Annotated in this window: 60 protein-coding genes and 2 pseudogenes (2 of these 62 cut by a window edge); 23 read left to right on the top strand and 39 right to left on the bottom strand. The window is 64.4% G+C overall.

Annotated features, from left to right (window positions below):
• From BI344_RS02175 to BI344_RS02155, 5 genes are all read left to right on the top strand, one after another.
• Positions 1-598, top strand: the final stretch of a protein-coding gene (locus BI344_RS02175; protein ID WP_206600315.1) for a DUF3141 domain-containing protein. The gene continues 1,736 nt to the left of window position 1, outside the view; only the last 598 of its 2,334 coding nucleotides appear in the window; its start codon lies beyond the left edge, outside the window; the stop codon is at positions 596-598.
• A gap of 95 nt (positions 599-693) precedes the next feature.
• Positions 694-954 (top strand): phosphate acyltransferase, encoded by a 261-nt coding sequence (locus BI344_RS02170; protein ID WP_071111318.1) that lies wholly within the window; start codon positions 694-696, stop codon positions 952-954.
• Positions 933-2,108, top strand: coding sequence for an acetate/propionate family kinase (locus BI344_RS02165; RefSeq protein ID WP_071111317.1), 1,176 nt, complete (start codon positions 933-935; stop codon positions 2,106-2,108). Before BI344_RS02170 ends, BI344_RS02165 begins: the two co-directional genes overlap by 22 nt.
• A 56-nt stretch (positions 2,109-2,164) precedes the next feature.
• Positions 2,165-2,641, top strand: a complete 477-nt coding sequence (locus BI344_RS02160) for an FKBP-type peptidyl-prolyl cis-trans isomerase (protein ID WP_071111316.1) — start codon at positions 2,165-2,167, stop codon at positions 2,639-2,641.
• Between the two features lie 731 nt (positions 2,642-3,372).
• Positions 3,373-4,485 carry a hypothetical protein gene (locus BI344_RS02155; RefSeq protein ID WP_071111315.1) on the top strand — a complete coding sequence of 371 codons (1,113 nt, stop codon included), beginning with the start codon at positions 3,373-3,375 and terminating at the stop codon, positions 4,483-4,485.
• 357 nt (positions 4,486-4,842) lie between these two features.
• Here the strand turns inward: BI344_RS02155 and katG are convergent, their stop codons facing one another.
• On the bottom strand, positions 4,843-7,053 hold the full coding sequence (gene katG, locus BI344_RS02150) for a catalase/peroxidase HPI (RefSeq protein ID WP_071111314.1): 2,211 nt from the start codon (positions 7,051-7,053) through the stop codon (positions 4,843-4,845).
• A 277-nt stretch (positions 7,054-7,330) separates the two neighbouring features.
• Between katG and BI344_RS02145 the strand changes: the two genes are divergently transcribed.
• Both BI344_RS02145 and BI344_RS02140 read left to right on the top strand, forming a co-directional pair.
• The gene (locus BI344_RS02145) at positions 7,331-8,602 is read left to right on the top strand and encodes a GGDEF domain-containing protein (RefSeq protein WP_083370034.1); all 1,272 of its coding nucleotides are present in this window, start codon (positions 7,331-7,333) and stop codon (positions 8,600-8,602) included.
• 244 nt (positions 8,603-8,846) lie between these two features.
• Positions 8,847-9,881, top strand: coding sequence for a glyoxalase (locus BI344_RS02140; protein WP_206600314.1), 1,035 nt, complete (start codon positions 8,847-8,849; stop codon positions 9,879-9,881).
• Between the two features lie 129 nt (positions 9,882-10,010).
• On the opposite strand, the gene BI344_RS02135 is transcribed toward BI344_RS02140, so the two are convergent.
• On the bottom strand, positions 10,011-11,024 hold the full coding sequence (locus BI344_RS02135; RefSeq protein WP_071111311.1) for an alpha/beta hydrolase: 1,014 nt from the start codon (positions 11,022-11,024) through the stop codon (positions 10,011-10,013).
• 36 nt (positions 11,025-11,060) lie between these two features.
• Positions 11,061-11,486, bottom strand: coding sequence for an organic hydroperoxide resistance protein (locus BI344_RS02130; RefSeq protein ID WP_071111310.1), 426 nt, complete (start codon positions 11,484-11,486; stop codon positions 11,061-11,063).
• Between the two features lie 101 nt (positions 11,487-11,587).
• Here BI344_RS02130 and BI344_RS02125 point away from each other — a divergent pair, with 101 nt between their 5' ends.
• Positions 11,588-12,448, top strand: a complete 861-nt coding sequence (locus BI344_RS02125; RefSeq protein ID WP_338152201.1) for an AraC family transcriptional regulator — start codon at positions 11,588-11,590, stop codon at positions 12,446-12,448.
• A 246-nt stretch (positions 12,449-12,694) separates the two neighbouring features.
• Here the strand turns inward: BI344_RS02125 and BI344_RS02120 are convergent, their stop codons facing one another.
• The gene (locus BI344_RS02120) at positions 12,695-13,903 is read right to left on the bottom strand and encodes a DUF3734 domain-containing protein (protein ID WP_071111309.1); all 1,209 of its coding nucleotides are present in this window, start codon (positions 13,901-13,903) and stop codon (positions 12,695-12,697) included.
• 9 nt (positions 13,904-13,912) lie between these two features.
• On the bottom strand, positions 13,913-14,695 hold the full coding sequence (locus BI344_RS02115; RefSeq protein WP_071111308.1) for a 3-hydroxybutyrate dehydrogenase: 783 nt from the start codon (positions 14,693-14,695) through the stop codon (positions 13,913-13,915).
• Positions 14,696-15,037: 342 nt separating this feature from the next.
• Here BI344_RS02115 and BI344_RS23610 point away from each other — a divergent pair, with 342 nt between their 5' ends.
• Both BI344_RS23610 and BI344_RS24690 read left to right on the top strand, forming a co-directional pair.
• A complete protein-coding gene (locus BI344_RS23610) occupies positions 15,038-15,265 on the top strand; it encodes a hypothetical protein (RefSeq protein WP_139166856.1) in 228 nt (75 codons plus the stop codon).
• Between the two features lie 84 nt (positions 15,266-15,349).
• A complete protein-coding gene (locus BI344_RS24690; RefSeq protein WP_206600313.1) occupies positions 15,350-15,505 on the top strand; it encodes a hypothetical protein in 156 nt (51 codons plus the stop codon).
• Between the two features lie 121 nt (positions 15,506-15,626).
• On the opposite strand, the gene BI344_RS02110 is transcribed toward BI344_RS24690, so the two are convergent.
• Entirely contained in the window at positions 15,627-16,517 is an 891-nt protein-coding gene (locus BI344_RS02110; RefSeq protein WP_071111307.1) for a LysR family transcriptional regulator, read from the bottom strand.
• Positions 16,518-16,617: 100 nt separating this feature from the next.
• On the opposite strand from BI344_RS02110, the gene BI344_RS02105 reads away from it, so the two are divergent.
• The 4 genes from BI344_RS02105 (at position 16,618) to BI344_RS02090 (ending at position 19,382) form a co-directional block, all read left to right on the top strand.
• A complete protein-coding gene (locus BI344_RS02105) occupies positions 16,618-17,823 on the top strand; it encodes an MFS transporter (RefSeq protein ID WP_071111306.1) in 1,206 nt (401 codons plus the stop codon).
• Positions 17,824-17,878: 55 nt separating this feature from the next.
• Positions 17,879-18,682, top strand: coding sequence for a 2,5-didehydrogluconate reductase DkgB (gene dkgB / locus BI344_RS02100; protein WP_071111305.1), 804 nt, complete (start codon positions 17,879-17,881; stop codon positions 18,680-18,682).
• 24 nt (positions 18,683-18,706) lie between these two features.
• Positions 18,707-18,901 carry a hypothetical protein gene (locus BI344_RS02095; RefSeq protein WP_204377990.1) on the top strand — a complete coding sequence of 65 codons (195 nt, stop codon included), beginning with the start codon at positions 18,707-18,709 and terminating at the stop codon, positions 18,899-18,901.
• A 139-nt stretch (positions 18,902-19,040) separates the two neighbouring features.
• A complete protein-coding gene (locus BI344_RS02090) occupies positions 19,041-19,382 on the top strand; it encodes an FKBP-type peptidyl-prolyl cis-trans isomerase (RefSeq protein ID WP_071111304.1) in 342 nt (113 codons plus the stop codon).
• A gap of 65 nt (positions 19,383-19,447) precedes the next feature.
• Here the strand turns inward: BI344_RS02090 and BI344_RS02085 are convergent, their stop codons facing one another.
• The 4 genes from BI344_RS02085 to BI344_RS02070 form a co-directional block, all read right to left on the bottom strand.
• Positions 19,448-21,091, bottom strand: a complete 1,644-nt coding sequence (locus BI344_RS02085; RefSeq protein ID WP_071111303.1) for a hypothetical protein — start codon at positions 21,089-21,091, stop codon at positions 19,448-19,450.
• Positions 21,092-21,295: 204 nt separating this feature from the next.
• Positions 21,296-22,831 carry a DHA2 family efflux MFS transporter permease subunit gene (locus BI344_RS02080; RefSeq protein WP_071111302.1) on the bottom strand — a complete coding sequence of 512 codons (1,536 nt, stop codon included), beginning with the start codon at positions 22,829-22,831 and terminating at the stop codon, positions 21,296-21,298.
• Between the two features lie 9 nt (positions 22,832-22,840).
• Positions 22,841-23,983, bottom strand: coding sequence for an HlyD family secretion protein (locus BI344_RS02075; protein ID WP_071111301.1), 1,143 nt, complete (start codon positions 23,981-23,983; stop codon positions 22,841-22,843).
• Positions 23,984-24,017: 34 nt separating this feature from the next.
• Positions 24,018-25,478: an efflux transporter outer membrane subunit gene (locus BI344_RS02070; RefSeq protein ID WP_071111300.1), complete on the bottom strand. Its 1,461-nt coding sequence runs from the start codon at positions 25,476-25,478 to the stop codon at positions 24,018-24,020.
• Between the two features lie 115 nt (positions 25,479-25,593).
• On the opposite strand from BI344_RS02070, the gene BI344_RS02065 reads away from it, so the two are divergent.
• Positions 25,594-26,196, top strand: coding sequence for a TetR/AcrR family transcriptional regulator (locus tag BI344_RS02065; RefSeq protein ID WP_071111299.1), 603 nt, complete (start codon positions 25,594-25,596; stop codon positions 26,194-26,196).
• On the opposite strand, the gene BI344_RS02060 is transcribed toward BI344_RS02065, so the two are convergent.
• The 6 genes and pseudogenes from BI344_RS02060 to BI344_RS02035 form a co-directional block, all read right to left on the bottom strand.
• On the bottom strand, positions 26,193-26,738 hold the full coding sequence (locus BI344_RS02060) for a lipocalin family protein (protein ID WP_071111298.1): 546 nt from the start codon (positions 26,736-26,738) through the stop codon (positions 26,193-26,195). The genes BI344_RS02065 and BI344_RS02060 overlap by 4 nt on opposite strands.
• Before the next feature lie 25 nt (positions 26,739-26,763).
• On the bottom strand, positions 26,764-27,195 hold the full coding sequence (locus BI344_RS02055) for a nuclear transport factor 2 family protein (protein WP_071111297.1): 432 nt from the start codon (positions 27,193-27,195) through the stop codon (positions 26,764-26,766).
• Positions 27,192-27,971 (bottom strand): SDR family NAD(P)-dependent oxidoreductase, encoded by a 780-nt coding sequence (locus BI344_RS02050; protein WP_071111296.1) that lies wholly within the window; start codon positions 27,969-27,971, stop codon positions 27,192-27,194. The genes BI344_RS02055 and BI344_RS02050 overlap by 4 nt, the downstream gene beginning before the upstream one ends.
• 3 nt (positions 27,972-27,974) lie before the next feature.
• Positions 27,975-28,493: a DUF3833 domain-containing protein gene (locus BI344_RS02045; protein ID WP_071111295.1), complete on the bottom strand. Its 519-nt coding sequence runs from the start codon at positions 28,491-28,493 to the stop codon at positions 27,975-27,977.
• 2 nt (positions 28,494-28,495) lie between these two features.
• Entirely contained in the window at positions 28,496-29,698 is a 1,203-nt protein-coding gene (locus tag BI344_RS02040; protein ID WP_071111294.1) for an SAM-dependent methyltransferase, read from the bottom strand.
• Positions 29,695-30,298, bottom strand: a pseudogene (locus BI344_RS02035) (DUF1365 family protein). Before BI344_RS02035 ends, BI344_RS02040 begins: the two are co-directional and overlap by 4 nt.
• A gap of 139 nt (positions 30,299-30,437) precedes the next feature.
• Between BI344_RS02035 and BI344_RS02030 the strand changes: the two are divergent.
• The 3 genes from BI344_RS02030 to BI344_RS02020 all read left to right on the top strand — a co-directional run bounded on the left by BI344_RS02030 (position 30,438) and on the right by BI344_RS02020 (position 33,937).
• Complete coding sequence (locus tag BI344_RS02030) at positions 30,438-31,058, top strand: TetR/AcrR family transcriptional regulator (protein ID WP_071111292.1); 621 nt, start codon at positions 30,438-30,440, stop codon at positions 31,056-31,058.
• Between the two features lie 73 nt (positions 31,059-31,131).
• Positions 31,132-31,641 carry a DinB family protein gene (locus BI344_RS02025; protein ID WP_071111291.1) on the top strand — a complete coding sequence of 170 codons (510 nt, stop codon included), beginning with the start codon at positions 31,132-31,134 and terminating at the stop codon, positions 31,639-31,641.
• 361 nt (positions 31,642-32,002) lie between these two features.
• On the top strand, positions 32,003-33,937 hold the full coding sequence (locus BI344_RS02020) for a methyl-accepting chemotaxis protein (protein ID WP_071111290.1): 1,935 nt from the start codon (positions 32,003-32,005) through the stop codon (positions 33,935-33,937).
• On the opposite strand, the gene BI344_RS02015 is transcribed toward BI344_RS02020, so the two are convergent.
• Complete coding sequence (locus BI344_RS02015) at positions 33,927-34,862, bottom strand: LysR family transcriptional regulator (RefSeq protein ID WP_071111289.1); 936 nt, start codon at positions 34,860-34,862, stop codon at positions 33,927-33,929. The genes BI344_RS02020 and BI344_RS02015 overlap by 11 nt on opposite strands.
• A 114-nt stretch (positions 34,863-34,976) precedes the next feature.
• Here BI344_RS02015 and BI344_RS02010 point away from each other — a divergent pair, with 114 nt between their 5' ends.
• Both BI344_RS02010 and BI344_RS02005 read left to right on the top strand, forming a co-directional pair.
• Positions 34,977-36,383 carry an MFS transporter gene (locus BI344_RS02010; protein ID WP_071111288.1) on the top strand — a complete coding sequence of 469 codons (1,407 nt, stop codon included), beginning with the start codon at positions 34,977-34,979 and terminating at the stop codon, positions 36,381-36,383.
• A gap of 14 nt (positions 36,384-36,397) precedes the next feature.
• Entirely contained in the window at positions 36,398-36,802 is a 405-nt protein-coding gene (locus BI344_RS02005; RefSeq protein ID WP_071111287.1) for a DUF4440 domain-containing protein, read from the top strand.
• 52 nt (positions 36,803-36,854) lie between these two features.
• Here the strand turns inward: BI344_RS02005 and BI344_RS02000 are convergent, their stop codons facing one another.
• A complete protein-coding gene (locus tag BI344_RS02000; RefSeq protein WP_071111286.1) occupies positions 36,855-37,493 on the bottom strand; it encodes an NAD(P)-dependent oxidoreductase in 639 nt (212 codons plus the stop codon).
• A gap of 134 nt (positions 37,494-37,627) precedes the next feature.
• On the opposite strand from BI344_RS02000, the gene BI344_RS01995 reads away from it, so the two are divergent.
• Entirely contained in the window at positions 37,628-38,536 is a 909-nt protein-coding gene (locus tag BI344_RS01995) for a LysR family transcriptional regulator (protein ID WP_071111285.1), read from the top strand.
• Between the two features lie 3 nt (positions 38,537-38,539).
• On the opposite strand, the gene BI344_RS01990 is transcribed toward BI344_RS01995, so the two are convergent.
• Positions 38,540-39,466 carry a LysR family transcriptional regulator gene (locus BI344_RS01990; RefSeq protein ID WP_241499232.1) on the bottom strand — a complete coding sequence of 309 codons (927 nt, stop codon included), beginning with the start codon at positions 39,464-39,466 and terminating at the stop codon, positions 38,540-38,542.
• Between the two features lie 183 nt (positions 39,467-39,649).
• Positions 39,650-41,047 (bottom strand): MFS transporter, encoded by a 1,398-nt coding sequence (locus tag BI344_RS01985; protein WP_071111283.1) that lies wholly within the window; start codon positions 41,045-41,047, stop codon positions 39,650-39,652.
• 82 nt (positions 41,048-41,129) lie between these two features.
• Here BI344_RS01985 and BI344_RS01980 point away from each other — a divergent pair, with 82 nt between their 5' ends.
• Positions 41,130-42,038, top strand: coding sequence for a LysR family transcriptional regulator (locus tag BI344_RS01980; RefSeq protein ID WP_241499231.1), 909 nt, complete (start codon positions 41,130-41,132; stop codon positions 42,036-42,038).
• A gap of 65 nt (positions 42,039-42,103) precedes the next feature.
• On the opposite strand, the gene BI344_RS01975 is transcribed toward BI344_RS01980, so the two are convergent.
• The 11 genes from BI344_RS01975 to BI344_RS01925 form a co-directional block, all read right to left on the bottom strand.
• Positions 42,104-42,430, bottom strand: coding sequence for a RebB family R body protein (locus BI344_RS01975; protein ID WP_071111282.1), 327 nt, complete (start codon positions 42,428-42,430; stop codon positions 42,104-42,106).
• A gap of 32 nt (positions 42,431-42,462) precedes the next feature.
• Positions 42,463-42,786 carry a RebB family R body protein gene (locus BI344_RS01970; protein ID WP_071111281.1) on the bottom strand — a complete coding sequence of 108 codons (324 nt, stop codon included), beginning with the start codon at positions 42,784-42,786 and terminating at the stop codon, positions 42,463-42,465.
• Between the two features lie 25 nt (positions 42,787-42,811).
• Complete coding sequence (locus BI344_RS01965) at positions 42,812-43,135, bottom strand: RebB family R body protein (protein ID WP_071111280.1); 324 nt, start codon at positions 43,133-43,135, stop codon at positions 42,812-42,814.
• A gap of 31 nt (positions 43,136-43,166) precedes the next feature.
• Positions 43,167-43,772 (bottom strand): RebB family R body protein, encoded by a 606-nt coding sequence (locus BI344_RS25080; RefSeq protein WP_241499230.1) that lies wholly within the window; start codon positions 43,770-43,772, stop codon positions 43,167-43,169.
• A gap of 26 nt (positions 43,773-43,798) precedes the next feature.
• Entirely contained in the window at positions 43,799-44,122 is a 324-nt protein-coding gene (locus BI344_RS01955) for a RebB family R body protein (protein ID WP_071111278.1), read from the bottom strand.
• A 77-nt stretch (positions 44,123-44,199) separates the two neighbouring features.
• Positions 44,200-44,916: a hypothetical protein gene (locus tag BI344_RS01950; RefSeq protein WP_139166854.1), complete on the bottom strand. Its 717-nt coding sequence runs from the start codon at positions 44,914-44,916 to the stop codon at positions 44,200-44,202.
• Positions 44,909-45,109: a hypothetical protein gene (locus BI344_RS01945; RefSeq protein WP_071111276.1), complete on the bottom strand. Its 201-nt coding sequence runs from the start codon at positions 45,107-45,109 to the stop codon at positions 44,909-44,911. Before BI344_RS01945 ends, BI344_RS01950 begins: the two co-directional genes overlap by 8 nt.
• Before the next feature lie 95 nt (positions 45,110-45,204).
• Complete coding sequence (locus BI344_RS01940; RefSeq protein WP_071111275.1) at positions 45,205-45,645, bottom strand: lysozyme; 441 nt, start codon at positions 45,643-45,645, stop codon at positions 45,205-45,207.
• Positions 45,646-45,780: 135 nt separating this feature from the next.
• Positions 45,781-46,266: a hypothetical protein gene (locus BI344_RS01935; RefSeq protein ID WP_071111274.1), complete on the bottom strand. Its 486-nt coding sequence runs from the start codon at positions 46,264-46,266 to the stop codon at positions 45,781-45,783.
• A 10-nt stretch (positions 46,267-46,276) separates the two neighbouring features.
• Entirely contained in the window at positions 46,277-47,326 is a 1,050-nt protein-coding gene (locus tag BI344_RS01930) for an extracellular catalytic domain type 2 short-chain-length polyhydroxyalkanoate depolymerase (protein ID WP_071111273.1), read from the bottom strand.
• Between the two features lie 22 nt (positions 47,327-47,348).
• Positions 47,349-47,753 (bottom strand): hypothetical protein, encoded by a 405-nt coding sequence (locus BI344_RS01925; protein ID WP_071111272.1) that lies wholly within the window; start codon positions 47,751-47,753, stop codon positions 47,349-47,351.
• Between the two features lie 288 nt (positions 47,754-48,041).
• On the opposite strand from BI344_RS01925, the pseudogene BI344_RS01920 reads away from it, so the two are divergent.
• Positions 48,042-48,560, top strand: a pseudogene (locus BI344_RS01920) (REP-associated tyrosine transposase).
• A gap of 326 nt (positions 48,561-48,886) precedes the next feature.
• On the opposite strand, the gene BI344_RS23605 reads toward BI344_RS01920, so the two are convergent.
• The 8 genes from BI344_RS23605 to BI344_RS01880 all read right to left on the bottom strand — a co-directional run.
• Positions 48,887-49,918, bottom strand: a complete 1,032-nt coding sequence (locus BI344_RS23605) for a hypothetical protein (protein ID WP_139166853.1) — start codon at positions 49,916-49,918, stop codon at positions 48,887-48,889.
• 46 nt (positions 49,919-49,964) lie between these two features.
• Entirely contained in the window at positions 49,965-50,702 is a 738-nt protein-coding gene (locus tag BI344_RS01910) for a hypothetical protein (RefSeq protein ID WP_239690810.1), read from the bottom strand.
• Between the two features lie 27 nt (positions 50,703-50,729).
• Positions 50,730-50,966 carry a RebB family R body protein gene (locus BI344_RS01905; protein ID WP_071109869.1) on the bottom strand — a complete coding sequence of 79 codons (237 nt, stop codon included), beginning with the start codon at positions 50,964-50,966 and terminating at the stop codon, positions 50,730-50,732.
• 97 nt (positions 50,967-51,063) lie between these two features.
• A complete protein-coding gene (locus BI344_RS01900) occupies positions 51,064-51,858 on the bottom strand; it encodes a bestrophin-like domain (protein WP_158020708.1) in 795 nt (264 codons plus the stop codon).
• Positions 51,859-51,981: 123 nt separating this feature from the next.
• Positions 51,982-52,656: a DUF2589 domain-containing protein gene (locus tag BI344_RS01895; protein ID WP_083338657.1), complete on the bottom strand. Its 675-nt coding sequence runs from the start codon at positions 52,654-52,656 to the stop codon at positions 51,982-51,984.
• A 47-nt stretch (positions 52,657-52,703) separates the two neighbouring features.
• On the bottom strand, positions 52,704-53,195 hold the full coding sequence (locus BI344_RS24275; protein ID WP_071111269.1) for a DUF2589 domain-containing protein: 492 nt from the start codon (positions 53,193-53,195) through the stop codon (positions 52,704-52,706).
• Positions 53,192-53,602, bottom strand: a complete 411-nt coding sequence (locus BI344_RS24270) for a hypothetical protein (RefSeq protein WP_158020710.1) — start codon at positions 53,600-53,602, stop codon at positions 53,192-53,194. Before BI344_RS24270 ends, BI344_RS24275 begins: the two co-directional genes overlap by 4 nt.
• Before the next feature lie 80 nt (positions 53,603-53,682).
• Positions 53,683-53,691 carry the end of an RNA polymerase sigma factor gene (locus tag BI344_RS01880; RefSeq protein ID WP_071111267.1) on the bottom strand. 564 nt of this gene lie beyond the right edge of the window, so only the last 9 of its 573 coding nucleotides appear in the window; its start codon lies off the right edge, out of view; its stop codon occupies positions 53,683-53,685.

Below are 53,691 nucleotides of genomic sequence, written 5' to 3'. Positions count from 1 at the left end.
CAAAGTCTCGGACCAGATAACGGCCGCTCTTGAAGCCTACCGCGTGGCGCGCGACGACTGGGTCGAACAGGCTTTCTTCGCTTTCTATGGCTCGCCGCTGGTGCAGGCCTTGCTCGGGCTCGACGCTGACAGCGAAGTCCGGCCAAGCCCGGACGCTTCGCCAGAGCAGTCTGCGGCCCGGCGTGCCTTGGCGGCGACGCACGCGGCGAAGCTGCAGAGCGGCGGCTTCAACGCGGCGTTGACCCGGGCCGTGCTGTACATCGTCGGGGCGGACCGGTCTTTCGGCCAGCGCAGCGCGTTCGCGTTGAACACCGCGCGCCAGACACTGATGAAACTCTCGCTGGACCAGTTCAAAAACCTGGTGCGCGACCAGTTCTTCGTGCTGCAGCTCGACCGCGAACGCGCGGTGCAGGCCATTGCCTTGATGGTGCCGGCGGCAGGCCTGCGCAAAGAGCTTGTCAAACAGGCGGAGGCGATCGTCAGCGCCGGCCGGCCCATGAGCAGCGAAGCGAGCGCCTTTCTGGCCCGGCTCTCGCAAATGCTGGAGTCGCCTGTCGAACCCGCGGTTGCCCGTCAGGCTCACAAGCAGGCCTCCTGACGTTCAAGCCGATGGGACGCCTCTAGCCATGACGGCCCGCAGGTCCTGGATGCGGCGGTGGACGCGGCGGCGCAGGCCAAGCGGATCGCCTCCCGGTGGCGGGCATCGCCGACGCACTGCTCGCGCCCAATATCGAAGCGGGCAACATGATCTACAAGGACCTCGTCTTCATGGCCAATTCCCAAAGCGCGGGCCTGGTCGTCGGCGCGCGAGCGCCGGTGATGCTGACCAGCCGCGCGGATATCGCCGCCCCCCTTTTATTCTCGGCACCCACCGCCGCCTTGTGCGCCGATGCGCTGGCGGCATCCTGCCCGACCCGAGGGATTGAGCCGCCATGGCCAACGCCATCATCGTGATCAATGCCGGCTCCACCAGCCTGAAGTTCGCCGCCTATGCGCTGAATGCCGCCAGGTCGCTGCCGCTGATTTGCCGAGGCCGGATAGCGAGCATGCGCGATGCCCCGCATTTCGCCGCCGATGACCCGGCCGGCCAGCCCTTGGGCCAACACGACTGGGACCGCGGCCATCCGCTTGACCATAAGACCGCGCTGCGTTTTGTCGTCGCCTGGCTGGAAACCGGCATCGCCGGCATCAAGGTGATCGCCGCCGGCCACCGCGTGGTGCTTGGCGGCAGCCGTTTCGCCGCTCCGGTCCGCATCGACGACGACGTGCTGGACTATCTGGACTCTCTGGCCAAGATGGAGCCATCGCACCAGATCTTTAACGTGGCCGGCATCAGGGCGCTGGCAGAGGCCTTTCCCGGCCTGCCGCAGCTCGCATGCTTCGACACCTCTTTCCACCGCACCATGCCGGAGGCGGCGCAAACCTACGCGCTGCCCAAGGATGTCCGCGATGCCGGCGTGCGCCACTGGGGCTACCACGGCATCTCCTATGACTACATCAGCCGGCAACTGCCCAAGTTCGCGCCCGAAGCGCGGCGGGTGATCGTCGCGCATCTGGGCGGCGGGGCCAGTCTGTGCGCCATGCTGGACGGCCGCAGTGTCGAGACCACCATGGGCTTTTCGGGATTGTCCGGCCTGCCGATGTCGACCCGCTCGGGCGATGTGCCGCCGGACGCCTTGTTCTACCTGCTGCGCAGCAAGCTGTTCGACGACGCGTCGCTGGAGGAGATGCTTTACGAGAAAGCCGGGCTGCTGGGGTTGTCCGGTATCAGCGACAGTATGCAGATCTTGCAGGAAAGCGCGGATCCGGCGGCGGCGTCGGCAGTGGAGTATTTCGTATACGCGACGCTGAAGTACGTAGGCGCCTATGTGGCGGTGCTGGGCGGGCTGGATGCCTTGGTGTTCACCGCGGGAATCGGCGAGCACTCGGCTCCGGTGCGCGCGGCGCTGTGCCGCAAGCTGGCCTGGCTGCGCGTGAAGCTGGATCCGCAGGCCAATGAGGCCAACGGCCCGCGCATCTCCGCCCCGGACAGCGGCGTATCGGTCTGGGTGATACCAACCGACGAGGAATGGATGATCGCGCAGCATGTGCAGACGCTTGTCTGTTGACACTCCACCGCTGAACTGCGAACCTTCCCGCTTCAATTTATTTGCCATTGCCCGCCATGAAAATCACCTCAAACACCGCCGTCACTCTGCGAATGAAAGTCACCGACAGCCAGGGCCTGGTTTACGACGATGGCAAGAAACCCGTCTCCTACCTGCATGGCGATTACGACAGCCTGTTCCCCAAACTGGAAGCCGCACTTGAAGGTCAGGAATCAGGTTTTCAAACCACGCTGGAACTCGCTGCCGAAGATGCCTTCGGTGAACGCGACGAAGCCCTGGTCACCACCATGCCCAAATCCGACTTCCCGCCCGGCGTCAAGGTAGGCGGACAGCTCCAACGCACCGGCCCGGATGGCGAACCGCGCTACTATTTCGTCACCAAGATCAAAGGTCCAACCGTATTGCTGGACGGCAACCATCCGCTTTGCGGCAAAACCCTGCGCTTCGCCCTCAAAGTTGTGGACGTGCGCGCGGCAACCGCCGAGGAAATTGCCCACCAGCATGTACATGGCGAGCACGGGCATCAGCACTGACGCCGCCCGCCCGACATAAACAAAGCCCTCCCGATTCGGGAGGGCTTTGTTTCGCCCGGACCCTGCCGTGTCCGACATTCTGTGTAAAGCCATCATTTCGCAACTGCTGCCAACTGACCGCTGGGCAGACTTATGCCGTCACTTGGAGTATCGCTTAGTCGGATGGAGGTCATTTCCAATCAATTCGCGCGAATAAAGTCCGTCGGAGTTTGACAACAGAGAAGGGGCCGTTGGCCCCTTCTTCGTTATGCCTGATCAACTCTTCAGAGATGCTGGCCTAGCGTCCGCAATACGACAAATGCAGTATTTCCACCTAGCCTATTCGTGCTTGGCATAGTGTTTGCGCTGTACCAGAATCAACCTTAGCCTCGAGCAAAGCTCATCATTGAGCAGTAACCGAGGCGCGGCAGACCCGTATTGCCATGGCATGGACGTTGGGCGGCATCGGTTTGCCTTTCTCTTAACGACTTGGTTCAAATCGTTTACGGACTCTGGTGACAACTGGAAAAGTTTGCGTGCTGATTGATGGTAGAAAGGATTGAGATGAGTACCAATGTGTACCAACAGCCATTTTACGTTCCACCCAGGACGTCGCAGCCCTACCCCGCGAGTGTCCGTCTGGGCAGATCATTCTCTTCAGGGATAATAACTGGGGCAGCAATTCACTCACAATCGACACCAATAGTCCGCAATATCCTTCAGAGAGATTTTTCTCATTCTCCGGCACTTCGATGCAGGATCAGGCAACATGGCTTGTGTTCAACCTGCCCGAGAACGTTGTCTGCACGCTGTGCAACAATGTGGTCCAGAACGCCAATCCTGCTGACTTCTCCAATGCCGGTGTGTGCGTAGACTTGATCGGCAACGGTCAAACCCAGACCATCGATTTGAAGGCGTACGGCGCCAATGACTGTCTCAGCGGCGGTATTTGGCGCGAAGTGGACTCGGATCAAGGCTGGTTTCAACTGTTCTATGACATCAATGAAAGCGGGACATTCGCTACGATTTTCCTCTCGGAATGGTCGACGGCCAAACCGATCTCGATTGCCAAATGGTGGCTTCAGGATCAGGCCTCATCGCTCAACTTTCCCTGCCTGACGCCGCCGCAGCAGCTGACGCTCTCTGACAATGCTGATGGCAGCGGCCAGTCAATGACGGTTGGCGCCAGCAATCCCTTCGGCTCGTGGAACACCCAAGCTGCGGTGAACTTGACCGATAGTGGCATGAACGACAAGGTCAGCTCATTCACATACAGCCTGGTTTCTCCGGTCAAAACGGTGATCTCATCGGTTTCGGTCAATGTGGCAGCGCAGATTGTATCGGGCCAGACGTTTACCGAAACCATCTCGGGGACAAATGCGTCGTCAGAGGTGCTCACGCTCACCGATACGGTCGCAGTCGGCAAGTCGGTGCAGATCTCGAATACAACGACTCAGCAATATGAGACGACTGCGTCGATTTCTGCAACCGTCACGGCAACCGAGGGGGTGCCGGATGTCGATTCCATCCAGACGAGTTTGACCGCATCGTTTTCGGTGACGCAAACCACATCGTCGTCCCAGACGACATCCACTACCAACAGCGTCGATCTGCAGCAGCAGATTACCTTCAACGTGCCGCCGCATTCGAGTTATTCCGGCATTGCCACCATTGCAATCGGCCAAGTGCCGCCGACGACCGTAACTCAGACCGGCTCCTTCTACTACAAGCAGAACCTGCCGGGCTCCATCAAGCAGAGTGACGGAACCTATCTACTGACCATGCCGATCACCGTCACCATCAACGGCGAGGTAGGGTCGTCCGTTCAGTTCAACATCACGTCAACGCCGCTTAATTTGGCATAGGTTAGCAGCGCCACGGCCCGCTCTTGGTTGCTCCAGGGCGGGCCGCGACCGCTCTGTTGAAACCCTTGCTATTGTTGGTGTTGCCAAGCGATGGCAACAAGAACGCAGGTAGTCGCTTGAATCGTCGTTCTGTGGCGGGCTTAATGTTTTGGCGGTGTTGATTTATCTTCAATTTGCTCGAGAAAAGAGGCCCGGAAGGGCCTCTTTGCCTGAGCGCGCAAGGGTGCCTTTCCGCGCGGGTTGCCAGTATTGAGATGGCGAGTCAGAAGAGCGAAAACGCAGGTGAGGCCGTCGTAAAGTGACGGTCGGCGCCGAATTGCCGGCGCCGACCGTTCCCATTGGCGGGGTGTCAGGCCATCACTTCAGGTCAAAGCGGTCCAGATTCATCACCTTGTTCCAGGCGGCGACGAAATCGCGCACAAACTTCTCCTGCGCGCCGTTTTGGGCGTATACCTCCGCCAGCGCGCGCAGCTGCGAGTTGGAGCCGAACACCAGGTCGACGCGGGTGCCGGTCCACTTGACCTGTCCGGTCTTACGGTCGCGGCCTTCATACAGGTCGTTGGCGGCGGAGGCGGGCTGCCAGACCACGCCCATGTCGAGCAGGTTGACGAAGAAGTCGTTGCTCAATACCTGCGGGCGCGCGGTGAACACGCCGTGCTTGGCATTGCCGACATTGGCGCCCAGCACGCGCAGGCCGCCCACCAGCACGGTCATTTCCGGCGCGCTCAGCGTCAGCAACTGCGCCTTGTCGATCAGCAGCGTCTCGGCCGGCAGAGAATAGGCCTGTTTCTGGTAATTGCGGAAGCCGTCGGCCTGAGGTTCCAGTACGTTGAACGACTCGACGTCGGTCTGCGCTTGGGCGGCGTCGGCGCGGCCCGGAGCAAACGGCACCTGGACCGCATGGCCGGCGGCCTTGGCGGCGGCTTCGATCGCGGCGCCGCCGGCGAGCACGATCAGATCGGCCAGCGACAACTGCTTGCCGCCGGTTTGCGCGTCGTTGAACGCTTTGCGTATGCCTTCCAGCGCATTCAGGACGCGGGCCAGTTGGGCCGGCTGGTTGACGTCCCAGTCCTTCTGCGGAGCCAGGCGGATGCGGGCGCCGTTGGCGCCGCCGCGTTTGTCCGAACCGCGGAAGGTGGAGGCGGAGGCCCAGGCGGTGGAGACCAGTTCGCCAATGGACAGGCCGGAGGCCAGCACCTTGGCCTTGAGGGCCGCGACGTCCTGGTCATCGATCTGCGGCTGACAGGCGGCTGGCACCGGGTCTTGCCAGATCAGATCCTCGGCCGGCACTTCCGGGCCGAGATAGCGGGACTTGGGACCCATGTCGCGATGGGTCAGCTTGAACCAGGCTCGGGCGAACGCATCGGCGAAGGCCTGAGGATCCTGGTGGAACCGGCGGGCAATCGGTTCGTAGATCGGATCGAAGCGCAACGACATGTCGGCGGTGGTCATCATCGGCGGATGCTTTTTCGCCGGATTGTGGGCGTCGGGGATCAGGTGTTCCGGCTTGACGTTCTTGGCCACCCACTGGTGCGCGCCGGCCGGGCTCTTGGTGAGCTCCCAGTCGTAGCCTAGCAGCATGTCGAAATAGCCGTTGTCCCATTGCGTCGGGTTGGGTTTCCAGGCGCCTTCGATGCCGCTGGTGGTGGTGTATTCGCCTTTGCCGCTGCCGAGGCGGTTGATCCAGCCCAGGCCTTGCGCTTCGAGCGGGGCGGCTTCCGGTTCCGGGCCCACCAGCGCCGGATCGCCGGCGCCGTGCGCTTTGCCGAAAGTATGGCCGCCGGCTACCAGCGCCACGGTTTCCTCATCGTCCATCGCCATGCGGGCGAAGGTTTCACGCACGTCGCGGCCGGAGGCCAGCGGGTCGGGGTTGCCGTCCGGACCTTCCGGATTGACGTAGATCAGGCCCATCTGCACCGCGGCCAGCGGGTTGTCCAGCTGGCGGTCGCCGGAGTAGCGGCTGTTGGCTTCCTGGCTGGTGGCCAGCCATTTGGTTTCTGCGCCCCAGTAGACGTCTTCCTCCGGCTGCCAGATGTCCTGGCGGCCGCCGCCGAAACCGAAAGTCTTGAAGCCCATCGACTCCAGCGCCACGTTGCCGGCCAGGATCATCAGGTCGGCCCAGGAAATGTTGTCGCCATATTTTTGCTTGATCGGCCACAGCAGGCGGCGCGCCTTGTCCAGGTTGCCGTTGTCCGGCCAGCTGTTGAGCGGCGCGAAGCGCTGGTTGCCGGCGCCGGCGCCGCCGCGGCCATCGGCGGTGCGGTAGGTGCCGGCGTCATGCCAGGCCATGCGGATGAACAGGCCGCCGTAGTGGCCCCAGTCGGCCGGCCACCAGTCCTGGGAGGTGGTCATCAGCGCCTTGAGGTCGTTTTTCAGCGCCGCGTAATCCAGTTTTCCGAAGGCTTCCGCGTAATCGAAATCCGGATTCAACGGATTGGAGGCCGGCGCATGCTGATGCAGAATGTTCAGGTTGAGCTGATTGGGCCACCAATCGCGGTTGGATCGGGCATTTACCACGGCCGGATTGCCTACGGTCTGGTGGAATGGGCATTTGGATTCGCTACTCATGACAGACTCCTCTGGTTAGAGGGTTGAAAGGACATCCTGATAAGCAGACTAATCAAAATAGTCATTGGCCGCCATTGAGCAATATTAATGGCGGTCATCACTTTTTTAAATCGAAAATTATTTTTAATAGTTATTTTTTGGCCCGAGTTCATGCTGTGGAGCCGTGGCGCAATCAGGACTTGCCGGTGGCGCCCGCCAACCAGCGGCGGCACACCAGGCAGCCTCATCATAGCAAGCTGTTTGGCATGGCGTCGTCAGGCGGCTTTTAAAATTAGATATGGCTAATGTAGCTCGGGAAGTTGGCGCGAGCGGCAAGGACAGTTGCGGGCTGGCGCGGCCGCTGCGCATGCCGATTCCGTTTGCTGGCGGCGTCGGCCCGAGGGGGCGAACAATTGATGGCCATGGCCGGCAGTACAAGCATGTGCAGGTGAAAATCGTTTTTTTCATATTAATATCAAGGCATTGCCATTTGGTTCGTCTCATCCGACCTTTGCAAGGAAAAGCCATGCAAATCGCCCCTTTGCCTGTTGATGAGAATGACCGCGTCGCGTCCTTGCGCCGGATGCAATTGCTTTGTACTCCGGACGAGCAGGTGTTTGATCAAGTGGTGCGCGTGACGAAACGGTTGTTCGACATACCCATCGTATTGATCTCGCTGGTGGATGAAAACAGCCAATGGTTCAAGTCCTGCATCGGCCTGCCGATGCGGGAGATCGATCGCGATGTGTCTTTCTGCTCGTACGCCATTCTGGGCGATCAATTGTTCATCATCCCGGATGCGACCCGCGACGACAGGTTTGCCGATAATCCGCTCGTCACGGGAAACCCTCACGTCATTTTTTATGCGGGCCGTCCGCTCAAGAATGTCGAGGGCTACCGGGTCGGCACGCTTTGCCTGATTGACCATCATGCCCGGGTGTTCTCCGAAGAGGACCAAGCGGCGCTGCATGACCTAGGCAACTGGGTGGAGCTGGCCTTCTTGAATCGCGAGCTAAGCCATACGCAAATGGAGGTGATTTCCGAGCTGGATCAGATCAAACGCAAATCCATGCTGGATGCGATGTTGAATGTGTGGAACCGCGCGGCGGGAATGGAAATCCTGGGGCGGGAAATCATCCGCTTGGGGCGTGAGGACTCCCATCTGGCGCTGCTGATGATAGACCTGGATTATTTCAAGCAAATCAATGACCAGTTCGGCCATCCTTGCGGTGATCAGGCGCTGATCGAGTTTGCCAAACGCATCTGCGCCAGCCTGCGCTCTTACGACTCGGTTGTCCGCTATGGCGGCGATGAATTCATGGTGATACTGCCCGGCATGAGTCTGGCGAGCGCCAGGGAGAGGGCGCAGCATATTCTGGATGCCATCCGGCACTCTCCGCTGATCACCGACAACGCCAATCTGAGCTTGTCCGCCAGCATAGGTGTCAGCGCGATTGCCGTTAGCAGGAGCAGGTTGGCGGGCAACGAGCTGATCCACCAAGCCGACGACGCCTTGCTTAAGGCCAAGCGGGCAGGGCGGGGCCGGGTCGAGGTTTTCGCCGATGGCTGACGCCGCGCCATCGAGGCGGCGTTTTGCTGGATTGTGATCGCCAGCATGTGAAAGAGGCCTGTCTCGGCTTCTTTGTCTTTTCGGCGGCGGCCCGCGGCGGATGGTCTCCGCATCGGAATGGATCATGGCGCAGTGGCGAAGGCGCGTGAATCGACCGCTCCGGGCGGCGGCGCGGCGATGACATGTTCCGCTGTCTGCATGATATGATTAATCTTATGGCATATCTTGGCGAGTGCCGGTTTGCATGACGGCCGCCATCGTTTTGCGGCGCAGGACGAGCCAGCCAGTTCTTTGCTGTAACCCCTTGCCGCGCCGCGACGCCGGGCATTCACTGGACGCGCTTCCCCATCCCAAAACCTATATGAGGATACTCATCGCCATGCGTGCCATCCATTCGCTGATCTTCAGCGCGCTATTGCTTGGCGGCTTTGCCGCGTCTTCAATCGCAGCGACAGAGCAGGCCGCGGCTCCGCGCATCGCCGTGGCGCCTCAATACAGCACGACCCACGTGTATGTCGCGCCGGAGGACTTCGACCGCTTCACCGACAGCCTGATCGCTACCTTCGGCGGCCACAAGTCGCAACAAGGGGTGTTCCAGGTTACCCCCACGCCAAGCCAGACCATGTCGCAGTTGGTGTTCACCCCGGTGGGCACACTGTCGGTGTTCGGCTTCAAGACACCGATACCTTATCCGTTCGGCATCGAGCGCACCGGCTATCTGGTGACCGATATGGACGCCGCGGTCAAATCCGCGAAGGCCCACGGGGCGGATGCCGTGGTGGCGACCTTCCCCGATCCGATAGGCAGCGACGCCATCATCGAATGGCCGGGCGGCGTGCACATGCAGCTGTACTGGCATACGCAGAAGCCGCAATATGATCCGCTGCAGACAGTGCCGGAAAACCGCGTCTACCTGTCGCCGCAGCGCGCCGACGCCTTTATCGGCGGCTTCGTGGCATTCGCGCACGGCCGGGTCGTTTCCGACGAGCGCAAGGCGCCGGGCATCGAAATCGGCCGGGCAAAGGAAAGCTACCGTCGCGTGCGCCTCGAGTCGCCTTTCGGCAAATTGGCGGTCATGGTGACGGATGGCCATCTGCCGTATCCGTTCGGGCGCGAGGTGACGGGATACGAAGTCGGCGATCTGGCCGCTACGCTGCGCAAGGCGCAGGCCGCCGGAGCCGCGATATTGGTTCAGCCCTTTGTTTCCGACAAGCGCGAAGCCGCGATCGTGCAGTTTCCTGGCGGATACATCGCCGAGATTCACGCCGCCGTCAGGTAGGCCAGCGTTCCGCAGCGATGGCTCCAATAAGAAAGAGGCTCCCGTGGGAGCCTTGTTGCGGTACAGCGCGGCTGATCTGCGGCGTAGATCGGCCATCAGCCGGTTTCTGCGCGGCAGCCTGGCGGCATCTTAGCGCAGACGCAGCTTCAGTTCCTCGCTGGCCTGATGAAGAGCCGCGCGGGTAGCCGGCAGCGCGGACAAAGCATTGAGCAGGCCGAAATCGTGAATCATCCCGTTGTAGCGGGTGGCCACCACGTTGACGCCGGCGGCGTCCAGCTTGCGGGCGTAGGCCTCGCCTTCGTCGCGCAAGACGTCTTTCTCCGCAGTCTGCACCAGCGTCGGCGGCAGTCCTTTCAACTGCTCGGGCGTCGCCTGCAGCGGAGAAGCGTAGACTTCCCGGCGTTGCTGCGGATCGGTGGTGTAGGCATCCCAGAACCACTTCATCATGTCCTTGGTCAGGAAGTGGCCGTTGGCGAACTCATCATACGACGCGTCTTCGAAGTTCGCGTTGGTCACCGGCCAGAACAGCACCTGGGCGCGCAGCTTGGGGCCGCCGTAGGCCTGGGCCATCAAGGCGACGACCGCCGCCATGTTTCCGCCCACGCTGTTGCCCACAACCGCCAGGCGCTTGCCGTCCACCTGGATCTGCGCGCCGTTTTCGGCGACCCATTTCGTCGCGGCGTACGCTTCGTTGATGGCTACCGGATAGCGGGCCTCCGGGGACGGGGTGTAGTTGACGAATACCGCGGCCGCGCCGGAATCGGCCACCAGATCACGCACGAAGCGCTCGTGGGTGGGGTAGTCGCCCAAAATCCAGCCGCCGCCGTGGAAGAACATGAATACCGGCAGAACCCCCTTGGCGCCGGCCGGCCGCACGATGGTGAGCTTCAACGGCTTGCCATCCACCGTGATGGTCTTTTCGCTGACGTCGGCGGGCTGAAGCTTGGCGTCTTTCTGCGCGCCGGTCAGCACATTGCGCGCATCGGCCGGCGATAGCGTTTCCAGCGGCTGGCCGCCGCTCTTGGCAAGCGTTTCGAGAAAAGCCTGGGTATGGCGTTCGACTCCGGGGCTGCCTGCAGCCAGCGCGTTGCCGGCAAGCATGGCGGCAACCGATGCCGCAACGATATTGAACTTGGTTTTCATGATGGTTTTTCCTGATTGGGCTATAGCGGCGATGGTTCAGACCAGACTGAGGCGCACGTCGATGTTATTGCGCGTGGCATTGGAGTAAGGGCAGACCACGTGGGCCTTCTCCACCAGCGCCAGCGCCGTTTCGCGGGGCAGGCCGGGCAGGGATACCTGCAGTTCCACTTCGATGGCGAAACCGGTAGGGACCGTTCCGATTCCGACGGCGCCGGTGACGCTGCTCGCATCGGACAGCGCAACCTTTTCCCTGGCGGCGACAAACTTCAGCGATCCGAGGAGGCAGGCGGAATAGCCGGCGGCGAACAGTTGCTCGGGATTAGTGCCGGCGCCGCCAGCGCCGCCCAGTTCGCGCGGCGTGGACAACTGGACTTTCAGGGCGCCATCGGAAGAGGCGGCGCTTCCTTCCCGGCCTCCGGTTGCGGTGGCCTGGGTGCGGTACAGAACTTTCTCGATCGACATGCTGTGCTCCTTTGCAACTTGACTGGTTTGCGTGATGCCGTTTGGCAAGACGAACTTTACGCTTGGATCTGATACTTATGGTTGCGTAAAATATTGAAAAATTGATAAGGAGTATCGATTTGACCGATGCATGTACGGATCGCCTGGACGCGCTGCTGAATCATTTTCCGGTGCGCGCGCGGATGTTCCATTCCGGCGCCTTATGCGGCGTCACTGATTTCGCCGCGCCGGGTGCTGGCGGTCAGATACACCTTGTCAGGTCTGGCGCGATGGATATCATCCATCCCGGCCAACCCGCGTTGCAGGTGAGCGTTCCCAGCTTGCTGCTCTATCCGCGGCCCATCTCCCGGCGTTTCGTCACGGATGCCGAGCGCGGTGCCGACCTGGCGTGCGCGGAGCTGCGCTTCGATGGCGGCGCCGACAATCCGATCATCGGGGCGCTGCCGGATCTGGTCTGCCTGCCGCTGGCGGCCATCGACGGCGCCGAGCATGTGCTGGAGCTGTTGTTCGAGGAGGCCTTCGGCAATAACTGCGGCCGGTATGCGCTGGTTGACCGGCTGTTCGAGGTGGTGCTGATTCAGGTGTTGCGTCAGTTGATGGAGGCGAACCAGATCCGCGGCGGCATGCTGGCCGGCTTGTCCCACCCCAAATTGCGCAAGGCGCTGGTGGCGATGCATGAACAGCCGGCGCAGGAGTGGTCGCTGGATGCATTGGCCAATGCATCGGGAATGTCGCGCAGCGTTTTTGCCGGCGCTTTCCGCAGCATTGTCGGTTGCACGCCTGGGGCCTATCTGCAAGGGTGGCGCATCAGGCTGGCGCAGCAGGCATTGCGGCAGGGACGGCAGTTGAAGATGATTGCGATCGAGGTAGGTTATGGCAGCGAAGCCGCGCTGTCGCGGGCATTCAAGGCGCAATGCGGCATCACGCCGCGGGAGTGGCGGCAAACACGGCAAGCAGGCTGAGGAATGGGCTAGGCCAGCTTTTCGGCCGGGATGGACAAGCAAACGGATCAAGGGCCATTATCACGTGTCCAAGCGGATGCAATCCGCGGCGCGTCGAAACGAGCCGGGACGAATCGAACAAGGAAGCGCTGACGCCGGGTCTCTGGGAGCCCGCCGCCCGCCGCGCCGGAACAGGGCGGGCCGGGCGCCGGGTGGAGGCGAATGCCAAGACTATTCTGGTTTGCGGCGTGCGTTGCGTTGAGGGCGCTAGCGCCCGGATAGGCGATGCACGTCGTGGGTGGTGAAAGGCTGGTTGGCCGGCGGCATGTGCAGCCATTCGGGATGGGACAGGCTGTGGCGGATGTCCAACAGACCGCTCTGCCAGTGTTCGCGCATGGTGCTGGCACTGAACTGGAAGTCCTTGTAATGACCTTCGCAGGGACTGTCCTGGTAGATCAGATGGATCACGTTGAACACCCGGTCGCAGGCCTGCTCCGCCGCCCGCTGGTAGGCCGGAGAGTGGGCGCGGTCTTCCGGAACCAGCTCCATCACCTCGCGCAGCAAGCGGCGGAAGCGCTGGGTTTGCGCCATGTAGTCGGTGATCATCCGGGTACGGCTGGAGTACTGGATCTCTTTCTGTCTTTGCGTCACCTTGGACAGATCGGTAGGCGGCTCGCCGCTGGCATTCCATAGGTCCACCTGGAACACCAGCGAGTTCTTGCGCGGCTTGCCGGCGAGCACTTGCTGCAGCGGGGTATTGGACACCATGCCGCCGTCCCAGTAGTGCTCGCCGTCTATCTCCACCGCCGGGAAGCCCGGTGGCAGCGCGCCGGAGGCCATGAAGTGTTCGGCGCGCAGCCGCGTCTGAGTATTGTCGAAATAGACGAAGTTGCCGCTCTTCACGTGCACGGCGCCCACCGACACCCGCATTTCGCCGCTATCGTTGAGGCGGTCGAAATCCACCAGGCTTTCCAGCGTGCTTTTCAGCGGCGAGGTGTCGTAAAAGCTGGCGTTGCCGGGTTGCAACAGGCTGTCGGCGCCCAGCAACTGGCGCGGCACGAAGAAGCCGTTCTGGCCTTCGGTCAGCGCGCGCCAGGCTTCCCAGCCGTTGAACAGGGTCTGCATGGCCGACGGCAGGGCGTGGCCAAGGTTCAGCAGGTTGTGCGGGCTGGGCGGCAGCAAGGGCTGCCGGCTAATGGTGTGCCAGAATTGTTCCAGCTTCTCGGCGCGCTGTTCCGGCGGATTGCCGGCGATGATGGCGGCGTTGAGCGCGCCGATGGAAATGCCTGCCACCCAGTTGGGGTGCAGCCGGGCCTCCGCCAGCCCCTGGTAGACGCCGGCCTGGTAGGCGCCCAGCGCGCCGCCGCCCTGCAGAACCAGCGCCACCACCTGGTAGTGGTGGCCGGCAGGTAGCGCGGGGCTATGATAGACGCCGGCATCAGAATGGCAGGCCGGATTGAGCTTGGATTGCGCCATGCCTGCTCCTTATTGCATGTACCAGCCGTGGCTGACGACGAAGGACTGTCCGGTCAGCGCGTTGCTGGGGAAGGCCGCCAGGAACAGCGCGGTTTGCGCCACATCGTCCACCGTGGTGAATACGCCGTCCACGGTATTGCCCAGCATCACTTTCTTGATGACCTCTTCCTCGCTGATGCCCAGTTCCTTGGCTTGTTCCGGAATCTGCTTGTCCACCAGCGGAGTGCGCACGAAGCCGGGGCAGATCACATGCGAGCGCACATTGTGCGGCGCGCCCTCCTTGGCGAGCACCCGCGCCAGGCCCAGCAGCGCGTGCTTGGCGGCGACGTAGGCGGACTTAAGCGGCGAGGCCTCGTGCGAGTGCACCGAGCCCATGTAGATGACGGTGCCGCCGCGATTGTCCTGGTACATGTATTGCAGCGCGGCCTTGGTGGTGAGGAAGGCGCCATCGACATGGATGGCCTGCATCTTCTTCCAGTCGGAGAAGCTGTAGTTGATGATGGGATTGACGATCTGGATGCCGGCGTTGGAGATCAGTATGTCCAGATGGCCGAAGGCGTCCACTACCGCCTTGGTGCCTTGGTTGACCGCTTCCTCGCTGGTCACATCCATCGCCACGCCGATGGCCTTGCCGCCGGCGCAGTTGATCTCGTCCGCGGCTTTTTGCGCGGCGTCCAGATTGATGTCGGCGATGGCCACGGCCGCGCCGGCCCTGGCGTAGACCTGGGCGATATCCTTGCCTATGCCGCTGGCGGCTCCAGTAATCAAGGCGACTTTTCCGTTCAATTGCATTTCGTTCTCCTGTTGGTTGCGGGATGGATACGGTATGGCAATACGGTGCTGCTGATGCTGCGATTACGGTTGGCGGCGTGGTCGGCCGGGCATTCGCGCGGAAAAGGCCGGTGCCGGGTTTGCGTTGGTGCGTGTTGTCTTTAAGAAGTCGGCTCTGGAGCTAAGTTCCCAGGGACGGCTGGAGCTTAACGGTTATGCTTTTGGTATTGTAGTGCGGTTCCGGCCCTTGCGGGGCGTACGCCGGGTGTCGCCGTTGCTGGTCCGGAGCAGGGATGATGGTTTACTGGTTGGCGGGGGAAGCGTAGCGGGATGGGGAGGCTGCGATCGGACACGCTCCGGTGAATGATTCGTCAGCGCCGCGCTCTCGCTTGGGAGCCGATGGCTTGGCATCCGGCACAAGGCGATGGGAAGCGAGAAATCCTTTTGTCACGATACAATCTGCTGAAACTGGGCATTTTTCTGAATTTTTCAGACTATTTTGCCTCTATTTTTAATTTTCCCGGGATTGGCGCGGTTGCCGTTGGCGATGTACAGTATTGGATAATTTCAATCATCCTGTTCCGTGTTTAAATAAATCAAGGCCGGGAAATCTAGCGCCGCCGAGGATATCTTGGCGCCGGTCTTTCGGGCTGGATTCTTGATAATCTATTCGCAATGAAGATTTTGATTCTATCGTGCCTGCTTGTCGCAGTATTGGCTTATGTATCTGGCAATAGCGTGTTGTGGGGACTGGCGCCCGTCATGGGAGCCGTCATACTGTTGCTGTTGCTTATTGTGATGGCGTTGGCGCAGTTTCGGCGGCAGAAGTGACCTCTGCCGCCTAACTTTTTCATTAGGGCAGCATGGTTTGCCATTCCTCCCATTTTTTGCTGATGGCGGCGTCCGGCGCGGGCTGGGGGGGCGGTGAATGCGATGGTGCCGGTTTTGAGATTCAAGCTTTGGTTGCCAATGCCGTTGCCAGATAGTCCACCAGGCAGGCGATCCGCGGCAGCGGTCGGCCCTGTTTGTAGTACACGGCCCAGATCGGTTGGCGCCGCTCCAGTTTTTCCCGCAGTCCAATTTCTTCCAGACGTCCTTCCCGAATATCCGCTCCCACCAGAAAATCCGCCAGGCAGGCGATGCCGCATTGCTGCAGCGCCAGCGCGCGCAAGGTGGCGCCGCTGGAAGCCGCGAGGCCGGGCGCGATGGCAAGTCCATCCTTGCCGTTGGCGCGCAGTGGCCAGACGTTCAGCGTGGCCGGACTGCTGAAGCCCAGCAGCTGGTGTTTCAGCAGCGCCTCCACATTCTCGGGGTGGCCGCGGGCATCCAGATAGGCCGGCGCGGCGACGATGCGCAGCGGGCTTTCGCACAACAGCCTGGCGTTGAGGCTGGAGTCGGCCAGCGGGCCGACGCGGATGGCGAGGTCGGCGCGCTCTTCTATCAAATCCACCACCGCTTCGGCGCCGGTCAATTCCAGCCTGACCAGCGGGTAGCGCGCCTGGAAGCTGGCCAGCAGCGGCGCCAGCAGGTGGTCCAGCACCGGGATGGCGGCGTTGACGCGCACCAGGCCGGAGGGCTGCGCGGCGGCGGCCTGCAATTGCTGTTCGGCATCCTGCAGGTTCTGCAGGATGCCGCGCGCGCGCTCCAGCAGCCAGGCGCCTTCCTCGGTCAGGTCCAGCCGGCGGGTGGTGCGGGTGAGCAGTCGCACGCCCAATTGTTGCTCCAGCTTGGACAGGTTGCGGCTGACACCGGAGGCGGTGAGGCCCAGCTTGTCGGCAGCGGCGGAGAAGGAGCCGTTATCTATGATCGCGGTGAACGCAATCAGGCTTTCCGTGCTTAGCATTATCAACTTTTACGCAAAAGACCTTGTCAGTACAGCCCATTTTTCTCGGGCTGGCAAGCGCGGACAATCGGCAGCCTGATTTCATCGACAGGAGCCATCCATGCCACTCGCACTATGGGCGCTGACGCTCAGCGCCTTCGCCATCGGCACCACCGAATTCGTCATCGTCGGCTTGATTCCCACCATTTCCTCCAGCTTGCAGGTTTCGCTGCCGTCGGCCGGCTTGTTGGTTAGCCTGTACGCGCTGGGCGTCGCCATCGGCGCGCCGCTGCTCACCGCGCTGACCGGCCGCCTGCCGCGCAAGCTGCTGCTGCTTGGCCTGATGGCCTTGTTCACCGTCGGCAACCTGGTGGCTTGGCAGGCGCCGGGCTATGAGGCGTTGATCGCGGCGCGCATCCTCACCGGGCTGGCGCACGGCGTGTTCTTCTCCATCGGTTCCACGCTGGCCGCCGGCCTGGTGCCGAAGGACAAGGCCGCCAGCGCCATCGCGCTGATGTTTTCCGGCCTGACCGTGGCGCTGGTGACCGGCGTGCCGCTGGGCACCGTCATCGGCCAGCATTTCGGCTGGCAGGCCACTTTCCTGGCGGTGTCGCTGCTGGGTGTGGCGGCGTTCATCGGCAGCCTGCTGCTGGTGCCGGCCAATCTGCCCAAGCCGGCGCCGGCCCGGCTGTCCCGTCAACTGGCGGTATTGGCCCAGCCGCGGCTGCTATTGGTGTACGCGATGACCGCGCTGGGCTATGGCGGTTCATTCACCGCCTTCACCTTCCTCGCCCCAATTTTGCAGCAGGAGGCCGGCTTCGCGCCGGGCAGCGTGGCGGCGATCATGCTGCTGTACGGCGTGTCGGTGGCCGTCGGCAATATTTGGGGCGGCCGGTTGGCCGACCGCAAGGGTCCGGTGCCGGCGCTGCGCATCATTTTCGCCGGCTTGGCGCTGGTGCTGCTGGCCTTGAGCTTCGCCGCCGTCTCCAAATGGCTGGTGGCGCTGACGGTGCTGGCCTGGGGCGGGTTCGCCTTCGGCAACGTGGCCGGCTTGCAGCTATACGTGGTGCAGCAGGCCGAGCGCAGCGCGCCCCAGGCGGTGGACGTGGCTTCCGGCCTGAATATCGCGGCTTTCAATGTCGGCATCGCCGGCGGCGCCTGGCTGGGCGGCCATATCGTGGCCAGCCTGGGCCTGCTGGCCACGCCGTGGATAGGCGCGCTGATCGTGCTGGGCGCCTGGCTGCTGACCGGCTGGTCCGGTGCGCTGGATAGGCGCGCGGCGCACAATGACGGTGGCAAGGCTGCGCCGGCGGCGCAGCGGTCCTGAATCTTTCCGCCGGGCGCGTGCTGCCCGGCGTCACTCTCGCAATAAGGAATACATGATGAAAATGCCAAAACTGGGTCTGGGAACCTTCCGCCTGACCGGCCAGCAAGCAATAGACTCGGTGGCCACCGGCCTGGAACTTGGCTACCGCCATATCGACACCGCGCAGATCTACGGCAACGAGGCGGAGGTCGGGCAGGCGCTGGCCGCCGGCGGCGCGGCGCGCGGCGAGGTCTACGTCACCACCAAGATCTGGACTGCCAACCTGGGGGCCGGCCGCTTGATTCCCAGCTTGCGCCAGAGCCTGGACAAGCTGCAGCTCGATCAGGTGGACATGACGCTGATCCACTGGCCGTCGCCGAACGGCGAGGTGGCGGTGGCGGAGTATATGGCGCAACTGGCCGAGGCCAAGCAACTGGGGCTGACGCGCGAAATCGGCATTTCCAACTTTCCCATCGGCCATATCGAGCAGGCCATCGCCGCGGTGGGGGAGGGCGAGATCGGCACCCATCAACTGGAAGTGCATCCCTACCTGCAAAACCTCAAGGTCAGGGCCTTTTGCCGCGAACACGGCATAGCGCTCACCGGCTACATGCCGCTGGCCTACGGCCGGGCGGTGAACGACGAGTTGTTACAGCGGATAGGCGCGAAGCACGGCGCCAGCGCGGCGCAGGCGGCGCTGGCCTGGCAGCTGCAACAGGACATCACGGTGATTCCGTCATCCACCAAGCGCGCCCATCTGGCGGCCAACCTGGAGGCGATGAAGCTGCGTTTGGACGAGGACGACATGGCGCGCATCAACGCGCTGGAGTGCAATGGCCGCATCGTTGATCCGGACTTCGGTCCGGCCTGGGACGACTGAGCCGCTGGGCTTTATTGCTGACCGATGAGCTGGACGCTGATTCTGCTGCTGGCGGCCATCGTCTTCGCCAAGCGCGGCGACTTTCTGGAGCCGCGCGTGCCGGCCCTGCTGGAGCAGGCGCTGCAATACGCCGCTGCGATCTGCCGCCCCATCATCCTGCTGGATCAGGGGCGCTGCGCGACTTTCCGGGCAATCCGTACCTGTGGGGCGCGTTGCTGAGCGTGCTGCTGGCCTGCCGCGTCCGCAATATGGCCAGCCTGGCCTTGTTCTACGGCCTGTGCGCGCTGCTGTGAGGCCGGCGCCGCAAGGTACAATGGCGGTTTGGCCCAAACAGGCATGGCTATCAGGAGGCAAGGCGATGAGCGCGGAATTGAAGATCGAAGACGTGGTGGTGGGCGAGGGCAAGGAAGCGGCGCGCGGCGCGCTGATCACCACCCATTACACCGGCTGGCTGGAGGACGGCGCCAAGTTCGACTCCTCGCTGGACAAGGGCCGGCCTTTCCAGTGCGTGATCGGCACCGGCAGGGTGATCAAGGGCTGGGACCAGGGCCTGATGGGCATGAAGGTGGGCGGCAAGCGCAAGCTGTGGGTGCCGGCGCACCTGGCCTACGGCGAGCGCCAGATCGGCGAGCGCATTCCGGCCAACTCCAATCTGGTGTTCGAGATCGAGCTGCTGGAAGTGCTGACGCGGGACGATTGACCCATTGGCGGGATCAAGATGAAAGAGGCCCATCCGGGCCTCTTGTCGTTTGCGGGAAACCCTGGTCAGTAACCGATGTTCTTCACCGCCTGCGGCCCCAGCCGCTGGCACAGCTGCGCCAGGTACAGGCTTTGCGGTCCGACATGCACGCCGGCGGAGTCGACGGTGCCCAGCTTGGGCGCCACCGGCACGCCTTGCGCGTCCGGCACGTTGGGCGTCAGCTGGCCGCTGCTGCCTATCGCCCAGTTGGTGCCGCCAGGCGGCGCGGCGATGGCCAGTTGGTCGGCCTTGGAATTCCACACCACGCCCCAGCCCATGCTCCAGCCATGGCCGCTGCCGTCGGCGCCGCGGTTGCCCAGCGCGATGGCGCCGCTGATATTGGCCTGATCCACCAGCAGGCCGGTGGACCAGCGCTGGTGCGGCTCGATATTGCCGCAGGCTTCGGCATGGCCGCTGAAGTTCAGCAGCACGTTGGGCCCGGTGTTCTGCGCCTGGGTGGCGTAGTAGAAGGCCTGCTTGCTGCCGTTGGACGAGCTGCGGTCCACCAGCACCTGGCTGCCGGCGATGCTGAACTCGAATTCCTTGGCGCCCTGGCAGCCGACGTTGTTGTGGTCGTGGCTGAGCGCCACCGCCTCCAGCGTCAGCCGGCGCGCCAGCTTGCCCACCACCACGCCGCTGGTGAAGTTGTGCGCCTGGATGTCGTTGATCCAGCCGTCGGACAGGTTGTCCAGATTGGCCACGCCGTAGTCGGTTCCGCTGCCGCGCGGCAGGCCTTCCAGCGCCAGATGCTCGACGCCGATCTGGCCGGCGAAGCCGCTGGCTTGGTATTTCTGCACGCTGCCGGCGTTCGGCCCCAGATAGCCGCTGTCGAAGGAGTCGGACAGCGGGATGTCCAGCGTCAGTTGCTTGCCGTCGACCGCGGTGACGGTGCGCAGCCAGTACTCGTTGTTGTTGCCGGCATTGATCCAGGTTTGCGGCTTGCCGTCGCGCACCAGGGTGTCCATGTTCATGAAGTGTATCCACTCGGCGCTGGCGCGGCGGCGCACCATCACAGCGTCGCCGGGCTGGAAGCCGGAGGCGTCGGAGACATGCAGGACTTGGCCGCCGGAGGGCAGATAGCTGTCGGTGATGGCGGCCGCGGCGCCGCTGGGCGTGAGGCTGCCATTGGCGCCGCCCAGGCTCAGCATGAAGTGGCCGTCGCCTGCGGCCTTCAGCACGGTGCCGCCGCTGCCGGAGCCGCTGCCGCGCAGCACCACGCCATCGCTGGCCAGGACGATGGGCGCGTTCAGCAGAAAGGTGCCGGGGGCCAGCAGCACCGCGCCGCGCACGCCGTTCACCGCCGGCAGCTTGGCTACCTTGGCGATGGCGGCCTGGATGTTGGCCAGGTCGCTGGCGGTGTTGCCGCTGGGTTTTACCGTGGCTTTCACCGGAGCGTTGGGCAGCGCCGCGCCGCCGCCCAGGTAGCCGGCGCTGGAAAAGTCCATGATGTGGTCGCCGCCGGGGGTGACCGCCGGGTAGCTGAGCTGGCCCTGGGCATCGCTCTTCACCCACTGGCTGCGGGCGCTGCCGCTGCCCCACAGCGCCTGGCAGGCGTTGACGTCGGCCCGGTTCCAGCTCTTGTGGAGGATGGGGGCGAGGCCGGCGGCGTTGGCGCCTTGGCTGCCCAGCATGGCGGCGGCCAGCGCCAGCCACTTCACTGCATGGTTCATCAGTCGAATTCCTGTAATTGGTGTCGGAATGGCGCGAGGCGCAGGCCGCTGCGGCGGCTGTTTATTTTTATGGCATATTGATACCACGCCGCATATGTAAAAGTCTGTTACAGAAGGATGGGCTTATGTAAAGGCGGGGCGAAGGACGGAAAAAAGCCCCGGCCGAAGGCGCGGGGCAAGCTGGTGAAAACGGGAGGGGCGGGTTCAGTGCGCCTGGCTGGTGTCGGCCACCCGGCCTGGCTTGGGCGCCAGCCAGATGGCGCAGGCGGCGATCACGAAGGACAGTCCGCTCAGCCAGAAGATCTGGTTGGTGGCCAGCATGATGCTCTGTCCCTGCAGCGTCTGCTCCATCACCCCGTAAGCGGTGGCGCTGGACAGGCCGCTGTTGGTCAGCGCGCGCAAGGCGCCGCCGCCGCTGTCCAGCATGCCGACCAGTTCGGCGTGGTTGTAGCTGGCCTTGTCGTCCCAGGAGGTGGTGACCAGCGAGGTGGCGAAAGCGCCGGACAGCGTGCGCATGAAGCTCATCAGGCCGGCGGCGGAGGCCATCTCCTCCGGCTCCACGCTGGCCATCGCCAGCCCGGTCAGCGGCACGAAGAAGAAGGGCATGCCCAGGCCCTGGAACAGCAGCGGCAGCGCCACCTGCCAGAAGCCCATGTCGGTGCTGGAGAAGCTGCGGTACAGCGTGACGCAGCCCAGCCACATCACGCCGCAGAACACCAGCCGGCGCGGGTCCACCCGGGTGGACAGCTGCGCCGCCAGCGGCGCCACCATCACCGCCAGGATGCCGCTCATCGCGGTGGCGTAGCCGGCCTGGGTGGCGGTGTAGCCCATATAGCCTTGCAGCCATTGCGGGGTGAGCACGGTGGCGCCGAAGAACGATCCGAAGGCCAGCGAGATGGTCAGCACGCTGGCCCAGTAGCCGCGGTGGCGGAACACCCTGAGGTTGACGATGGGGTTCGCTTCGGTCAGCTCCCAGATCATGAAGGCGGCGAAGCCGATCAGCGCGGCGATGGCCAGCGCCACGATCAGCGGCGAAGCGAACCAATCCAGCTCCTTGCCCTTGTCCAGCATCAGCTGCAGCGAGGCTACCCACACCATCAGCAGCGCCAGGCCCACGGTGTCGATGCGCAGCTTCTCGGTTTTGCTCTCGTAGCGTTTGAGCAGTTTCCAGCCCAGATAGCCGCAACCCAGCGCGATCGGCGTGTTGATGAAGAAGATCCACGGCCAGCTGGCCTGGTCGCACAGCGTGCCGCCCAGGATGGGGCCCATGATGGGCGCGATCAGCGTGGTCATGCTCCACAAGCCTATCGCCGCGCCGGCTTTCTCCTTGGGGAAGATGCGCAGCAGCAGCGTCTGCGACATCGGCATCAGCGGGCCGCCGGCCAGGCCCTGCAGCACGCGGAACAGCACCAGCGTCTCCAGCGAGCCGGCCAGGCCGCACAGCACCGAAAACAGGCCGAACAGCAGCATGGAGCCGACGAACAGCCGCACCGTGCCCAGCCGCGCCGCCAGCCAGCCGGTCAGCGGCACGGTGATGGCCTCGGCCACCGCGTACGAGGTGATGACATAGGTGCCCTGGCTGGACGACACCGCCAGGCCGCCGGCGATATTGGGCACCGACACGTTGGCGATGGTGGTGTCCAGCACCACCATGAAGTTGGCGGCGGCCAGCACCAGCGCCGCCGCCCACAGCATGTTGCCGGTGAGCGGAGCCGGCGCGCTTGAGCTTGCGCTAGACATGACGGCTCCTTACTCGCTGGTGTCTATGGTGGCTTCCATTGACAGGCCCACCTGCAAGGGGTGCGCCTTCAGCTCGGCCGGATCCAGCGCGATGCGCACCGGCAGCCGCTGCACCACCTTGATCCAGTTGCCGGTGGCGTTCTGCGCCGGAATCATCGCAAACGCCGCGCCGGAGCCGCCGGACAGCCCGGCCACCTTGCCGTGGTACACCACCTTGCCGCCGTAGAGGTCGGCGGTGAGTTCCACCGGCTGGCCGACGCGCACCTTGCTCAATTGCACTTCCTTGAAGTTGGCGTCGACGTGCGCGTCCTGCAGCGGCACCACCGACAATAGCGGCGTGCCGGCCTGCACCCGCTGGCCCACCTGGGCCTGCCGCTTCGCCACCACGCCGTCGACCTGGGCGCGGATCACGGTGCGGGCCAGATCCAGCCGCGCCTGGTCGCGTTTGGCGCGCGCCAGCGCCACTTCCGGATTGGTGTCGACGCTGGTGTCGGCGGTGAGGGTCTGGTTGGCCTTCAGCGAGCCGACGGCGGCGCGGTAGCTGGCCTCGCTCTGTTTCGCCGCGGCTTCGGCCGCCTTCAGGCTGGCGTCGGCGGTGGCGAAAGCGTTCTGGGCGTTGCTCAGCTCCTCGCCGGAGACCGATCCGCTCTTCGCCAGCGCCTGGCGCCGACTCAGGTCCAGTTTGGCGCGGGCGAGATCGGCGCGCGCCGCAACCAGCTGCGCCGCGCTGCGCGCCTGGTCGGCGCTCCTGGCCTGGGCCTGGGCGGCGAGGCCTTCGTCGTTGGCGAAATAGCCTTGCACCCGGCGCTCGGCTCGCGCCAGCTCGGCCTCGGCCTGCGCCAGATTGAGGCGGGCGTCGTTGTCGTTCAGCACCACCAGCACGTCGCCGGCCTTCACCGGCTGGGTGTCCACCACTTTCACTTCCTTGACGGTGCCGGCCACCTCCGGAGTGAGTTGGGCGATTTCGGCCGCGACATAGGCGTTGTCGGTGCTGACATGGCGGGAGGCGATCAGCGTCCAGTAAGCGCCGTAGGCGACGGCGGCGGCGGCCACCGCGCCGAACAGCAGGGTGAACAGCTTTTTGCGTTGCATGGGGTTGCCGGCGGCGGCGGGCGCTTCGGAGGCCGGCAGGGCTTGTACGTTTTCGCTCATGGTGGGTAGTCCTTGTTTGGGTTTGCCGGCGGCCTCAGCGGGCGGCCTGTTGTTCGGATGGTTGATAGCCGCCGCCCAGCGCCTTGATCAGCGCGATGTCCAGCGAGAAGCGGCGGGCTTCCAGCGAAGCCAGGCTGCGGCGGCTGGCGATGACGCCGTCTTCCGTGTTCAGCACGTCCAGATAGTTGGCCAAGCCGCCCTGGTAGCGGTTCTGGCTGACGCGGTAGGCCTCATCGGCGGTTTGCAGCGCCAGGCGGCGTTGTTCCAGCTGCGGCGTCAGCGCGGCTTGGCTGCTGACGGCATCGGCCACTTCGCGCAGCGCCTGGCTCAAGGTAGCGTCATAGCTGGCGACGGCGGCGTCGTAATCGGCGCGGGCCACGCGGTACTGGCCCTGTAATTGGCCGCCGCGGAAAATAGGCAGATTGATCGCCGGGCCGATGCCGGCTATGCCGGAACCGCTCTTGGCAAACAGGTCCAGCCCCAGCGACTGGGCGCCGACGAAGGCGGTGAGATTGACGTTGGGGTAGAACTGGGCCTGGGCCACGTCGATGCGTTTGCCCGCGGCTTCGGCGCGGAGGCGGGCGGCAGCCAGATCCGGTCGGCGGCCCAGCAGCTCGGCCGCCAGCGTGGCCGGGAGCTGTTGGCCGCGAAACAGGCCGGATGCCGGCCGGGCGATGGCCAGACCGCGGTCCGGCCCGGCGCCGATCAAGGCCGCCAGGCTGTGGCGTTGCAGCGCGATGCTCTCGTCGGCGGCTTCCAGGTCGGCGCGGGCGGCGGCTTCGCGCGATTCGGCCTGGCGCACGCTGCCCAGCGTTTCCATGCCTTGCTGTTGCCGCTCCCGCATCAGCGCCGCGGTGTGGCTGCGCACGTCCAGCGCTTGGGCGGCGGCGTCGCGCTCGGCAAACAGCCGCGCCAGTTCGGCATAGCCGGCGGCCAGCGAGGTGGTCAGCACCAGCCGCGCCTGGGCGGCGTCTGCCTGGGCGGCGGTCAGCTCCGAGGTGGCGGCGGCGACGGCCGCGCGGTTCTTGCCCCAGAAGTCCAGCTCGTAGCTGAAGTCCAGCGTGGCGCGTCCGCTGGTGTTGAAGCCTTGCGGCACGGAGGCCGCCGGCATGCCGTTGTTGTAGCTTTGTTTGGCGCGGTTGATGGAGGCGTTCAGGTCGGCGCCGGGCAGCAGCGCGGCGCCGGCCTGCTGCGCCAGGCCCTCGGCCTGGACCACGCGGGCGCGGGCGGCCGCCATATCCGGGGCCTGGCGCAACGCTTCGTCCATCAGCGCGTCGAGCTGGGCGTCGCCATATTTGCGCCACCACTGGGAGTCGGCCCACTGGCCATTGGCGGAGGAGGGCAGGCTTTGCGAGTTCTGGTATTGTGGCAGCGCCTTGGGTTGCGGCGGCTGGCCCAGGTCGGGCGCCGCGGCGCAGCCGGCCAAGAGCAGCGCCAGGCTTATCAGCAGGCCGGGGCGGCAGGGCGCGATCGTGGGTGGGGCGAAAGTATTCATGGGATTTTGCTCGGTCGGTCCAAGACAATAACTGTACGGTACGGTATAGTTATAAGACCGGTGGGATTCTTCTGTCAAGAAAAACTAAACTGAGCGGTTCAGTTTTGAGGGCGATATGCGGACAAAAAGCGAAAGCAAGCGGCAGGCATTGGTCGCGGCGGCGACTGAGGTATTCATCGAGCGCGGCTACGAAGCGGCGTCGATGTCGGAGATATCCAGCCGCGCTGGCGGCTCCAAGGCCACGCTGTATAACTACTTCTCGTCCAAGGAGGAGTTGTTTTTGATGGTGATGCGCGAGCTGACCATCGAGATGTCGCAGGGTTATACCCGGCTGACCTCGGGCGCGGACCTGGGCCAGTCGCTGCGCAGTTTTGGCGAATTCTTCATCGCCAGGCTGTTCAGCCCCGAGCTGCGCGCGCTGCACGCCATCGTGATGGGGGCGGGCAGCCGCTCCAGGGTGGGGCGCTTGTTCTTCGAGAACGGCCCCAAGATAGGTTGGGGCAAGCTGGCGAGCTTCCTCGCCGACGAGATGGAGGCCGGGCGGCTGCGCCGGGCCGATCCGATGGTGGCGGCGCAGCACCTGCTCGGCCTGTTGCAGGCCGAGTGCCAGGCGGCGCTGATGACCGGGATGATAGAGGAGCTGGCGCCGGAGGCCGAGCGGCCGGTCAAGGTGGCGGCGGCAGTCGAGGTGTTTCTGGCGGCATACGGCGCGGCCTAGTTGTCGTCGCGTTGCTGTTCCACCCAGACCAGGCCGCCGATGTCCGACTGCAGCGCCCTAGCCTTGGCGAGGAAGGCGCGCTTCACGCTGTCGTCCGGCCGCTTGTCGCGCGCCAGCAGCCACAGGTAACCGCGGCTGGGGCCCATCACCACCGCCCAGCGGTAGTCCGGGTCCAGCGCCACCACGCGGTAGCCGATGTAGAGGGGGCCCAGCAACGTTACCCTGAGCGAGGCCACGCTCGGGCTGCCGTCGAAGCAGGCATGGTTCACCGTCACGCGCCAACTGCCGCTGGCCGGGTCGTAGCCGCGGTTGACTATGCGGATGCTGCCGTCGGGATTGCGGCTGTAGTCGGCGCTGACCGCCGTCAGGCCGCGCTCGACGCGGTTCTCCAGCCGGGCGATTTCATACCAGCGGCCCTGGTAGCGCTGGATGTCGAAGCCGCTGACCGGCATGCCGTCTTCCGGCGCGGCGACGCCGCGGCCGGCGAGGAGAGTCAGCGCCGTCATCCAGGCGCAGGCCAGGGGGCGGTTCAGTGAGGGCATCGATGCCTCCTTTCCTGCCGCGGGCTCAATCAGCGGCCAGGCGCCGCCGCAGCCAGGCGATCGGCGCGCCGATCAGCGGCAGTTTCTGCAGCAGCTCCTCTGCGGCGTCCCAGTAGTCGCGGTGCCGGTCGACCAGGCCACTGTCGTCGAAGAACAGGTGGCTGCCGCCATGGATGCGGTACTGGCGGCCGCCCAGGCCGAAGTGGAAGTCCCTGCTGACGAAGGCCTGGTTTCGCTGCCGCAGCGCCGCGACGACGAAGCGGGGCGCCGCGAGGCGGTGGAACATGTGGCGGAAAACCGCCTCGATGGCGCGGACCCCGGCCACGTCGTTGAACGGGTCCTTGAGGCGGGCGTCCGGCGCAGAGTAACGGTCGATGTCGCCCAGGTTGTCCGGACTCAGCGCCTGGTACCAGTCCAGCAGCGCTGAGAGGGCGGGGAAATCGTCGTCGGGTTTCATGTTCTGGCCAGTCTTTTCAGCAGCGGCAGCCGCAGACGATAGGGCAGCATCCGCAGCAGCTTCAGCCACAGCGTGAAGCGGTAAGGGAAGTGGATTTCAAAGCGGCCGCGTTCCAGGCCGCGCCGGATATGGCCGGCGGCCTGCGGCGGCGTCAACAGCGCCGGCATGGCGAAGTGGTTGCGGGCGGTGAGCGCGGTTTTGACGAAGCCGGGATTGATCAGATACACCGCCAGTCCGCGCGGATTGAGCTCGGCGTACAGGAGTTCGGCCAGATTGATCAGCGCCGCCTTGCTCGGCCCGTAGACCGCGGCGCCGGGCAGGCCGACGTAGCCGGCCACGCTGGCGATCAGCGCGATGCCGCCGCGGCCTTGCGCCAGCATGTGCGGCAGTATGGTTTCCAGGCCGTAATAGACGCCGGCCAGATTGACCGCCAGCGTGCGGTCCGCCAGCGCGGATTCCACCTGCCAGATGTGTTCCGGCCGGTAGTCGGCGGCGCAGAACACCACCAGGTCGGGCAGCTTGTCCTGGCGGAGCAGCGACAGCCAGGCGGCATTCCAGGCCGGCGGCTGGCTGACGTCCAGCGGCTCCACCCTGGCGCGGGGGTAGTGGTTGGCCAGCCGCCGCAGCGGTTCGATGCTGCGGGAGGATAGGATCACTTCGGCGCCGGCCTGCAGCAACTGCTCGGCCAGCGCGGCGCCGATGCCGCTGGAGCTGCCTACCACCCAGACCCGGCGCAGGCTCCAGTCATCGATGGCGGGGTTGAGGGTGAGGGCCATGGTCTACTCCGGTTTGCGGAAGAACAGCGTGACTTCGCCCAGGCCCAGTCCCAGCTTGCTCATGCTGGCGCGGTTGAGCATGGAGCGCTTGTCGATCAGGAACATCCAGTCATCCATGTCCACCAGGTACTCGTTGCCGTCCACCGGCAAGCGCAGCTGGTAGCGCCAGTGCAGCGCGTTGCCGGCGGCCGCGCCGCGCGCTTCTCCGGCGACATCGCCGGCCAGGCAGTGCCATAGGCCGTCGCTGCCGTGCCGCAGGCGCCAGACGCGTCGCTGCCGGCTGCCGTCGGCGTAGAGGAAGCGCTCGTCCAGCACCAGCTCGCCGTCTTGCAGACGGCCGTCCATTTCCACGCTGAAGCGCTTCGCCAGCCGGCCTTGCCGGTCCTGGAACATGCCCCAGGCCTGGGTTTTGCCCAGGAAGAACTGAGCCGGATCGAAAATCGGCTGCGCGGCGGCGTAGTCCTCCACCCTGGGGCCGGCGCAGCCGGCCAGCAGCAGGGCCAGGCAGGCGAGGCGGCGCATGTTCAGTCTCCCGCCAGCAGGAATTGCGACACGCCTATGCTGGCTTCGTCGAAGCCGGCCTCGCAGTAGCACAGGTACAGCCGCCAGATGCGGATGAAGGCCTCGTCGAAGCCCTGAGCGCGCACCGCGTCCAGCCGGGTTTCGAAGGCCGCGCGCCAGCGGCGCAGCGTCTCGGCGTAGTCGGGGCCGAAGTCCAGCCGGTCGACGCAGGGCAGTCCGGACTTGGCCGCCAGTTGCTCGAAGCGCGGCACGCTGGGCAGCATGCCGCCGGGAAAGACGAAGGTCTGGATGAAGTCGCTGCCGGCGCGGTATTGCAGGAAGCGCGCCGGGTCGATGGTGATGCTTTGCACCAGCGCGCGGCCGCCCGGCTTCAGGCAGCGCTTGAGGGTGGCGAAGTAGCCGGGCCAGTAGCGCTCGCCCACCGCCTCGAACATTTCTATCGACACGATGGCGTCGTATTGCCCGGATAGGTCGCGGTAGTCGCGCCATTCCAGTTGCGCCAGCGGCTGCCCGGCCAGCCTGTGCCGCGCATGCGCGAGCTGGGCGTCGGAAATGGTGACGCCGCGCACCGCCACGCCCAGGCGCCCGGCATGCTCGGCGAAGCCGCCCCAGCCGCAGCCTATCTCCAGCACCCGCATGCCGGGCCGCAGTTGCAGCGCCTCGCAGATGCGCTGGTATTTGGCGTTTTGGGCGGCCGCCAGGGTTTGCGCGTAGTCGCCGTCGAACCAGGCGCTGGAGTAGGTCCAGCCAGCGTCCAGCCACAGCCGGTAGAAGTCGTTGCCGATATCGTAATGGGCATGGATGTTGCGCTGACTGCCGCCCCGGCTGTTGCCGCGCAGCCAGTGGCGCAGTCGGTGCCACAGCTTGTTCAGGCTGCTGCCCAACGCGCCCAGATGCATGTCTTGTTCGTTTTTCAGCGCCAGCCGCAGCAGGGCGGTGAAGTCCGGGCTGTCGAGCTGGCCGTCGCGGTAGGCTTCGGCCAGGCCGATGTCGCCGCCGCGCAGGAGCCGTGAGCAGGCCTGCCAGTGCTTGAGGTGCAGCACGGCGCTGGCGGGCGGATACGGCGAGCCGAACCACAGTTCCTCGCCATCCGGGGTGATCAGCTGCAGGCTGCCGTGGCGCAGGCCGGAGAGCAGCGACAGCAGGACGCGGCCGCTGGCCGGGATGTCGCACAGTCGGGCGGGAAGGCGATGGGTGGCGTTCATCGGGGGATCTCCTGGCTGTGGCTAAGAGGCGCGGCAGGCGGCGATGGCTTGCGGAAAAACGGCACTTTCTTCAGCCACAGCCGCGCGGCCTGCCAGTGGATGCGGACGGCGCAGCGCGGTGGGGCTGAAGGGAATGAGTCTGCCGCCGATGACGGTGTCGAGCAGCGCGCCGGCATCGTCGTGGTAGTCGATGCGCGCTCGCGCGCCGTCTTCGGCGAAGCGGAAGCGGTAATGTCCCTCCACCTGGCAGAATGGCGACAGGTGCAGCAGCTTGCGGCAGGCCAGCTCGCAGCCGGAGGCGATGGTCTCGCCGCCCGGGCGGCTCAGCAGGTGGCAGTGGTGTTCGCCTAAGGTGTTGTTGACCTCGGCCAGCACCGCGCGCAGCTTGCCGCGCTGGGCGAACAGCGCGATCAGATTGGGATAGGTGTGGTCGTTGTACACCAGGAGGCCGGTGTCGACGGCAAACTGCCGGCCATGCGCGGCCATGTCTACGCTGTGGGTGTGGCCGCCCAGGTAGTCGGCCGATTCAAACAAAGTCAGCTGATGGCGGCGGCCGAGGAAATAGGCTGCGCCCAGGCCGGAAATGCCCGAGCCTATCACGGCGATGCGTTGGCGCTTGGAGTGGTTCACAGCGGTTCCTGTCAGACGGTTTAGCGCTTGGCAGCGGCGGCTTAGCTGCTTATAGTCAGCATATAACCTGTCTGTTAAAAAAGATACCAATTAGTAAAAGGTGTTACCAATGAGTATTTTCGGCAAGCTCAGCTTCAAGGACCAAGCCTTCAAACTCCGGGAGGCGGCGGTGCTGGACGCCACGACCCGGCTGTTGGCGAGCAAGGGCTTCGACCTGATGACGATGGACGACGTGGCTGGCGAGGCCGGCATCTCCAAGCCCAGCCTGTACAAGCATTTCAAATCCAAGGACGAGCTGGCTACTGAAGTGATGATCCGCCTGCTGGACGATGCGATGGCCTATCTGGCAGAGCAGGACGCCGAGCTGACGCCGTTGCAGCGGCTGCAGGATCTGCTGGCCTGGGCGCTGCGGACGCGGCTGCAGGGTGGGCTGCCCTTCCTGCCGTCCACCAGCCCGCAGGTAAGGGCGATGCTGACGCGCAGCCTGGGCTACGTCAGCCGGGCCCTGAAGCTGCACCGCCAACTGGACGCCATCGTCACCGTCGGCAAGAAGGTGGGGGAACTGAGAGCGGAATTGCCCAACGATGTCATCTTGTACAGCTACTACGCCCGCACTTGCGATCCGTCGGTGGAGTACCTGCGGGTGTACGGCAAATACGCCGACGAGGAGATTGTCGGCCATATGCTGGCTGTCGGTTTCGGCGGGTTGTCTGGCCGCGGCGCTTTATGATATTGAAATCCTGCCTGTGCGATAATGCCGCACTTGCCCGTGAAACGCGCCGACCGGCGCAGAAAGCCGCAAGATGAGCACCTCCAGCCTGCTGACCTCGCTGTTCCGCTACAAGGCCTGGGCCAATGACGAACTGTTCGCCGCGGCGGCGGCGCTGGAGGATGGCGCGCACGCCGAGGCTCTGCATGGCGTCATCCGCATCCTCAACCATATTCATGTGGTGGACAGCATTTTCGCCGCCCATTTGCAGGGGCGGGAACATGGCTATGCCGCCACCAATACCCCAGAAACGCCCGCATTGGCCGATCTGCGCGCCGCGGTGAGCGAAACCGACGCCTGGTATCTTGCGCATGTCGCCGGCCTGGATGAGCAGGGGCTGGCCCAGCGGCTGGACTTCGTCTTCACCGACGGCGGCCATGGCAGCATGAGCCGCGAGGAAATGCTGATGCATGTGATCACTCATGGCGGCTACCACCGCGGCGCGGCGGGCCGCATCCTGGCGCAGCAGGACATCGCGCCGCCGCGCGACCTCTACACCCGCTTTCTGCACGACAGCCAGCCGGCGCGCCGCGCGGCGGATTGAGCACGGATGAAAAAACACCCCGGCTGCGTGAGCAGCCGGGGTGTTTGCTTTTGGCGGAGGTGCCCAGTCGCTGACGCGAATGGCAAGCAAAGCCTGAGGCGGCGGAGTGTTGCGTGAATCAGTCAATATGAAGATGTCTTGCTGCAAATATTCATATTGAACATATGCAAGCTTGTTACAATTGCGGCCGCTATTGCAGCGGCGCGGCTTGAAGCCTGATTTGGGCAGTCGATGCGGCGCCGCATCGTAATTTTTCCGGCTGGCGCAGCGCGCGGGGGCAATCCCGCGGCTGTGGCCGGCCGCTGTTGTGTCCGGGCCAGGCACCGGACGTTTTCAGTCCTTATTCAGGTAAGCAGCAAGCATGTTCAAGAACTGGTCGGTCAAACAAAAAATCCTGGTCAGCGTGGCGCTGATCCTGTTCACGTCCTTGCTGATCGCCGGCGTGGTGTCCACCCGGATGTTCCAGGCCGCGCTGACCGAGCGGCTGGAGCAGCATGAGCTGAAGGCCACGGTGGAAGGCATCCGCAACGAGCTGGACGCCTCCATCGCGCTGCCTTTGAGCCAGACCCGGCAGATGGCGGCCAACACCTATCTGTTGGACTGGACCGCCGCGGGCGAGCCTGAGTCCAGCGTGGCTGGCTGGCAACGCTACGCCAAGGCACTGATGCAGACCTCTGGCGCGTCGATCATCTCCTGGACTTCCGAGGCCACGCTCAATATCTACATCGACCACGCCACGGTGAAGGCCGATCCCAAGGGCAACGACAAGTGGCTGGCCGACTTCCTGGCCTCCGGCCGCGAGAGCCAGTTCACGCTGGGCTCGGAAACCGGCAAGCAGCAGGTGATGATGTTCGTCAACGTACTGGCCAACAAGGGCCAGAGCGGCCATCGCGCGGTGGCGGCGCTGGGCTTCGACGTGACCTCGATGGCCGAGCGCGTGCGCAAGATGGCGGTGGGCGAGCACGGCCAAGTGTATGTGGTGGACGCCACCGGCCAGGTGCGTCTGCACCGCGACCCGGCGATGATGCAGAACAAGGCCATGTTGGCCGGCCTGCCGGGTATGGCCGACGTCGCGCCGTCGTTGTTGAACAAGTCCGGCTTCAACCTGGCGCATTTCAACGGCCCGAACGGGCCCACCATCGTCGCCTCCAGCTATATGCCCAACGCCGACTGGTTCGTGGTGGTGGAGATGGACGCAGGTGAAGTCTACGGCGTGGTCACCCGCACCATCTGGTGGGTGATGGCGGTGGACGCGGTGGTGCTGCTGCTGTCGCTGCTGCTGATCTGGTGGGTGTCCGGCTTCATCAGCCGGCCGCTGGTGCAGCTGCGCAACGCGATGCGGGCGCTCGGTTCCGGCCACGGCGACCTGACCATCCGCCTGCCGGTGCACAGCGGCGACGAAACCGGCCAGGTGGCCGACGCCTTCAACCGCTTCATGGAGCAGTTGCGCGGCATGTTCCTGCAGGTGCGCTCGCAAAGCGGCCAGTTGCACAACAGCGCCGGCGAGCTGTCGCGGATGACCCAGCGGCTGGCGACCGGCTCGCGCAACAATGCCGATCTGAGCGAAACCACCGCCGCCACCATCGAGCAGCTGTCGGTCAGCGTCAGCCATATCGCCGGCAACTGCCATGGCACCGCCGAGGCGGTGCAGCAGGCGGGCGCGCTGTCGGAGCAGAGCGCGCAGGCGGTGGGCAAGGTCAGCGTCGAGATCGGTTCGGTCGCGCAGTCGATGGACGAGGTGAAGGCGGTGATGGAGCAGCTGGAAAGCCGCTCGGCGCAGGTGGGCAGCATCGCCGGCGTGATCAAGGACATTGCTGACCAGACTAATCTCTTGGCGTTGAACGCGGCGATCGAGGCCGCGCGCGCCGGCGAGCAGGGCCGCGGCTTCGCGGTGGTGGCGGACGAGGTGAGGAAGCTTGCCGAGCGCACCAGCCAGGCGACGGTGGAGATAGATCAGGTGGTCGGCGGAATGCAGCAGGGCTCGGGACAGGCGAAAGCCCGCGTCGGCGAAACCTACGGCGTGGTGCGGGGCGGAGTGGAGCTGGCCGAGGAGGCGCAACGCCAGATTTCCGAGATCCAGTCCAGCATGCAACTGGTAGTGCGCCAGGCGGCGGAAATCCGCGATGCCGCCAGCGAGCAGTCCAAGGCCACCGAGGACATGGCGCGCACCGCCGAGCAGATGTCGTCGCAGGCGCTGCAGTCCGACGCCGAAATCACCCGCGCCAGCGCGGTGGTGGCCGATCTGGAGCAGCTGTCGCAGGCGCTGGAGCAGGTGGTGGGCCGCTTCAAGCTGTAGGCGGCGCGGGCGGGGAGGGCTGGTCCAGGCTACCCTCCCCTGCGGCGTAGCCGCAGACGAAATCGATGAACACCCGAACTTTCTCCGCCAGGTGGCGGGTAGCGGGATAGACCGCGTACACCCCCTGTTGCGGGAAGGCGTATTCCGGCAGCAGGCGCCGCAGGCGGCCGGCCGCCACCGCCTCGCGCGCCAGCCAGTCCGGCAGCAGAGCCACGCCGCAGCCGCGCAGCGCAAAATCCAATAGCGCGCCGGAAGTGTCGGCGACTATCCTGGCGCCGCCCCTGACATCCAGCTCCACCGTCTCGCCCTCCCTTTGCAGCGGCCAGCGCAGCGGCGTGGCCAGCCGGCTGTGCGCCAGCCAGTCGGCCCGAGCCAGGTCGTCCAGCGTGTCTACCGAGCGGCCGGGCTGCGCCAGATAGCTGGGCGAGGCCAGCGGCCAGATGTCGAAGCGCTCGATCAGCCGGGCGCGGTAACTGGAGTCGACCAGCGTGCCCAGGCGGATCGCCACGTCGAATTGCTCCGAGATCAGGTCGGCCTGCTGCGACGACGAGGAGTGGCGGATGCGCAGCTGCGGATGCAGCCGGGCGAATGCCGCCAGCGCCGGCAAGATGCGGTAATGGCCGTATTCCACCGTGGCGCTCAGCCTGAGGGTGCCTTGCAGGCCGCCATGTTGCTGTCGCGCGTTGTCCATCGCCGTTTGCGCCTGCTGCAGCACTTGCTGGCAGTCGTGGTAGAAGCGCCGGCCGGTTTCGGTCAACTCCAGCCGGCGGGTGCTGCGCGCCAGCAGCGATACCCCCAGCTCGGTTTCCAGCTGCTTGAGGTTGAAGCTGACCACCGCCTTGCTCAGGCCCAGCGCGTCGGCGGCGGCGGTCTGCGAGCCGGCGTCCACCACGGCGACGAAGATTCTGAAGTGTTGCAGACTCATGCCTTTCCCATCGTTATTGTCAAAATTATTTTGATATTCTAATCGTAATTGTCCTATTTTTCCGTGATTTTAGCCTTGCTAAGCTGCGTTTCCGAATATGCTGGAGGATGCGCGATGGAGTATCGCAAACGCGTGGCGGCGGTGTACCTGCTGGGGTTTTTCGTCGACCTGGTCAATCTTTTCATCGGCAATGTCGCCTTTCCGGACATCGCGCTGGCTTTCCGCTGCGATGTCGCCGCGCTGGCCTGGGTCAGCACCGCCTACATCCTGGGGCTGACGGTGGTGATTCCGCTGGGCAACTGGCTGGCGGCCGCCTATGGCGGCAAGCGGGTATTCATCGCCTCGCTGCTGCTGTTCATGGCGGGCTCGCTGGGCGCCGGGCTGGCGGGTTCGCTGGCGCAGCTGATCGCCTGGCGCGCGCTGCAGGGCCTGGGCGGCGGCCTGCTGATCCCGCTGGGCCAGACCATGACCTACCGTTTGTACCAGCCGGCGGAGCGGCCGGGGCTGACCGCGCTGATCCTGCTGGTGGGGCAGCTGGCTCCGGCCTTGTCGCCGGCCGTCGGCGGGCTGATCGTCGACAGCCTGGGCTGGCGCTGGGTGTTCTTCCTCAATCTGCCCCTGGCCGCCTTGCCCTTGCTGCTGGCTTGCCTGTGGCTGCGGGACGAGCGCGAGTCCTTGCCGGTCGGACGGCTGGACTGGGCCGGCCTGTTGCTGGGCAGCCTGGCCTTGCTGGCGGTGCTGCAGGGGCTGAGCGAGCTGGCGCAGCCGCAAACCTGGTTGCGCGGCGGCGTCGCGCTGCTGGCCGGGCTGGGTCTTGCGGCGGCCTATGTCCGCCATGCGCGGCGTTGGCCGCAGCCCATTTTGCGGCTGGAGTTGCTGCGCGAGCCGCTGTTGCGCTCGGCCATGCTGATGTATCTGCTGGTGCCCGGCGTCTTCATGGGCGTCAGCCTGGTGGCCATGCTCTACCTGCAGCAGGTGTTGGGCCTGGCGGCGGCCAGCGCCGGCATGCTGATGCTGCCGTGGTCGCTGGGCGCGTTCAGCGCCATTTCGCTGACTGGCCGCCTCTACCGGCGCCGGGGGCCGCGGCCCTTGCTGCTGGCCGGCGTGCTGGCGCAGGCGCTGGGTTTCCTGTTGCTGTGGCGGGTGAGCGCGGCGGCGCAGATGCCGCAGTTGGCCGCCGCTTACCTGTTGATGGGCCTGGGCGGCACCTTGTGCAGCAGCGCCAGCCAGAGCACCGCTTTTCTGCGGGTGGCGCCGGAGCGGATGGGCGAGGCCAGCGCGCTGTGGAACATCAACCGCCAGGTCAGCTTCTGCCTGGGCATGGCGGCGCTCAGCATGCTGCTCAATCTATTGCTGGCCTGGCGCGGGGTCGTCGACCCGGCGCAGCCGGCCTGGCGCGAAGCGGCCACCGAAGTGTTCCACCTGTGTTTTCTCATCGCCGCCGCCGGCATGCTGCTGCCCCTGTGGCTGGGCGGACGCATCGGCAACCGGACGGTATTGCAGCTGCTGCGGCAGCCTTGAAGAGGAGAGTGTGCATGAACCAAGAAGCATCCGAAGTCTTCGCCTGCGTCGCCGACACGCTAACGCAGATCCAGCATTGGCTGGGCGACGGGCCGCAGTCGGCCCGGGAATTGGAGGCGCTGATGGCGTGCTTCGCGCCGGAGTTTTCCATGATCACGCCGCGGGGCGAGCGGCTGGACCGTGACGGTTTGTGCGCTTTCTTCGAGGTGGCGGCGGGCAGCCGGCCGGGTCTGGCGATTGCGCTGGATGGAATGGAGCTGGTGTGGCCGGGGCCGGACTGCGCGATGGTGGCGTACGGCGAAACCCAGACGCTGGGCGACGGCAGCGGCAATTACCGGCTGGCGAGCGTAGCGCTACAAAGGGACGGCGCCGGCGGCTGGCGCTGGCGCCATCTGCAGGAAACCGGCAGGCCCGGATAAGGCGCTGCCGGTTGGCGCGGGGCCATGGCCGCCGGGAGGCGGCCAGGCCGGCTTAGTAGCCTACGGTGAAGCGGCTGCGTTGATGTTCGGCCTTTTCCAGCTCGTCTATCATCGCGACGGCGTAGTCCTGCACCGAGATGTGGCTGTTGCCGGCTTCGTCAACCAGCAGCTGGTCCTTGCCCAGGCGGAACTTGCCGGTGCGCTCGCCCGGCTGCAGCATCGCCGACGGGCTCAGCAGCGTCCAGTTCAGTTCGGTTTCGGCGCGCAGCAGGTTCAGCGCTTCGCGGGCGCCCAGCGCCGAGGCCTTCCATTGTTCCGGGAATTCCGGGGTATCCACCAGTTGCACGCCGGGGGCCACTTCCAGGCTGCCGGCGCCGCCGACCACCAATAGGCGCGGGGCTTTGGCGGCCTTGGCCGCGGCGACGATGGAGCGGATGCCCTTGACGAAGTAGTCGAACTGTTCGGCCTGGGCGTGGCCGCTGAAGGCGCTGAGCACGGCGTCGAAGCCTTGCAGCTGCGCGGCCAGGGCGGCGCTGTCCTGCACGTCGGTTTTCACCGCGGTCAGATTGGCTTGCGCCTCGATGCGTTCCGGACGCGATACCAAGGCGGTGACGTGGTGGCCGCGTTGCAGCGCTTCTTGCAACAGGGCGGAACCGACATAGCCGCTGGCGCCGATCAGAGCGATTTTCATGGTGTGACTCCTTCAATCAAGTTTGCTTGGGTGCGCCGCGGTGCAGCGCTGATGGACGTCATCATGCGCTGTTGCATTGATTCGATAAACAGCTGTTATCATAAATGATTGTTATCAAATAATTGACAATTACGATGAAGCGCGGCGCGGAACACAATCTGGAAGGTTTGCAGATCTTCACCGTGGTGGCGGAGGCCGGCGGTTTTACCGCCGCCGCCGAACGGCTGGGAATGACCAAGGCCAATGTCAGCCTGCAGGTGGGGCGGCTGGAGGCGCAGCTGGGCGCGACGCTGTTCACCCGCACCACGCGCCGGGTGAAGCTGACTGAGGCCGGCCAGGCCCTGTACCTGGACGCGCAGCCGGCGCTGGCGGCCCTGCGCGAGGCGCTGCTGCAGGCCGGTCACGGCGCGGCGGCGCTGTCCGGCGTGCTGCGCCTCACCGCGCCGGTGGGGCATATGGTGGAGTCGGTGGCGCCGGCGGTGGCGCAGTTCGTCCACCTGCATCCGGAACTGCAGCTGGAGCTGCACGCCAATGACCGGATGGTGGACCTGGTGGCCGAGGGCATGGACCTGGCCATCCGCCTGGGCACATTGCGCGATTCATCGTTGCGGGCGCTGAAGCTGGGGGAGTTCGCCCAGCAACTGGTGGCTTCGCCCGATTACCTGCTGCGGCGTGGCCTGCCGCAAAGGCCGGAAGACCTGGCCGATCACGACTGGGTGGCGCTGACGCTGCTGAAGACGCCGCTGACCTGGCGCTTTGTCGCCGCCGACGGCGCGGAAGCCCCGGTGCGGATGCGTTCGCGGCTCAAGGTGGATTCCGGCGCGTCCTTGCGCACGCTGCTGCTGGCCGGCGCCGGCCTGTCGGTGCTGGATTCCTTCAGCGTGCAGGACGACATCCGCGAGGGGCGGCTGGTGCATGTGTTGCCGCAATGGACCTTGCCCAAGGGCGGCGTCTACGCGGTGTTCCCGCCCGGCCGCCATGCGCCGGCCAGCGTGCGCGCCTTCGTCGAATTTTACCGGGTGTTCCTGGCGCGGCCGGCCTAGACCCTACTCGCGTCCGCTGCGGCGCTGATTGTCCGGCAGGGCGGCGCGCACCCGCGGCAGCGTGTAATCGATGAAGGCCTGGTACTTGCGCGACAAGGGCGTGCGGAACGGGTGTACCAGGTAGATAGGCCAATAGTCGCAGTGCCAGTCCGGCAGAACTTGCCGCAGCGCGCCGCTTTGCAGCTGTTGCTGCACCGAATAGTCGGCCAGCAGCGTGATGCCGTGGCCGGCCTGCGCCAGCTCGGAGCGCAAGGGGTAGCTGTTCAGATACAGCCGGGCGGCCACCGGCTGGCGGACGATGTTTTCGCCGGATTGCAGCGCCAGGCCGTTTTTCTGCTCCGACTCCAGCAGCAGCAGCCGGTGCCGCGCCAGGTCGGCGGGCTGCAGGATGGGCGGATGGCGTTCCAGATAGGCCGGCGAGGCGTACAGGTTCTCCCGGGCGTAGCCCGCCAGCCGCGCCACCAGCCTGTCGTCGTGCACCTTGTGCGAGCGCGCCGAGCGCAAGCAGAAATCCAGCACATTGCTGATCGGGTCCTGCAGCTGGTTGTTGACTTGCAGCGACAACTGCAGCGCCGGATATTCCTCGGACATGTCGCTCAATATCGGTCCCAGCACATGCTCCGCCAGCGACGACGTGGTGCTCACCGTCAGCGGCCCCTCCATATCGCACTGGGTCTGGTCCACCGCCATCCTGGCCTGGGCCAGCATTTCGCGCAGCCGCGCCGCATGCGGCTTCAGCCTTTCTCCGGCTTCGGTCAGCGCCACCTTGCGGGTGGTGCGCAGCACCAGCACCGCGCCCAGTTCCTGCTCCAGTTCCTTGACGCGGGCGCTGATCAGGCTCTTGTGGCAGTCCAGCAGCTCGGCGGCTGCGGTGAAGCTGCCGCCGCGCGCCAGCGCGTCGAAGGCCAGCAGCTTGTCGGGGGAGGGCATTGTTTTCATATCAGGACAATCAATCCGGAATGGCGCGTTTATTCGGAGTATTTCCGGAACTATCCTAGCACGCATCGACAATATGTCATCAGAAACGAGGCACGCGATGCGTTACCTGTACCGACTCTATCCCTGGCTGTTCCAGCGCGAGATCGCCCAATGCCGCCGCGTCTGCCAGCGGCATCATTGGGAGGCGGAAATCCGCCGCAACGTGTTCTGAGCGGCATGATCCTGTGGCTGGCGGATGCGCGACGCCGCAAGCGCGCCGCTGAGCGAGGCCAGCGCGGCCAGCGCCATGCCCCAGAGCAGCGCCTGCTGCAGATTGGCGCAGCGGCCGGTGATCAGCGCCGCGCCGGCGGTGCCCACCAGCGCGCCAGTCTGGCGGATGGCGTTGAGCACGGCCGAGGCGGTGCTGCCCATTTGCGGCGGCGCGCTCTCCAGCACTGTCGCCGTCATCGGCGCGATGGCCAGCGCGTTGCCCAGCGCCAGCGGCAGCATCGCCGCCAGTTGCCAGGGCAGGCTGTGGAAGCTGGCCAGCGCCAGGAGCAGGTAGCCGGCGGCGGCCAGCAACAGGCCATCGCGGATCTGGCGGCGCGCGCCGATTCTAGGCAGCAGCCGGCCGGCGATGATATTGCCCGCGGTCAGGCACAGCGCTAGCGGCAGCAGCGCCAATCCCGCCCGCAGCGCGTCCAGATGCAGGCCTTGCTGCAGGTAGAGGCTGAGCAGCAGCAGGCTGCCGAAATAGGCGACGCCGATGACGAAGCCCACCCAGTTGGCGGCGGCGAAGGCCGGGTGTTGAAACAGCCGCGGCGGTACCATCGCCTGCGGATTGCGGCGCTCCAGTCGCCAGAACAGCAGGGCGGAGGCGGCCGCGGCGGCCAGCAGCGCCGGCAGCGGCCAGCCGCCGGCCAGATGCGGCCCTTCAATCAGCGCATAGCAGGCCAGCAGCAGGGTCAGCATGCCGGACAGTTGGCCGGGAACATCGGCCTGGCGTGCCGGCGCGGCCGGCTGGGCCGGCACGGTGCGCGCCACCGCCAGCAATGCGGCCAGGCCCACCGGCACATTGATCAGGAAGGCGCCGCGCCAGCCCAACGGCCCCAGGATCAGCCCGCCCAATACCGGCCCGGCGGCGGCGGCGGTAGCCACCAGGCCGCCAAAAATGCCCACGGCGCGGGCGCGTTCCGCCGGCTGCGGAAAGGCGTGGCGCAGCAGGCCCAGCGAGCTGGGCATGAACAGCGCCGCCGCCATGCCCTGCAGCAGGCGCGCGGCGATCAGCATCTCCACATTGGCGGCCAGGCCGCACAGCAGGGAGGTCAGCACGAACAGGCCCAGGCCCCAGGCGAACACCCTGCGCGCGCCCAGGCGGTCGGCCAGCCAGCCGGCGCTGAGCATCAGGCCGGCGAAGGTCAGCACATAGGCGTCCACCACCCAGGTGAGCTGGCTGAGGCTGGCGTGCAGGCCGCGCTGCAGTTCCGGCAGCGCCAGGTTGACGATATTGGTGTCGAGTATCGCCATGAACATGCCGGCGCTTAGCGTCAATAGCGTGGCCAGGCCGGTTTGGAGGATGGGGCGATGAGGCATGGAACTATCCGTTGGCGAAGGAAACCCGGCCATGTTAGGCGATAATGTGATGCGTAAATATAGAAAAATATGACGAATGGTGATGCAATTTCGCATCAATGACGGAGCGGATGCGATGAACTGGGACAATGCGCGTTACTTCCTGGCGCTGGCGCGCGCCGGCAGCCTGCGCGGCGCGGCGCAACGGCTGGAGGTGGACCAGGCCACGGTGGGGCGGCGGCTGCAGGCTTTCGAATCCGAGATCGGCAGCCGCCTGTTCCTGCGCACGCCGCAGGGCTACCAGTTGAGCGAGGCCGGCCGCATGCTGCTGGCGGACGCGGAAAGAATGGAGGCTGCGGCCGAGGCCTTCGGCCGCAAGGCGGCGCAGAGCGACCAGCAATTGGCCGGGCCGGTGCACATCGCCGCCACCGACACCGTGGCGGAAAGCTTCGTCATCCCGGCGCTGGCCCGTCTCAGCCGCAGCCATCCCGAGTTGGAGTTCACCCTCAGCACCGGGCTGGGCCTGAGCGACGTGGCGGCCGGCGAGGCGGACCTGGCGATCCGCAGCCTGCGGCCGCAGAAGGGCGATTTGCTGATCCGCAAGCTGGCCACCATCGAGATGGGGTTGTACGCGTCGGACGACTACCTGGCGCGGCGCGGCCGGCCGCAGCCGGGCGGCGGTTTCGCCGGGCATGAGTTGCTGATGTTTCCGCGCGGCACGGTGCCGCGCCACTGGCAGCAGTTGTGCGGCGAGGACATCGGCCAGGCGCGCATCGCGCTGCAGGCCAATTCGCAGCTGACGCTGAGGCAGGCGGCGCTGCAGGGCATGGGCATCGCGCTGCTGTCCGCCTTCATCGCCGACCATGACGCCGGCTTGCAGCGCGTCTGGCCGGATCATGTGGACCAGGTGGAGATGTGGCTGGTGCTGCACCCGGATCTGCAGAAGGTGGCGCGGGTGAGAGCGGCGGTGGAGGCGATCGCGGCGGCGTTTGGGGCTGGGCAGACCGGATGAGGCGAAGCAAAAAAAGCGCCCCGTGACCGGGGCGGAGTGCAAGCAGGGTAGATGGGAGGCGCCGATCAGCGGTTCTGGAAGCTCTGTAGCACAGTCAGCAGGCTGGTCAGGTTGTCGGCGACGCCGCCCTGGGCGACTTTCTCGGTGGCGGCGGCGCCGGCCATGGTGTTCATGCTGTAGATCTGCATCACGCCCATATTGGCGGCGGCCTGCGCCAGCGTGTTCTGCTGCTGCTGGGCCGACACGGAGTTCTCGAACAGGATGCCGGTCGAGTGCGCCATGGTCTGGTAGATCGAACCCATCGCCATCGCCGGGGCTTCTCCCAGCACTTTCACGTTGCTTTGGGTGACGGCGTCGGTGATCTGGTTGTTGACGGAAGTCGGAAATGCCATTTTGTGTCTCCTGGTTTAGTTTGAATGAAGGATCAGCGGTTCTGGAAGGATTGCAGCACGGTCATCAGGCTGGACAGATTGTCCGGAATGCCGGCCTGGCTGACCTTCTCGGTGGCGGCGGCGTCGGCCATGGTGTCCAGGCTGTAGATCTGCATCACGCCGGTATTGGCGGCGGCCTGGCTCAGCGTGTTCTGCTGCTGCCGGGCCGAGACCGCGTTTTCGAACAGGATGCCGGTGGAGTGGGATGCGGTCTGGAACAGCGAGCCCATCGCCATGGCCGGGCCTTCGGCCAACACCTTGACGTTGGTCTGGGTGACGGCGTCGGTGATCTGGTCGTTTACTGCGGTGTAAGCCATATCTTATCTCCTTGCCGGGAGCGCCTTAGCGGCGGAACGATTGCAGCACCGTCATCAGGCTGCTCAGGTTGTCGGCCACGCCGGCCTGGCTGACCTTTTCGGTGCCGGCGGCGTCGGCCATGGTGTCCACGCTATAGATCTGCATCACGCCGGTGTTGGCGGCGGCCTGGCCCAACGTGTTCTGCTGCTGCTGGGCCGACACGGCGTTTTCGAACAAGATGCCCGTGGAGTGGGACGCGGTCTGGAACAGCGATCCCATTGCCATAGCGGGCGCTTCGCCCAGCACCTTGACGTTGGATTGGGTGACGGCATCGGTGATTTGGCTGTTTACGGCGGTGTTGTTGGCCATGAGTTAGCTCCGGTATCAAATGGGCGCTGGATCAGCGGCTCTGGAAGGACTGCAGCACGGTCATCAGGCTGGTCAGGTTGTCGGCCACGCCGGCTTGGCTGACCTTCTCGGTGGCGGCGGCGTCGGCCATGGTGTCCATGCTGTAGATCTGCATCACACCCATATTGGCGGCGGCTTGCGCAAGGGTGTTCTGCTGCTGCTGCGAGGACACGGCATTTTCGAACAGGATGCCGGTGGAGTGGGCCATGGTCTGGTACAGCGAACCCATGGCCATGGCCGGAGATTCGCCCAGCACCTTGACGTTGGATTGGGTGACGGCGTCGGTGATCTGGTCGTTTACGGAAGTGGGGAAGGACATGTGTTTCTCCTGATTGGGATTCGAAGGTCTGGGGTGTTGCAGCCGGTAGCGGCGGTCTTGCATCCGGGGCGCCGGCGCCGCGGGACGCGGCAGAGGCCTGGCGGGGGCGTTTCTCGTCATGGCGGCGTTGGCGGCCGGAGCCAGCTTGGCCGATCGAGCGGTTTGCGCAGCCTGCTGCCGGCTGGGGCCGGCTGCAGGTGGGCGTTTGACCGTGGCGAAGCGTGCGACGGGAAACTGTTGCCGCCAGGGCCGAGCGCGCCGACGTTTGCGATGGGGCATCGGTCAGCTCCGCTGGGCCGTGCCGATTAACGGCGGAACGACTGCAGCACGGTCAGCAGGCTGGTCAGGTTGTCCGCGATGCCGCCTTGGCTGACTTTCTCGGTGCCGGCGGCGGCAGCCATGGTGTTCATGCTGTAGATCTGCATCAATCCCATATTGGCGGCGGCCTGGCTCAGCGTGTTTTGCTGCTGCTGCGAGGACACGGCGTTCTGGAACAGGATGCCGGTGGAGTGGGCCATGGTCTGGTAGATCGAACCCATGGCCATGGCCGGGGCTTCGCCCAGCACCTTGACGTTGGACTGGGTGACGGCGTCGGTGATTTGGTCGTTGACGGAAGTCGGAAAAGACATGCGTGGCTCCTTGTTTTAGATGAGGGAAACGAGACACCGGGGGGAGGAGGCGGCCGGCTGGCCCTCCTCTCCTGGTGCTACTGCATGAACGGCGTCGAGGGTGGGCTGTGAACATCACTGGCGGCCGATGCCACAGGCGCAACAAGCGTGTCTGCGACGCCCGGAGCGGCAGCGGCTGGGGGGATGGCAGGGGCGCTCGGCGCGGCGGGCGGCATGGCCGGGGTTGCCGCGTCCTGCGCCGGTCCGGGCTGGGGAGGCGGAGTGGTCTGCGGGGATGACAGTGCGGCGGCATCCATCGCCTGCAACTTCATCACCACTTCCTGCAATTGCGCGGACAGCGGGCCGAAATACTGCTGGAAGCACTGCTCCACCTCCTGCCGCGCCAGATTGGACAGGTGTCCGGCGATCTGGCTCAGCGCCAACTGGCTGCCCGGCTGCAAAGTTCCCATGGCAGGCTGCAGCGACGAGGGCCGCAGCTCGGCCAGGCTTTGCGTGCCTTCCAGCAGCTTGAGGATGGCTTGCTCCTCGGCCTCCTGCACTTGCAGCGCCTGGCTGGAGCTGGCCTGGATTGAGGACAAGAGATCGCGCATATTGGCGTTGGCATGCTGATGGCCATGCGAGATGGCATGCTGGGTCTGTTGCCGGGCCTGCTGGATGGGCGCCAATTGTGGAGAGGCGCTCTGCGCGTTCTGTTGAAACGCCGCTAGCGTTTGCGTCTCTTGCGGCTGTAGCGAGCGTCCCAGATACTGTTCTGCTACTTGGCGCAAGGCGGGGTTCAGCGGTGTATCAGCCATGGCTGGCATCCTGGTGTTGGCTTATCAGCGGGGCCAAGGCGCTGCGCATGGCCAAGAGCGCGTGCAATACCGACAGGAAGCGGTTGTCGTCATGGCCGGCTGTGGCGTTCATCAAATCATTGGCCCAGGCGCCCAGATGGTTGCCCAACAACTGCGAAACCTGCTCGTGCAGATGGTTCAGCTCGTCTTGCATGGCGTTTCTCCGTAAGAAAAGAATGCGAAAACAGCCCGCGCGGCTAAGCCGGCGGGCTGTTGCAAGAACGGTGGAGGGCCGCGTTTGTGAAAGCGTCAGCTGGCGACAGGGGCCTGGAACAAGGCTTGCTCGGCCTGGCGGCGGCGCTGCAGGCCAGGCACTTCTTGGCCGCCAGCCCGGTCCCAGCGCGGAAACTGGCCGGCGGCGCCGGCGTAATCGCGTTGATTCAGCAGCTTGAGCAGGGTGGAACTTTGCAGATTGGCCAGACCCAGGTTGTAGCTGAAGCTGACTAGGGCGGCAAACTGGTTGGCGTTTAGCGATACCTTGACCAGACGACCTACGCCGGCCTCGAAGCGGGCCAGGTCGCCCGCCAGCAATTGGTCGGCCTGCGCCTGGGTGATGACTTGGCCGGGTTTTACGTCAGACCCGGTGTGGCCGTAGCCTATGGTCCACACGTTCACCATGTCCTGATAGGCGATCAGTCTGAGACCTTCGAATTTTTTGATCAGCGCCAGACCGGCGGCATTGGTTTGCATGAGGTTTCCTTTGCGCAGGGATGGGTTTGCCGCGCCTAGGCTACGCGGCGCGGACGGGGAGCGTTCAGTGTGCACGGTGGTTTGTGCCGTGGCCGCAGGACGGGTTTCAGCGATGGCGGGCCCGGGCGCGCGCTTTCAGGCGGTAGGGGCATCCGCCGGCGGCGGCGTCAGCCATTGGCGCAGGCACTGCGCCAGCGCCGGCGGCAGCTCGCTCAGCGTCTGCTGCAGCGACTCCATCCGTTCGTCCCATAGTTGGCGGCCTTCCTGGCTGGCGGCGTTGAGCGCGAGCAAGGCGTCGCCGTCGCCGCGCGCCTGCTGCAGCGCCTGCTGCAGCTTGTAGGCTTGCCCGCGCCAGCCGGCGGCCCATTGCAGCTGCCACAGCAGGCATTGCCTGGCGTATTCGGTCCAGGTGTCATCGCACTGGCGGCCCAGCTCCAGCCAGGAAGCCGCGCCGGCGCGCTGTTGCCAGGCTTCCCGCCATTGCCGCAGCGCTTGCTGCTGCCATTCGCTCAGCTTCTCGCCGCCGTTCAGCCCGGCTAGCAGCCAGTCTTTCCATTGCCGTTCTTCCGGCAGGCCGGCAAAGACGAGCCGGCTCCAGTCATCGGGGGTATTCGCGCTCATGGCGGTCTCCTTAGCGGCGCCGGCTGTTCAAACGGTCCAGCATGGCGCGGATGGCGGCCATCTGCGGCGCGTTCTTGGCGTAGTAGTCCGGGTTGACCGGGTCCTGGCTGCTATAGCCCCAGAAGTCCCAGCAACCTTGCGGGTTGCGTTTGGGGTCGGATTTGATCTGCGGATACAGCACCACGATGCGGTTGCTGTCGGCGATCTCGTTGTAACCGGTGGTGGCGTAGAAGCGCGTGCCGATGCGGCTGTCCTCCTGGGTGCAGCCATGGAACACCACATGGGCGCGGCAGCTGTCCTTGGCGCAGGCGGCCGGGATATAGACATGGCCAATGGCGGCTAGGCCGGTATATCCCTGTTTGGAAAACTCGGTCTGGTCGAAATCCTGCAGTTGGCCGGACAGTTTGGCGGCGGGCGGCTTCAATGCGCCGTACAGCTGGCGCAGGATGTCTTGAGATTGGAAGAAGCCGCAGTTGTTGAGATTGGGCGCGGCGTTGGCCGGGCAGGCCAAATCGGTGCTGTTGGCTGTGATCAGCGCGTGGCCGGCGTTGACGTTGTCCACATAGCGTACTTGGGCGTCCGGCACGCCGGCGCTCTGGTAGAAGGCCCGCGTCTGCGCCACCACCTTGGGCAGCACGATGCTGTCCGACGCGCCGGTGAAGATGTACAACCGCTGGCGCTGGATGTTGTCCACCGGGTCGATCAGGCCTTGGCCGGCGAACTTCTGCGCCGCCTGCCAGGCCGCCGCGCCGGACGGCGCCGCGCCCAGCGGGCGCATGCACTGGGTGGTGGCGGTCATCAGGAAACGCTCCGCGCCATTCAGCCCGCCCAAACCGGCGCAGTAGAACGGCCCGCCGGCCACGATGCCGGCGCCGGCCACAGCGGCGGAGTTGGCCACGCTGAACTGCGCCGCCATGAAGGCGCCGGAAGACAGGCCGGACACGGTGTTCTGTTTGCTGTCCGTGCCCAGGGCGGGCAGTGGCGCGGCGGCATGAGCCAGGCCGGCGGTGGCCAGCCACAGCGCGGCCAGCAAAGCGGGTTTGAGGAAGGTGAGGCGCATGGTGGTTCTCCTTGTGTGAGGTTCACTTGTTCAGTTTTTGCAGCTCATTGATGCCGGACCAGCCGATAAATATCAGTCCCAGCTCGGTGGTGCCGAACGAGTAGGGCAGCCCGGCCAGGATGCCCATTGCCAGCCCCTTTGCCAGCGCCATGCCCGCGTCGTCCTTTTCCACCCACATCTGCGTCAGCCCGGCGCTGATGGTGGTGAGCAGCAGCAACAGCAGCCCGGCCAGCAGGAAAAAGCGGATCTTATCCGGCAAGGCCATGGCCTTGGCCATGTCCAGCAGCATCACGTCCCACAGCTTGTCCGACGCCAGCGCCACGATGGCGGACAGCAAATGCACCGGACTCTTGCCTAGTTCTGGAATGCTGCCGCGCAAGAGGCCCGTTTGCTGGTTGACGCTGCTGTCCTGATCGGCGTTGTCCATGGCGTGGCGTCTCTATTCATGAAAGGCGCGGCGCAAGCGGCGGCCTGGCCGCGCCGTGGTGTTGATGGGACGGCGGCCGGGCCTTGTCGTGAACGGTATCGGACCCGTAGCGCGGGTTGGCCGCAGGCCATACCCGCGAAAGCGTGAGGGTATGGGGTTGGGGGGTATGGTGGCGTTGGTCGCGGGTATGGCCTCAGGCCAACCCCCGCTACGCCGAGGCTGGTCTATCGGCCCGGCGCGCCGGCGCATAGGGCGTGCGAGAGTGGACTTTTTTGCCGAGACCAATATATGGCCCGTTTTCGTCGAGACCGCCTGCCCGGCGCCTGTTATTTCTTCACCGTGGTGACCGAGCGCCGGCAAGCCATTCTGTTAAAACCTGACGTGCGCGCCACCTTGCGCGAGGCCATTCTGGCGGTGCGGCGCGAGCGGCCATTCGCCATCGATGCTTGGGTGTTGTTGCCGGACCATCTGCACGCGATTTGGACCTTGCCGGAAGGCGATGCCGATTAAGCGCTACGGTGGCGCGAGATCAAGCGGCGAGTCACCCGCGCGGTGGGGCAGCGGTATTTCCGGGCCGAATGGTATAGCGCCCGCCGCGCCGCCAAAGGATGCGGCACCTTGTGGCAACACAGGTATTGGGAGCACCGCATCCGCGACGAAGCCGATTTCGCCGCGCATTTGGATTATGTGCATTTCAACCCGGTCAAGCATGGCCTCGCCGCCAGCGCGGCGGCATGGCCGTATTCCACCTTCCACCGCTACGTCCAGGCCGGCCGGTATCCCGCCGATTGGGGTGGGGCCACGTAGCGCGGGTTGGCCGCAGGCCATACCCGCGGAATGCGGCGGAGAAGTGGTGTGTGGCGTTATGGAAGGGGGCAAAGGCGATGAAGGGCGGTGATCGTATGGATCGCGGGTATGGCCTGTTGGGCCAACCCGCGCTACGCCTGGCGTTTACCTGTTTTGTGGGGGGGCAATGACAGGGACGTGTTGGGAAAGGGTGTGTGAAGTGGGGGGATGAGTTCACGGTTCGTTTTAGGCAGTATAAAACGCGTGGGCAAATCCGGAGATTTGCCCACCTAACATGTGGATTCCACAGGTTTGTGATCGCCGGAGTCGGAAATGTTGGGCCGACTTTATTTGATGACTGCGCTTTGCAGTGACTCCTTAGTCACTTTCTTCATGGTTCCTTGCTTTTTGGCTGGTGTTTTTACTTGAAAGATGTCGTACCATTCTTCAACTTTCACTGGTGCAATTTTATTAAGGTTTTTATTAGAATCTTCACTCCATATGCCATCATGGATAGTTGTAATATTGGTTGTTTTGTCTGTGATGGAAATGGGGGTTCCTATTAATAGACCGTCTGCACTAAGGTGGATGTTGTTTCGGTTGCCCTCGACATAGTCAGAAACAATGATTTGGAAGTCAAGGGGGAGACTGTTGTGTTTTTCTTTGAGTACACCCATTGCGTGCTCAAAGCAAATTTCCAGTCCGAATAGCCGGTCGCTGATATTTACAAGTCCATTTTCGCTTTTTCGATCAATAGATAATACTACATCTTTATTGTTCTGGTTTTCGTAAAACCCACTGGATTTTCTGTGTTTCCATATCTCGCCATTATAGTATATAAATAGTGAATTTGAATAGATTTCTACTGAATTTCCTTGGATGATTTGTTCTCTCCAGTATTTTTTATATCTATCAATTTCAGTTTGTTGGAGTCTTCCATCATGAATGTTTCTGAGGGGGTTGGTTTTATTGGGGTCAAGGATGTAAGGATTTTGCTCTTCGTTCATGCGGGATAGCATTTTTTTAAAGCGATTAATGCCTTTTTCTTCGGATAGATTAATAGTTTTAGTGTAAGCCATCGTCCCTGGTATTAGCACGATGTCTTTGTATTTTCGGCTGGTATTGGCTAAATTTTGCCGGTATTGAAGCATTGTGTCTCTTGTGATGGATAAAGATGAGTTACTTCTGGATAGGAAATATTCCGGTGCTGTTATTATGCCTTTTATTTCCTTGTCAAGAGGAATGTTATTGCTTGTTATTTGGTTGTTTAGATCGGCGCATGCTGAGGTAATTATTTCAATGCGTTTGTCAAGTGCTAGAGCATCAAATTTCGTATTGCTGCTGTTTTGCCACTTGATGACGGAGATGTAAGTGTGCATTTTTAATCCTTTGGTTAGTTTGATTGTTGTGATGTTTTTGGGGGGGCTATTTATCGCTTGTTAGTGATTTATATTTCGAGAGGCTTTGATCTATCTTGTCCAACGCAAAATGCGCCGCCTCGCCCTCGATTGCGCCGGCCGCAGCAGCCACCGCCGCGGCGGTGCCGACCAAGAGATCGGTGATCAAAATCCCCAGCGCGTCCTCCACGCCGCCCTTGACGTCCTCCTTGGCGAATTTCTCGGTCATGTTCTTCAGCAGCACGCTCTTGCTGGCCAGGGCCAGTTTGCTGGCGCCGTCGAAGTAGTTGGCGCCGGCCTGGGCCACCAGGCCGCCGGCCTGGGTGATCATCATGTTGGGGGCCACGGCGATCTGGTTGCCGGCGTAGGCGGCGGTTTCGCTGTTGGAGAGCTGCACCGCCTGCACGATCTGGCTGTTCAGCGCGTCGTTGCCGCTGCCGCCGGATGGCGCGGTGCTGAGTTTTTCGGTGAAGCCGCGCAGCGGGCTGGATGACGGCGGCGGGGCGGCGGGCTGCGAGAGCTGAGTGGGAGGCGGAACGGCGGGGGCCGGCGTGCTTGACGGTGATTGGGTTTGGGCCTTCGCTCCGCCGTCTGGCGAGCCTGCTGCATTGTCGGCCTGCATGGTTTGCGTATTGGTCTCGCCGACATTGCTGTCTTGAAGCGCTTCGGCGCCGGCTGTTTGCGATTTTTCCGCTGACGAGCCGCTCTGCGATTGATTTTTTTCGCCGCTATCCTGCTTGCCGCGGAAAAAGCTTTTAATGTCCATGCTTCCATCCTCCCTGGCTTAATGGCGTCAGCTCTTGTCGCCGACGGACAGGATCATCGACACCGCTTTGGAAATCACCGCGCTGTTGATCTGGTTCAGCGCCTGCTGGCTGTGCACCGAGTTCTGCAGCGCCAGGCCGGCGGAGTGGCTGGCCACTTGGTACAGCGAGGCCATGGCCTGGGCCGGGGCTTCGGCCACGACCTTGACGTTGGTCTGGGTGACGGCGTCGGTGATTTGTCCGTTGACTGCGGTGTTGTCTGCCATGTTTGCTCCTGGATCGCAGGTGAGGTTGATGAGGGCGCGGCATGCGCTTGCCATACGGACGCGCCGTCGCCGCGCGTGTGAAAAGTTTTTACCAAGGTTACAAATCCAGGCTGCCGGCGCGGATGGCGGCCAGCGCTTTTTGGTACGGTTCCGGCGAGACGCTGATGTCGCCGTAGAAGGGGGTGTCGTAGATCAGGATGATGGCCAGCACGATGGAGATGGAGACGGCCATGGCGCAGGTGAGAAAGAAGTGCACGCCCTTGCTGGGCACATGCATCAGCCAGGCGAAGAACACAAGCAGCACCTCGCCTATCAGGCTGACGGTCCAGATTTCCCATGGGATGGTCATGGCCTGGTTGAACAGCCGGGCGTGGCGGCTGACGTACAGTTCGTTGAGCTTGTCTTGGGCCAGGGCCAGGTATTCCGCCTCTTTGTGGCCGGCGGGATGGATGGCCGACAACACTTTGCTCAAATAGCCCAGCTGCGGCGAGGAAACGGGCACTTCTTCGCCTTGTTGCTGCAAACGCCATTCTTGGTGGATGACGGCGTCGAGATAGGCTTGCAGCCCCTTCTGTATTTTATGGTTTGTCTCCGGCAGTCCTTGCGCGCTCATCCGGTACAGCGAGGCAGCGAGGCCAGCTTCGCGCTCGGCGATTTCCATCGAGTTATCGAAGTGGGAGATGGCGCGTACCAGCAGGGCGGCGATGATCAGGCCGTAGAAAATGCCCACCACGGCGATGATGACGCCGACTTCGTCGCTTTGCTTTTCCGTTATGTGCTCCGGCGCCAGCCTGCGCATCAGGAAATGGGTGAGTACCGCCAGCAGGCAGCCAAATGAGGCCCACGCGGCGATCTGCAGCGCGGAGGGCATGGAAATGAAATGAATCAGCATGTCGTTCATCCTTGTAGTCTCCGTGGCGAGTGGGGAGAGGCCGGGGGTGCGTCCGTGCGGGAATGGGAGGTTCGTCTGGCCAGAAGAGGGCGCTGGCGGGAGCGGCTCCCGCGCAGGTCTGGCTTAGGTGTTGACCACTGGGGGCTGCGGCGCGTCCGGGTCTGTCGGCGCGAGCGAGGCATCCAGGTTTTTCCCAAATGTCTGCAGCAGCAGCTTCAGGCCTTCCGGCATGGCTTGCTGTTCCGCCTTTACTTCCACGTGGTAATGCGCGTCGTTGCTTCTTTGCGAGGCGCGCTTGTCGTCGCGCGAGCGGGAGCTATCGGAGGATACCGAGCCTTTCAGCTCCACCCCGAAGCTTCCCCAGCCGACACGCGCGTCCCAGGTGGCGCCGGCATCCAGCTTGCTGGCGCTTTGCACATCGGTTTCACGGCTGAAGCTGGACTTCACTTCCATATCGAAGGTGATGTCCACCGAGCGGATCGCCAGCGAGGGGATGTGCATCATGGTCAGCACTGGCAGGTTCAGCGTCAGAGAAGTCTGCGTCGGCGCGGCCGCCCCGCCGGCGCGCGACGATGCCAGCTCTATGGCCGCCGTCAGCGGCCGGTAGCCGAGCAGCTTGCCATTACGGTCGATGATGCGGCTGAAGCCGGTTTCCAGAATCGATTGGGTCTGGGTCAGCGCCAGACTGTGCTGCGCCTGCGAGGCGGCCTGCAATGGCCCGCCGATCAGCGCCTTCATCGGCAGCCCGGAAAACTGTTGGGCCAGGCTCAATACATTGTCGTCAGGCGTATCTGCCATGGGAGCTCCTTATTGGATGTTGATGAGTGGGGCAAGGCGCGCCGGGTTCAGGTAGGCAACTGCGCGTTCAGCAGCTTCTCGTAGGCGGCCACCATGCGTTGGTAGCCGGCGGGCGGCTCCAGGCCGCGGATCACAATCTTGATTTCCGCCGTCTGTTCATCTAGCGGCCGCATCGAAACCAGCACATCCGCGTCTTCCCCGGCCGGGTCCGGTGTTTCTGCCAAAGCCAGGCTGAGGGTGGTCAGCACTTCCACTTGCTCGATGGCAAAGCTTTTCAGCGGCAGCAGCGTGATCAGCGGCACTTGAACTTGGTGGTGTTCCAGTGTGACTACGCCGTTGCGGCTCACTTCGCGGGGGACGTTCATGCCGACCATGCGCGCGGTCCAGGCGCCCTCCGGGAAGCTTTGCGATGGGTCTTGCTCCTGGTCCGGGATGAAGAATTGCTGCAGCTCCTCGATATGCTGGTGGCTGACGCTGCGTTGCGCTTCGATCACGGCCTTTTTCAGGCCACTGATCAGGCTGCCCAGCGTGGCCTTCATTTCCGCTTCTCCTGATGCGCGCGCGCGGGGTATGGCGAGGTGGTCAGATTGCCCAGACGGAAGGAATGGCGCGCGATGCGGCGGGTTGGCGGTGCTGGCGGGCAAGCCGTTGCAGGGTGTGGATTCAAGGCCTGCCGCAACAGGCGGGCCATTCCGGCGATGAGCAAGGCGGCCAGGCCGGCATCCACAGAGGCCGGCAGCAGGCCGGGGCGCAAGGCGTCGGCGGGATGCAAAGGCAGCTGGCTGCACAGGGCATAAGCGATGCCGAAGCCGCAAATGTCGAACGGCAGCGTGCTGGAGGGCCTGGCTGCGGGGAAGGGCGGAGCCAGCAATCGCTCCAGCAGCAGCGCCAGCACCGCGCAGAGCGCTAGCAGAGAGGGAGGCGAGGAGGCGGGGGAACACGTCATGAAATGCTGATCCTGTGAAATTGTGCGGGCGGGCGGCGTGACAGCCAAAGCCGGCGCTGCGCATGGTTTAGCTTCATGCTTCAGGTACG

Source organism: Chromobacterium sphagni (genome assembly GCF_001855555.1).
In the GTDB taxonomy this organism is placed as follows: Bacteria; Pseudomonadota; Gammaproteobacteria; order Burkholderiales; family Chromobacteriaceae; genus Chromobacterium; species Chromobacterium sphagni.
This window is presented reverse-complemented; position numbering and strand designations above follow the sequence as displayed.

Bases quoted from the DNA above. Each gene is read 5' to 3' on its own strand.
- BI344_RS02120 (WP_071111309.1), bottom strand. From the start codon at position 13,903: ATGGCGCAATCCAAGCTCAATCCGGCCTGCCATTCTGATGCCGGCGTC.
- BI344_RS02075 (WP_071111301.1), bottom strand. From the start codon at position 23,983: ATGAGCGAAAACGTACAAGCCCTGCCGGCCTCCGAAGCGCCCGCCGCC.
- BI344_RS01975 (WP_071111282.1), bottom strand. From the start codon at position 42,430: ATGGCATTTCCGACTTCCGTCAACAACCAGATCACCGACGCCGTCACC.
- BI344_RS01980 (WP_241499231.1), top strand. From the start codon at position 41,130: ATGCAATTTCGCATCAATGACGGAGCGGATGCGATGAACTGGGACAAT.
- BI344_RS02010 (WP_071111288.1), top strand. From the start codon at position 34,977: ATGGAGTATCGCAAACGCGTGGCGGCGGTGTACCTGCTGGGGTTTTTC.
- BI344_RS02045 (WP_071111295.1), bottom strand. From the start codon at position 28,493: ATGCGCCGCCTCGCCTGCCTGGCCCTGCTGCTGGCCGGCTGCGCCGGC.
- BI344_RS01905 (WP_071109869.1), bottom strand. From the start codon at position 50,966: ATGGCAGACAACACCGCAGTCAACGGACAAATCACCGACGCCGTCACC.
- BI344_RS02070 (WP_071111300.1), bottom strand. From the start codon at position 25,478: ATGAATACTTTCGCCCCACCCACGATCGCGCCCTGCCGCCCCGGCCTG.
- BI344_RS02090 (WP_071111304.1), top strand. From the start codon at position 19,041: ATGAGCGCGGAATTGAAGATCGAAGACGTGGTGGTGGGCGAGGGCAAG.
- katG (WP_071111314.1), bottom strand. From the start codon at position 7,053: ATGAGTAGCGAATCCAAATGCCCATTCCACCAGACCGTAGGCAATCCG.
- BI344_RS01935 (WP_071111274.1), bottom strand. From the start codon at position 46,266: ATGAGCGCGAATACCCCCGATGACTGGAGCCGGCTCGTCTTTGCCGGC.
- BI344_RS01895 (WP_083338657.1), bottom strand. From the start codon at position 52,656: ATGGCAGATACGCCTGACGACAATGTATTGAGCCTGGCCCAACAGTTT.
- BI344_RS01925 (WP_071111272.1), bottom strand. From the start codon at position 47,753: ATGGACAACGCCGATCAGGACAGCAGCGTCAACCAGCAAACGGGCCTC.
- BI344_RS02030 (WP_071111292.1), top strand. From the start codon at position 30,438: ATGAGTATTTTCGGCAAGCTCAGCTTCAAGGACCAAGCCTTCAAACTC.
- BI344_RS01985 (WP_071111283.1), bottom strand. From the start codon at position 41,047: ATGCCTCATCGCCCCATCCTCCAAACCGGCCTGGCCACGCTATTGACG.
- BI344_RS24275 (WP_071111269.1), bottom strand. From the start codon at position 53,195: ATGAAGGCCACGCTGGGCAGCCTGATCAGTGGCCTGAAAAAGGCCGTG.
- BI344_RS02110 (WP_071111307.1), bottom strand. From the start codon at position 16,517: ATGCTAAGCACGGAAAGCCTGATTGCGTTCACCGCGATCATAGATAAC.
- BI344_RS01995 (WP_071111285.1), top strand. From the start codon at position 37,628: ATGAAGCGCGGCGCGGAACACAATCTGGAAGGTTTGCAGATCTTCACC.
- BI344_RS02005 (WP_071111287.1), top strand. From the start codon at position 36,398: ATGAACCAAGAAGCATCCGAAGTCTTCGCCTGCGTCGCCGACACGCTA.
- BI344_RS01900 (WP_158020708.1), bottom strand. From the start codon at position 51,858: ATGCTGATTCATTTCATTTCCATGCCCTCCGCGCTGCAGATCGCCGCG.
- BI344_RS02145 (WP_083370034.1), top strand. From the start codon at position 7,331: ATGGCTAATGTAGCTCGGGAAGTTGGCGCGAGCGGCAAGGACAGTTGC.
- BI344_RS02060 (WP_071111298.1), bottom strand. From the start codon at position 26,738: ATGCCCTCACTGAACCGCCCCCTGGCCTGCGCCTGGATGACGGCGCTG.
- BI344_RS01955 (WP_071111278.1), bottom strand. From the start codon at position 44,122: ATGTCTTTTCCGACTTCCGTCAACGACCAAATCACCGACGCCGTCACC.
- BI344_RS01910 (WP_239690810.1), bottom strand. From the start codon at position 50,702: ATGGACATTAAAAGCTTTTTCCGCGGCAAGCAGGATAGCGGCGAAAAA.
- BI344_RS24690 (WP_206600313.1), top strand. From the start codon at position 15,350: ATGAAGATTTTGATTCTATCGTGCCTGCTTGTCGCAGTATTGGCTTAT.
- BI344_RS01965 (WP_071111280.1), bottom strand. From the start codon at position 43,135: ATGGCCAACAACACCGCCGTAAACAGCCAAATCACCGATGCCGTCACC.
- BI344_RS02105 (WP_071111306.1), top strand. From the start codon at position 16,618: ATGCCACTCGCACTATGGGCGCTGACGCTCAGCGCCTTCGCCATCGGC.
- BI344_RS02065 (WP_071111299.1), top strand. From the start codon at position 25,594: ATGCGGACAAAAAGCGAAAGCAAGCGGCAGGCATTGGTCGCGGCGGCG.
- BI344_RS01970 (WP_071111281.1), bottom strand. From the start codon at position 42,786: ATGGCTTACACCGCAGTAAACGACCAGATCACCGACGCCGTCACCCAG.
- BI344_RS23605 (WP_139166853.1), bottom strand. From the start codon at position 49,918: ATGCACACTTACATCTCCGTCATCAAGTGGCAAAACAGCAGCAATACG.
- BI344_RS01950 (WP_139166854.1), bottom strand. From the start codon at position 44,916: ATGGCTGATACACCGCTGAACCCCGCCTTGCGCCAAGTAGCAGAACAG.
- BI344_RS02140 (WP_206600314.1), top strand. From the start codon at position 8,847: ATGACGGCCGCCATCGTTTTGCGGCGCAGGACGAGCCAGCCAGTTCTT.
- BI344_RS02050 (WP_071111296.1), bottom strand. From the start codon at position 27,971: ATGGCCCTCACCCTCAACCCCGCCATCGATGACTGGAGCCTGCGCCGG.
- BI344_RS02015 (WP_071111289.1), bottom strand. From the start codon at position 34,862: ATGAGTCTGCAACACTTCAGAATCTTCGTCGCCGTGGTGGACGCCGGC.
- BI344_RS25080 (WP_241499230.1), bottom strand. From the start codon at position 43,772: ATGCCCCATCGCAAACGTCGGCGCGCTCGGCCCTGGCGGCAACAGTTT.
- BI344_RS01940 (WP_071111275.1), bottom strand. From the start codon at position 45,645: ATGCAAACCAATGCCGCCGGTCTGGCGCTGATCAAAAAATTCGAAGGT.
- BI344_RS01990 (WP_241499232.1), bottom strand. From the start codon at position 39,466: ATGCCCTCCCCCGACAAGCTGCTGGCCTTCGACGCGCTGGCGCGCGGC.
- BI344_RS24270 (WP_158020710.1), bottom strand. From the start codon at position 53,602: ATGACGTGTTCCCCCGCCTCCTCGCCTCCCTCTCTGCTAGCGCTCTGC.
- BI344_RS02055 (WP_071111297.1), bottom strand. From the start codon at position 27,195: ATGAAACCCGACGACGATTTCCCCGCCCTCTCAGCGCTGCTGGACTGG.
- BI344_RS02130 (WP_071111310.1), bottom strand. From the start codon at position 11,486: ATGTCGATCGAGAAAGTTCTGTACCGCACCCAGGCCACCGCAACCGGA.
- BI344_RS01945 (WP_071111276.1), bottom strand. From the start codon at position 45,109: ATGCAAGACGAGCTGAACCATCTGCACGAGCAGGTTTCGCAGTTGTTG.
- BI344_RS02085 (WP_071111303.1), bottom strand. From the start codon at position 21,091: ATGAACCATGCAGTGAAGTGGCTGGCGCTGGCCGCCGCCATGCTGGGC.
- BI344_RS23610 (WP_139166856.1), top strand. From the start codon at position 15,038: ATGATTCGTCAGCGCCGCGCTCTCGCTTGGGAGCCGATGGCTTGGCAT.
- BI344_RS02160 (WP_071111316.1), top strand. From the start codon at position 2,165: ATGAAAATCACCTCAAACACCGCCGTCACTCTGCGAATGAAAGTCACC.
- BI344_RS02080 (WP_071111302.1), bottom strand. From the start codon at position 22,831: ATGTCTAGCGCAAGCTCAAGCGCGCCGGCTCCGCTCACCGGCAACATG.
- BI344_RS02155 (WP_071111315.1), top strand. From the start codon at position 3,373: ATGCAGGATCAGGCAACATGGCTTGTGTTCAACCTGCCCGAGAACGTT.
- BI344_RS02115 (WP_071111308.1), bottom strand. From the start codon at position 14,695: ATGCAATTGAACGGAAAAGTCGCCTTGATTACTGGAGCCGCCAGCGGC.
- BI344_RS02000 (WP_071111286.1), bottom strand. From the start codon at position 37,493: ATGAAAATCGCTCTGATCGGCGCCAGCGGCTATGTCGGTTCCGCCCTG.
- BI344_RS02040 (WP_071111294.1), bottom strand. From the start codon at position 29,698: ATGAACGCCACCCATCGCCTTCCCGCCCGACTGTGCGACATCCCGGCC.
- dkgB (WP_071111305.1), top strand. From the start codon at position 17,879: ATGAAAATGCCAAAACTGGGTCTGGGAACCTTCCGCCTGACCGGCCAG.
- BI344_RS02095 (WP_204377990.1), top strand. From the start codon at position 18,707: ATGAGCTGGACGCTGATTCTGCTGCTGGCGGCCATCGTCTTCGCCAAG.
- BI344_RS02135 (WP_071111311.1), bottom strand. From the start codon at position 11,024: ATGAAAACCAAGTTCAATATCGTTGCGGCATCGGTTGCCGCCATGCTT.
- BI344_RS02165 (WP_071111317.1), top strand. From the start codon at position 933: ATGGCCAACGCCATCATCGTGATCAATGCCGGCTCCACCAGCCTGAAG.
- BI344_RS02020 (WP_071111290.1), top strand. From the start codon at position 32,003: ATGTTCAAGAACTGGTCGGTCAAACAAAAAATCCTGGTCAGCGTGGCG.
- BI344_RS02025 (WP_071111291.1), top strand. From the start codon at position 31,132: ATGAGCACCTCCAGCCTGCTGACCTCGCTGTTCCGCTACAAGGCCTGG.
- BI344_RS01930 (WP_071111273.1), bottom strand. From the start codon at position 47,326: ATGCGCCTCACCTTCCTCAAACCCGCTTTGCTGGCCGCGCTGTGGCTG.